Genomic DNA, 56,687 nt, shown 5'->3' with positions numbered 1-56,687 from the left:
CAGCGAGCGTGCCTTTGGGAACGAACCGCCGCCCGATAACGTGCTCTTTTGTTTGCAGCAGGAGCGGCCCAAATCGGCGTCCGCAATAGGCGCATGTCTCATTGCGCAGCAAGATAGCGCGGTCGCGAGGCAACTGGCGCACTGCCTGCGAGACGGTCGGGTCGTCAATGGTCATATCTGTCTTCGCTGGTGTCGGCCACGCCGACGTTTTCCTACGCGTCGCCCGTGTCGATTTTCCGCGCCTTTCGCTCTTGTCGAACAAAAGGAGCGGCCGTCGCCGCGACCAGCAACGTGAAGCGATCTGCGTCCGACATCACCTCGCCATGAAATACCTCTTCGCACAAGTCCAGCAGATCTGAGACAAGCCCGTATTCACAACCTGCATCAGTCAACGTCCCCACCATCGCCGCAACTTCGTCAGTCACTCGGAGCTCTGACTTTGCCACCGGGGCTGACTGGAATGACTGATTCACACCACGTTGGATGTCGTTAAGAAATGCTGCGCTCGATTCGTCGAGCCCCGTGTTCGGCACGGCTAATTCCACTAAGACGCGGAGTGTGTTTTCAAACCAGGCCCTGCCTTGCCACGGGCCGTCATGTGTGGCAGCCATGTAGTCAATCGCCCTGGAAACGATCTCCCAATCACCGCGTTGCTCAATCGCCCACTCAGCATGCCCTTCTGCAACCGAACTCAGTTCAGCCGCCAGACTATCAACCACGTCATTGGATGTTGAACCTTGACGCCAGAGCACCACGCGTAGAAAGCGAAGGCATGAGTAATAGAGCCCTCGTCCCCAGGGGCGTTGTATTGGTTGAGATGTGTCAGTCTCTGATGAATCGCTCATTTTTCCGTCATTCCCATGGCTCGTGTCTCAACGTCCTCTATAGGGCAACGCTCGGCGCGCTGTCGGCGCGTGTTTTCGCCGCTTCAAACTCTCCACTTTTACTCGACCTCGATCCGCTGATTCGGCCTGATCCTCAATTCCGGGCGTTTTAGCATAGCATCAGCCGTGCTGAAGGCAATAGAAGTCGATTTCTGCCTCACCACGGCCGCCATGCAGGGCTCACTCGCTCGATTGCTCATGCTGGACGTCCAGCAGAACGCGTTTGCTTCGTTCTGCGCTTGCCCCTTCGCGGACGCCGGGGCGCAGATTTGGGCACTCGCGCCAGGCCTTCTAGCTCTTCTTTAGATACGGTCCAGGTCTTCTGTCGCGGCGACTATGGCGGCGAGCCCATCATTCGCGGCTGCCGTTGCTCGACAATCGCTCCCAGACTCAGTGCAATCGGTTGCCGCTTACAATGGACGGAGCGGGGATGACAAGGCTCCCGGATTGAAGGCCGGTATTCCATGGCACCTGTCACGCAGACTAATCCGAACGAACATGACGAAGACCATCCAATATCCAAGTCATTGGACAGACATGTCCAACTATCTAGTTCACTTTGCCAACGGCAAGGCCGCAGCAAAGGGTATGAGTGCCGCAAAGTTGAAAAGAGCAACCGATCCGGGCTATTGGGCCATGTTAAGTATCTTGTCCGGTGCGAACCTTAAACCAGGGCCGTTCGGGATTGGTAGAAAGCTTGCGCCCGACATCGAGCAGCAGAAGGTTGTGTGCTTCAGTGAGATCCCACCTGGAGAATGGCTGCGCCTAAGTGAGCGGCGCAAGTCGCAGTTCGGCATTGGCTTCTCCAAACAATTCATTTCCGAGCGCGGCGGCGGCCCCGTCTGGTATGCGAGAAAGGGCAGCAACCAGAATAAGGCACTGAATAAGTTGATGAAGCTGGGTGCTGACGATCCAGAGAATCCCATCTGGCTTATTACCGCTATGATCGACGCGCCAGGGGTGTATGGCTGGAGCTCATATGAATACGAGTGGGAACGGGAGTGGCGACACATCGGCGCACTGACGTTCGAGCCGAAAGACGTGGCTTTCCTATTTATCCCTGAAGAGCTGCATCCCCAAGCGCGAGCATTCTTTTCCGACGTCTATCACAACAATACCGGCCCCGCTTATTTCTGCCCATTCATTGACGCCAAGTGGTCACGGTCGCGCGTCGAGGAAGAACTGCACAAAGACCCTGTGCAGGTGGCTCCAGATCCCCCCGCCTACGAAGAGCAGTACGAGGAGTGGGATGACGGAAACGGGAGGCGTGGAAGCATGCGCGTTACCAGATTGCGTCGACTTTCAAAAGAATGACCGATGCGTGCGCCGAGAAAATTTGCGCTATCCGATCGACGGAAGCCTCCGATTTCTCTCCTGAATCGGCAGCCACGAATGTTCAATCCCGAGGGCCGCAAAATCTAAGAGACATGAGAATGCAATGAAACGCCTACTGAGGATTACATTTTTGTCGGAAAGTTCGCCACGAGGCACTGACCTTCCGGCGGACCATTCCTGCGAATTTCAAGCATTGTGCCGAATGGGGCATGTCAGCAGAAGTTGCGGCTACCGGTTGACAAGCTTCCCAGCAGACCGGAGAAGTCAACTAGACGTTGCGCCACCAGATGGCGAACCTCGCCCTCGCGCTGCCACACGCCATACACGCCCAGCAGCGATGCACCGAGCACTTCCCGCCTATGCACCCTGAGCACCTCCGGCCGGATGATCACGTTCACGTTGCCGGTTTCGTCCTCCATCGTGATGAAGATCACGCCCTTCGCCGTCGCTGGCTGCTGCCGCACCGTCACGATCCCGCATCCCCTTGCGAGTTGTCCATTGCGATATGTGTGAAGCACGCGCGCGGGCATCAGCCTCTGTCTTGCGAGGCGCGGGCGCAGCAATTCCAGTGGATGGCGTCCGAGCGTCAGCCCGGTTGAGCGGTAGTCCGCCACGATGCCCTCCGCCTCAGACGGCGTGCCCAGCGCGGGCGTGGCTTCGTGGATTTCAGCGGTCGCCAGCATGTCCCGGTCGGGCACCGCAGCCACCGCCTGCCACAGTGCCTCGCGCCGGTTTCCTGCCAGCGACGACAGCGCATTGGCATCCGCGAGCACCTCGAGGTCATGCCGGTCCAGTTCCGCTCGTCGCGCAAGGTCTGGAACGGATTCAAACGCACGCACGGCACGCGCGAGTTCGATACGCTGCGCCGCGCCATCGCGCATTCCCTTCAGCAAGGACAGGCCGAGCCGAACCGCAGGTCGCGGCGCTACTTCGCTCCTCTCAAGCGCCGAGTCCCAGGCGCTGATCGTCACATCAACCGGCAGCACCATCACGCCGTTTCGCCGCGCGTCCTGCACGAGCTGCGACGGCGAATAGAATCCCATCGGCTGGCTGTTGAGCAACGCGGCCAGAAACGCTTCCGGCTCATGACACTTCAGCCAGCTGCTCGCATACACCAGCAGTGCGAAACTCGCCGCATGGCTTTCCGGAAAACCATATTCCCCGAAGCCCTTGATCTGCTCGAAGATGCCCTCGGCAAACTCCTTCTCATATCCACGCGCCGTCATCCCGTTGACGATGCGGTCGTAATAGTGCTGCAGGCCACCCTTGCGCTTCCACGATGCCATCGCGCGGCGAAGCTGGTCTGCCTCGCCAGCCGAGAAACCGGCCGCGAGCATCGCAACCTGCATCACCTGCTCCTGGAAGATCGGGATGCCCAGCGTGCGTGACAGCGCTCGCTCCAGATCCCTGCTCGGATAGCTCACGGGTTCAAAGCCCTGTCGCCGTTTCAGGTAGGGGTGCACGGCACCGCCCTGAATCGGACCCGGCCGCACGATCGCGACCTCGATCACCAGATCGTAAAATTCACGCGGCTTCAGACGCGGCAGCATCGACATCTGCGCCCGCGACTCGATCTGGAACACACCCATTGTTTCCGCGCACGAGATCATCTCGTATGTCTCGCCGTCTTCGGCCGGAATGTCCTGCATCTCAAAGCGCTCGCCCCGGCGTTCCGACACGAGGTCCAGCGCACGTCGTATCGCCGACAGCATGCCAAGCGCGAGCACGTCAACCTTCAGAAGGCCCAGCGATTCCAGGTCGTCCTTGTCCCATTCGATCACGCTACGCCCGGCCATCGCCGCGTTCTCCACTGGAACAAGCCGCGTGAGCTTGCCGCGGCTGATAACGAACCCACCCGAGTGCTGCGAGAGATGCCGCGGAAAGCCGAGCAACTGGAGCGTCAGCGACGCCCAAGCCTGAATCAGCGGCGTGTCCGGGTCCAGCCCCGCCTCGGCGAAACGTGCCAGCAGTTCCGTGCTGCTGTCGAACCAGTGATGGGTCTTGGCGACACGATCGACGATCTGCGGATCGACGCCGAGCGCCTTCCCGGTTTCGCGCAGCGCACCGCGCGGCCGATACGTCGATACCGCCGCCGCGATCGCTGCGCGGTTCCGCCCGTACTTCTCATAGATGTACTGCACCACCTCCTCGCGCCGCTGGTGCTCGAAGTCCACGTCGATGTCCGGTGGCTCGCCGCGCTCTTTCGAGATGAAACGCTCGAACAGCATGTTCCCGCGTGCGGGATCGACTTCTGTGATGCCAAGGCAGTAGCAGACCGCCGAGTTCGCGGCCGAGCCCCGTCCCTGACACAGGATGTGCTGACTGCGTGCAAAGCGGACGATGTCGTACACCGTCAAAAAGTATGGCTCGTACTTCAGCTCGGCAATCAGGTTCAGCTCGTGTTCGATCTGCTGCTGCACCTCGAACGGCACGCCATTGGGAAACCGCCGCTGCGCACCGATCCACGTTTCCTGCTGCAGATACATGCTCGCCGTCAAACCCGACGGCACAATCTCGTCCGGATATTCGTATTTCAGCTCATCGAGCGAGAAGTTACAGCGCGAGAGAATTGTGAGCGTTTCGGCTAGCGCCTGTGAAGGATAGAGATTGGCGAGCCGAAGTCTCGCCCGCAGATGTTGCTCCGCGTTGGGCGCGAGATCCCACCCGCATTCATGGACTGGCCTGCCGACGCGGATCGCCGTCAGTACGTCCTGCAACGGCTTGCGCGATCGCACATGCATCGCGACCTGTCCGGTTGCGACGACGGGTATGCCGTGCCGGTCCGCAACATGCTCGATGACACCGCAGTGGATATCGTCCATCGCACGCTGGTGAAGCGTCAGCGACACCCAGCCTCTTCCGGGAAACGTGGCGTCAAGCCATTCAAGCTGCGCATCGAGCTTCGCCTCGTCGGCCGGATAGTCCGGCACGAGGATCGCCATGCAGTCGGGCACGCTGCGAAGATGCGCGACTTCAGGTTCGGGACGGGACAGATCCTTTGGGGTGAGACGATAACTGCCTTTCGGTGCACGTGTACGCGCCAGTGTGATCAGCTCCGAAAGATTCCCGTAGCCTTCCCTATTCTGCGCGAGCAGGATGACCCCGAACGCCAGCGAGCCATCTGCATTCGAGAGCCGGAAGTACGAACCGATCACCAGCGGCAGGCCGGCCTCCTTCGCGGCAACGTGGGCGCGCACCACACCAGCAAGCGAGCATTCGTCGGTGATGGCGAGTCCTGCGTAGCCGAGTTGCGCGGCGCGCGTCGCCAGTTCCTCGGCGTGCGACGCGCCGGTGAGGAACGTGAAGTTGGAAAAGCAGAACAGCTCGGCGTACGCCGGCAGCATGAGCGAGGGACCGTCCATGGCACATCATCCGAACAGGCCATGCAGATACCAGCGTGGCTCGTCGCCCTCGCGGCTGCCAACCCGCTCGCGGTATACCCAATAGCATGCCTGGTCCTCTGCGCGCGCAACGAAATAGTCGCGCGTGACCAGGCGCCCGTCATACCAGCCCGCCTCGATCCGTTCGCCGGGCGACATCATATGCAACGGGGTGCCGTACACCGGGCGGTGCCTGCGCATAACCAGTTGAACTGGCGCGTCGAGCAGCCAGGTGGGCCGCGGAAGACTCACGGGTAGCGGACCGGACTTCGACGCATCGCCAAGCGGCACCCAGCGGTTCGCAATCTCCGGACGGTGATCCGCCGTCGGCGCCGGCCGCAGTACATTCGCTTCGCCCAGGCGCGCCGTGAGCAATCCGACGAGCCTCGCGTGATCGCCAGGCGATCCGCCCGGCTCAGGAAAGAGCGTATCCGACATCGGTGCAACGTCCGACATCTTCGTCGTTTCGATGCCGACCGCAATGACGGGGGCTGCGAGTTCAGTTCTCGCGAGCCGTTCCTTCATGAGCCGCACCAGATAGTCGTCGTGCCACACGGGTTCGGCCACTGCAATCGGGATCTCTGTCGGCGCAATCGCCTGCCGACCACGCTCATGCTCAAGTCGCAGCGTGAGCCCGCTCACCGCCAGTTGCCGGGCAGCCAGCCAGCCGCACAGCTGCGCCACCAGGCAGCGCGCAGCGAAAAGCACCGCTTCGGCGTGCTCAATCCGGCCGGGTAGTTCGACCCGCGCGGCGAATGTCTCCGGCAATACCATCCACTCATAGAGTTCCGGTGCAAGTCCGAATGCGCGGTCCAGCGAATCGAGGACGTCCTGCCCGCACCGGCGCTGCAGTCCGGCGCGGGGCAGCCGGCGCACATCGGCGATGGTCGAGCAGCCGAGGCCGGTGAACCAGTCAGAGAAGGGACGCAGCTCCGGAACGGCGGTCAGCGGAAGCGAAGACAGCGCACGTCCGAGCGACAGTAGCTTGACGAACCGGCGGCTGCAGTAGTGCGCCAGCAGCCATGCGCCCTGCCCGGTCGGGGCGGCGCTGATCCGCGCCGTGACACCGATCGCGTCGATGACCGGCGCGAACTCGTGGCACAGTTTCGTCACACCACCAAACAGACGCAGGCTCGCGGTGACGTCCACGAGCACGGTCCCTTCATCACACACGACGACGTCCGGCGAGAAGCGCATGAGCGCAACCGCGACTGCCCGGAGGATATCGTCCTCGCGTGCCACGTCCCGCTCGTGCACCTCGATATCCGGCGACATTGTCAGCACCCCACCGCGCCGCATTCCCGGACGCACGCCGGCTGCCAGCGCACCCCGGCCGACGAGAACCACGCGGTCCCGCTCCAGCACGACACAGCCATGCGCCGGCTCAGGCAGCCACCTCGGTCGGAATGCTTCGAGCTGGAGCCGGGGCAGATGGACGGCGAGAAAGACGCGCATGGGAACTGGTCAGGATCGGTGTGGGGTGAAGTGCAACGGAGAGGGGCTCAGCGCGTAGGGGCCCTCGTCGTTTGATGATCTCCACCTCAGCGCCATCGGACGATGGCCTGAGGGCGAGTCGCAAAACTGCCGGCGACGCGTTCTGCGCAACGGTCATCGGCTGGACTACAAAAAAGAGCGTCTCGGCGCTCTGCGCCGCCAGGTGCAGACGTCGCAGCGACGACGCCTTCACGTGCTGTTGCCAGAGCACCAGCGCGCTGCAGGTACCGGCGCGCAGGATCTGCTCGGCCGACCACAGGGCATCGGCCGTGCGCGGCGCCCGAAGCAGCATCAGCCGGTCAGGCGGCAACCCGATATGGACGAGGCCGAACGCGTTCGGCGTGAGCGGCGGCTCGAGCAGCACAACCGGGCGCCTGCCGGGTGCGGCGAGCGCCGGCGCAAGCAACCGCAGTTCGCCGATGCCGGCCTGCTGAACCAGCAGATCGGTCAATGCCCCGAGCGGCCACCCGTCGCCCGGCAGTTCAGCCGACAGCGCCGCATAGCCCGTATCTACCGTCCGCCCCCGCGCATGCGCGAGCTGGGAGGCACGCCAAAGCGACGGATGGATGGTTTCGGGACGGATGGCGGCAGCAGACATCGGTTTGCGCAGAACACTGTATGAATGTACAGTATCTTACATGGCCATTCGCCGGTGCAAGCTGGCACCTTTTATTTCTTCGGGAGCACGCCGTGGACATGCCCGTGCGCAGGACACATCCGATGCCTGAAGTCGCCGCGTGGATTGCGAACCTGCGCGAGGCGTTCGGGGATGAGGCGATCGACGACGCGATCCGGCAGGGCAAGGCCGGAGAACCGACCTTCTCTGCCCGCGAAAACGGCCGCGTCGTGGGGACACCGGCGCCGCCCGCCTCGAATGCCTGGTGTGTCGACGCGACGATCTTTGATCGCCACTTCTGTCCTGGATGCGACGGTTCATGCGTCGGCACCGGACAGCGCTGCCCCACGCGGTAAACTGCTCGACGTCTGAACGGAGGTTTTCGTGTACCGGCTTGCCTTGCCTGCCCTGCTGCTGGTCGCTGTTCCGGCTCTCGCCGAAACGGTTGAATCCGATTCGAGTCGCTACGTCGAGAGTTGGAATTCGCCGGAGGCTCGGTACGCGGCGGTTCATGTGGGCAGCGGGCACAACAGACTCCTGGGGCGCGGACAGCCCGACACGCGCCCGGCATGCGACTGCGGGCTGGCGAGGGCCGCGTCCGTGCCGTCCGGGGCCAGTGCAACCGCTACCGGTCGGGAGCCAGCGGATCGTGCGCCACGCATTCCGCCGATGATCGGTCCGGGCGGCCAGCCGTTCACCGTGTAGGTACGCAGCCGGTCGACATACGGAGGAGGTGAAAATGGACATCCTGTGTGGGACGGCGGGCTGGACAGACAAGTCCCTCATCGCCTGCAAGCGTTTCTACCCGCGCGGGAGCAATACCGCCGAAGCCCGGCTGCGTTACTACGCGTCGCAGTTTCCGCTCGTTGAGGTCGACTCAAGCTTCTACGGGATGCCGTCGGCCTCGAATTCGCAACTATGGTCCGAGCGCACGCCCGACGGCTTCACGTTCAATTTCAAGGCATTCAGGTTGTTGACCGGGCATCAGACACCGCGCGAGGCGCTGTCAACCGATATCGCTGCAGCGATTCCTGATCGCGGCAAGAAAAATCTGTACTACCGCGACGTGCCCGCAGACGTACTCGATGAACTCTGGAAGCGATATCGTGATGCGCTTGATCCGCTTCGAAAGACCGGACGGTTGGGCGTCGTGCTGTTCCAGTTCGCACCTTGGCTGACGAGTGCGCCGGAAGGCTTCGCCCATGTCGAGGAGTGCGCCAGTCGCATGACGGGCTATTTGATGGCAGTTGAATTTCGAAACAGCTCATGGCTGGACGAGCGGCACCGTGCGTCAACGTTCGACATGTTGAAGACGCACGATCTGATCCACGTCATCATGGATGCGCCATCGGACGTGAAGAATCGCGCCCAGACAGTTTGGGAAGTCACCAATCCGGCTCTCGCGCTGGTGCGACTTCATGGCAGAAACGCGACGACATGGGGCGCCACAGGCGCGGTATCGGCGTCAGTTCGCTTCGACTACGACTACGGCAACGACGAGCTCACCGAACTCGCCGGCCCTATCCGCAACATCGCATCGCGTGTCCCCAGAACGCACGTGATTTTCAATAACTGCTTTGAGGATCAGGGACAACGCAACGCGAGCACTCTCATGAATCTGCTGGGTAACGCAGCGGTGGCCACGACGTGAACAAAAGCGGGCCGAGACGAATCGCACACCTCGACATGGACGCGTTCTACGCGTCGGTGGAGTTGCTGCGCTATCCAGAACTGCGTGGACAGGCCGTCGTAATCGGCGGCGGCCGAAACGCGGCACCCGAAACGTTGCCCGACGGTACACGCAGGTTTGCGCGCCTGCGCGACTACGTGGGACGCGGCGTGGTGACAACGTCCACCTATGAAGCGCGGGCATTGGGCGTATTCTCCGCGATGGGGATGATGAAGGCCGCGCAGCTCGCACCGGACGCCATACTCCTGCCCACCGACTTCGACTCGTACCGCCACTACTCACGGCTCTTCAAGAACGCGGTTCGAACTTTCACCGACCAGATCGAAGACCGCGGCATTGATGAGATTTACATCGATCTGACAGACGTGAACGCGGAGTCGCGTGAGATCGGCACCCGCATCAAGGCCGCAGTGAAGGAGGCTACCGGCCTCGCCTGCTCGATCGCGATCGCACCAAACAAACTGCTCGCGAAAATCGGCTCTGAGCTGGACAAGCCCGATGGACTCACGATCCTCACGATGGCTGACCTCGAGACACGCATCTGGCCACTGGCAGCCAAAAAAGTGAACGGCATCGGCCCCCGAGCGAGCGAGCGTCTCGCCAGCATCGGAGTTGGCACAGTCGGTGAACTCGCTGCGGCCGATCCCGGCCTGTTGCAGGAGCACTTCGGGCGAACCTACGCGACCTGGCTCGCGCGCGTTGCGCAGGGTCATGATGAGCGTGACATCGTGATTTCTTCGGAGCCGAAGTCGATGAGCCGCGAAACGACATTCGAGCGCGACATGCATGTGCGCAAGGATCGCGCGGTATTGACGCCTGCGCTGACCGCGCTTTGCGAACGGGTGGCGGGAGACCTGGAGCGCAAAGGCTACGGCGGGCGGACGGTAGGCATCAAGATCAAATATGAGGATTTCAAGGTCGTCACCCGCGACCTTTCGCTGCCCGAGCCGGTGTCAAACCCCACGGCCATTAGACGTGCAGTGAACGAATGCCTGAAACGTGTTCTTCTTGATCGTCGAATCCGGTTGATCGGCGTGCGCGTCGGCACGTTAACACGCGCCGGCGCAATCGAATCGACGGCTATTGCACAGCAAGGGGAATTACCATTCGATAGCTAACGTCGTGCCGGAGGTGTCATCCGGTCACGGTCTGCCACGATGCGACATTCATTCAGGATACTCGTGTTGCCTCACGGGATCATGTTACTCGCGGGTAGTTGTCGTTCTCCGATTGTTTTGCGATGAAGGCTGGTGCCGCGTAGCGGTGCCAGCCTTCATCGCGTCCGTGTCGCCGAGTATCTGGATGACCAGTTCTCTGGCACGGTTCGATCGCCATGCCTTCACCCTGCGTTGCAGCGTACGCAACTGGGCGCTGGAATACATCGCCGGCGCCAGTGCGACGAGCCGTTCATGCAGTTTCCTTGCCGTAATGCCGGGCTCGCTTTCAAGCCATCTCTGTATTGTCGGCCACGTGTGCTCGAATGGATCTTCCCGGCTGCGCCAGGTGTGGGGGACGCGCGCTTTTCGGTGATGCGTTGGTCTTACCTCACCGTCCTGCCACGCTGTTCCGAGACTCACCAGGAATTCGGCGAGAGGAGCGCGACCAGGTGCTTTTGCGTCCGCCAGCGCCGTGCCGGATTCGCTACATTGCGCGACCTGCTGCTGAGCTTCGCGCATTCGGCGCAAGAGGTCCAGCGGGTCGAGCGCGCGAAACTGCGCGCGCAGTCTGCGTTTGGTCGTCTCCGGAACCGACGCCGACCGCAAGACGCGCTCAAGCGGCGTCAAGGGCGATTCATACCGCTTCGTGATCCTTGCGCCGTGACGTGTCTTCGATTTCAGCTTGAATGAAGGCTGGAAGAAGTTGATGTACAGACGCGAGACCGCGTACAGAGAGGCAAGAGTTTCCGTAGCTTCGAGTCCACGTAACCGGCCGTATCCGACGAGACGGCGCACGACTGATCCGTTTTTTTGTTCGACCCACGCCTGGTCGTTTTTCTTGTATGCGCGCGAGCGCGTCAGCTCGATACTCGTTGCTTTGCAGAAGTCGAATACAGCTTCGTTCATGAAAGCCGTATCGTTATCGCAATCCAGACCGCGAAGTGGAAATGGCAACGCTCGACGAACTTGTTCGACGTGCTCGAGAACGAACGCACCGCTTCGATAGGGCATGGCCAGGCATTCTGTCCATCCAGTCGCAATATCGGTCAGGACGAAGCTGTGCACGAAGTCGCCGTCGATCTTGGTGCCACCGCAATGCTCGACGAAATCCACCTCGAGATAGCCGGGTAGCGGATCTTTCCAGTCGGCGAACGTGCGGATCGGCACGGCGCGGCGAATTGCGTTGCCGACTCCGCCAGCGCGCCGGCGTTGACCGGCAAAAGCCTGTTCGCGCACGTCACGTAATAGCCGGTCGATGGTGGCGGCACTGATCTGGTTCAACCGCTGGCGAACTTCCTTCGACAGCGTCATGTGGCCATGACGTGTCATCGAGTCGATCAGCGTTGGGATGAGCGCCTTCAACCGTTTGCCGCAGATCCGATCGCCCGCCTCCCACAGGGTGATCAACGCGGCACGCACCTCATCATCGTAGCGTCGCTGTGGGCCGGGCTTCGTTCTTGAAGGCCCGGGCTCGCGGCACAGCACGCGAATAGCATGCTTGCGATGATACCCGGTCACCTGAACAAATTCGTCCAGTATCTCGCGCTTCTCAACGCGCCCAGAACGGCGGTACCGCTCGCCGACCGCTTCGATCAATTCCCGTCGTGTTGCCATGCTGAGCCGCCTCGCCATAAGTCGCTCCCGCCAGCATTCTGACGGGTAGCAAATTACATGAGGCAACGGCCTCGGCTCGGTAACAAATAACCTGAGTCAATGCGATACTGTCCGGACATTCAAACGTCGGCTGAGCGCCGGCACTCGATCGCTCCTTAGCGACGGGAAAGATTGCACGAACGGCCTCACCAACCGTTCGCGGCTGAACGACGACCCAAGCCCGATCCGTTACCGGACGCGGACTCGTGACGTCCATCCTATTGCAGCTGTCAGATTGACAGCGTGGCTTTCATGTATGTGGAAGTGACGAAAGACTTGCCAGGCTTAGGGCATCCACGATAATTCTGGAAGCCTGCTCGTCCCTTTGCCTACGGATAGGTCACAAGATGCCAATTGAAGATTTTTTCGATCAGACACTCAGTCGCCTTGAGCAATTCTACGCAGAGATGCAACCCGCTTCGGGGGTTGTGCTTTATCGTGATGTTGGAGCTCATCGCCAATTTCGGCACGAGACCTTCACCGATGCTCTCGCCTGCTATCTAAAAGGGGTTAAGACAATTTCGACGCTTCGCGCTTGCGTGGTGTTGCTGCGGCATGGCCACACTCAGGAGGTCGGCGCGCTCTGCCGAATGGTCGATGATTTTTGCAACGAGATCTTATTTTTACTGTTACCGCAAGGAGAGGCGGGCCCTAGAGCGTGTTAGCAACTATTGCTAAGGTTTGCGAAATGAACAAGCATGAGCATAGCGAAGACAATGAAGTGGAGTCCAGCCAGCGTTTCAGGCAAACGCTCGTAGTCTCTGGTCAAGCGCCGGAAGCGATTAAGCCAGCCAAAGCTGCGCTCAACCACCCAGCGTCGGGGCAACAGCACAAATCCCTTTTTCGCCTCTGGCAACTTGACCACCTGAAGCTCGATGCCTTCGTCGCGCGCGGCCTCCGCTGGCTCCGCACCCGTGTAGCCTTGGTCAGCAAACGCGATTCTCACTGTCTGTCCCGTGGCGTGCTGCACCTGCCGCGCGAGCTCGCTAACTTGCGCGCGCTCCTGTTCATTGGCTGGCGTGACGTGAACCGCGAGCAACTGGCCCAGCGTGTCCACTGCCATATGCACCTTGCTGCCTCGCTTGCGTTTATAGCCGTCATAGCCCGCACGCGGGCCACTCTCGCAAGTCGACTGCAATGTGCGGCCGTCAAGAATGACCGCGCTCGGCTGCCCACTTCGTCCTTGTGCCACGCGTATTACCGAGCGCAGATCGCTCACCATCGCTTCAAAGCAGCCTGCACGAATCCAGCGTTGCGTCTGCTGATAGACCAGCTCCCACGGCGGGAAGTTGGTCGGCAGCATACGCCACGAGGCACCGGCTCGCGCCATCCAGCGCAGTGCGTTGAACATCTCGCGCAATTCGTATCGGCGTTGGGGGGCGTCGTTGCTCATCAGCGTCAGGTACGGTGCTGCGAAACTCCATTCTTCATCAGACACGTCGCTCGGGTAAGGTTTGCGCTTTTCCATCCGCCCAGGTTACCAGGTCTGAGCTGAAGTTCCTAACACGGTCTAGCGAGGATCAAATCCGGTTTCTTGAAAACTTTTACCAGGAAGAATTTGAACGACCCGACGATCCACTTGGTTCGCCCCAAAAGCGGGCGACAGTTCCGGTCAAGAAGATTCACGCAACTTTTGGTAAGTTGGCCGCAGGTGACGTGAATCCATCAGATTCCCAGGAACTCCTCCGCACGGTTCAACAAGCCTTCTCGGGTTATGTACATGGCGCATACCCGCACATCATGGAATTATTCGGCGGAAATCCACCGTACTTTCATATGTCCGGAATGCTCGGTACACCGCGAGTCGAAGAGTGGCGAGCCCAATTAGTCGGCTATATCCACCGCCTGATAATGACCACGATTTTCGTGGCACGAAAGCTCGATGTCGCCGACCTGGAGACTCCATTGCGCGGGCTTCTGGAGGAGTTCGAAGCGCAAACCGGAACCAAGCCGCTCCTTCCCGCAGACAAGATGCTAGCCCAATACAAGAAGAAACACTCCAGCTAGTCATTCCTCACCAGTGACGTATGAAAATGGGATTCTGTAACCGCGCCGGACTCAGGTACGCGGCTGACGGCGACCCATGCAGCGAGGGCTCCACGCGCGATGACCTGTTTTCTCAAACATCAGTGCAGCCGATGTTCAAGCGAAAAGGTCAAGCTGACGACGATCGGTCCCGCCTGCTTCGGCTTCAACCTTTAGCGGTGTTCGCCGCGCAGCATCGCTTGGCGCGATGCGAAAAAAATCAGGATCAACCCCGGCGTTTTGGGCAGCCTGCAGCCAGTCAGGCGCATCGCCCTCCCCGTTCCACTCGTTTCCACGGGCGTCCCGATAGATCGGCTGGTGTTTAACGTCATGTTCGATCGATTCGGCCAACGCCTCGATCGTGATGCCAAGCTCTTCCATGCGCCGGCGGATCCAGATAATCAGGCGGTCCCGGGCTTCCCCGTCGGCTATTCTTGACTTCATAAGCTCCTTTTCTGCATGAATATGCTATTCGATTCAGGCACACACCGGGCATCCATGGCGGCCGGCGGTGACCCGCAGGGCAGATATTCACTGCCCCGAGGTTGGCGACCGCGCGTCGACGTACACCCAGGCTGAATGACCGGAACGAAGTGAAACGCGGTCGCGACGATATGCGCTGACTTCGTAAGTGTCTGCCTGTCTCAGCTCATCTGCTGTGATCGTGAACATCGTTCCGCGTACCGAGTCGGTGGGATTGCCGGTGTACCGTACTATTGGATGGTGCGTCTTTCCGCTGGTCCTGACCACCTCAGGATCCTCGATCTGCACCATGCCTTGAGCATAGCCGGGCATTTCGTCAGCCCGACCCTCAAGCACTCTGCCAAACGTGGACAACTGCACGGCTTCGAGCTGCAGGGTGCCGTATGAAAAGAGATTTTCGAACCACATGGGCTTCGCGTCGGACATGATAGGGCTACTCTGAAAATGTCGGCCATTGATTTTAAAGCAGTGCAGCCACGACTGGCGCTGGTGGATGCAAGCTGACCGCTCAACTGACGGTTCACCCCATGCAACGAAAGGATATTGCCCGGCGCGGTTCTCCGACGACGAAATGGTTCCCGTGAATCCGAAAACTGCCGCGAAGAGATACCCCCTTTCCTGTGCCGCCGACACAACCCGTGGCGTCACGAACCCAATGTGCGGCCTGTCGTTGCTACAATGGCCAGAGCGAATCTCAGTCACACGAACTACAGTGGCCTCGTCACCGCCGAATAACAAAACCGAGTATTTTTCCTGCAAATAACTGTACTGCAAAAAAACGGAGTCATTGATGGCCACCTATCTTGAACTGAAGGCGAAGGCTGAAGAGTTCGCAGCAAAGGCAGAAGAAGCGCGTCTTTCGGAATTGCAGACTGTTCTTGACGAAGTTCGAGCGCGCATCACGGAATACGGGTTGACGCCCGAGCAGGTGTTCGGCCGTCAACGCGCCACCCGCTCAGGCTCTGCCGCCGCACGCCCGAATGGCCACGCGACACTTCCGCCGATGTACCAGGACCCCAAAACGGGCAACACCTGGAGTGGTCGCGGGCGCGAGCCTTCGTGGATCAAGGGCAAGAGACGCGAAAGATTCCTGATTAAATCCTGAAGGTCATCTGCATCGGCGCGGCGGTTCCGCCTGCCGATCAGTCAACGCACACATAGCCCGCGATACACAATCTGACCATGGTACGTCGTCTCGTGCGCGTTCGCGGCTGGTCGAATCTGTCGATCACGCGTGGCGAAGCATTGCGTTATTCCACGACCTCGCAGATACCCCAACGAGTGTTGATCATTGTACCGGTGCGAACGATGTCCGGTCCGATGACGCGAGCCTGGAACTGGACGGCTGGTTCGCCTGCCGTGCCAGAGAACGGTCCGATTGCCGTCACCTCAAGCTCGAACGTCTGATAGCGAATACGCGAGCCCACGAACGCGCTGGATTTTCTCCGGGCGCCGTTGGCAGGGCGATCCTCTGCGAGAGCCGGATCACGACCGCTGAGAACGAGCCCCCCTTCCGGGCGGACAGATCCGTCGACAATCTCGTCTTCCAGACCGAAGCCAGCTTCATCCTGACATTGGCGCAATGATCCGGAATGGCTACGCGAGACCTGGCCATCGTGAACGGTCTCGCCGTGCCGTTCGACCGCGGAATCGCGCGCTGCGGATAAAGACTCTGGCAAAGGCATCGACGATCCCGGCATCGTTGTGGTTCTGAAGGTGCCATTCTAACAACCGTCTGCCCACAACAACCCTTAATCCAGCCTCCGGCGCTCCGCGGTCGCAACCGTCTGTCCGCAAGAACATGGCGGCCTCAACCCGGATCCTGCTGGGCGTTGGACTACGTGGCGTACCCACTTGGTAACAGAGTGTAACGTCCAGGTCTCCCTGAAAGCGCTTGACGAACTTCGCGACCTCACCAGCAAGCACAGCACATCATGCGTGTGCCCTCCTATCGATGTTGCTGCATACGACAGACTGAGGATAATCAGAAGCGTCCAGCATGCTTGGGAGTCGCACGAAATGGAACAGATCATGCGAATGAAGGATGTCGTGAAAAAGATTGGTCTATGCCGCGCGACGATCTACACGATGATCAGCCGCGGAGAATTTCCACGCCCCATCCGCATCGGCGAGCGGGCAACCGGCTGGCTCGAATCCGAGCTGGAAGCGTGGCTGGTCAGCCGAGCTTCTGCAAAGAAGCCGGCTGGAACCGCCCAGGACCAGACGCACACCATCCGACACCGGATATCCTGACACCCAAACGGGTATTCGCAGTGCAAGGATTCGCGCGACCACTAGCGCCCGAAGCATTTCGGAAGTAAGCAGCCTGATGTCAGGAGGCTGAGTCGTACCCAGGAAGATGATATGGCACCGGGTGTTGAGGCTTGCGATACGGTGCAAGCAACATCAGGGTTGATCCGTGCACGGTATTTCAGGACATCCTCCCATCGGACATTGGCGACTATTGGGTCATTCAGGAGCACCGCTACATGTATTTCTTGAAGTACTTGGCCATGTTCCACACCGCGATCAGAATCATCACTGACACCGGCCAGAACAGCAGATACACCGGCAGGCGTAACGGCACGACCAGCCATATGATCGCCGTCAGCGGTATCACGCCAAACATCAGCAGATGTTTCGCGTGGTGATAGCGGGTCGCCGACTCGTGGCCGCCCTGTTCCCGTCTGACATGACGGGCGACCAGTCCGTCTGCGAGTGCGACGGCGATTGCAAGCAGGAACTGTGGAATCGTCATCACGAGCATCGCGGCGCGGATCCCGAGCAGCTTGATCCCGTACATCGCCACAATGAGCGCTTCGCGCGTCGAACCGGAGAATGCTGGCCGCAGCATTGAGCCCAATCCCTGCGCAGGCAACGTGCCCGCCTGCCACGCCCGCGCGGATGCATCCACGCCAGTCCAGCCGAACCAGCTCCAGTACGCGAGGTCGGCCGCGCGCCGGGTCAGTTCAGGATCCGTCGTCTGCCCGAGGTAATAGCGCACCAAGGCCTCTATCCCACCCACCGGATCGTCGCGCCAGAAAAAATGTGCGGCGCCCAGATCTGCCAAGACCGACAGAAACGAGGCGAGCAGCAGCCACAGCGCCGTATGGATCGCCAGATCGACGATCCAGAAGAATGACTTCACACCATCCGCATTGCTGTCCCTGCGGGTCGCGCTCATGCAACCTCCCCTCAGAATCCTGCGCCTCGACCCTCGACTGCCCACGGCTCGGGGTTCGAGGGCAGACCGTCGCTGCTTGACCACGCGGGCATGAAACTGCCCACCGCTCCACCGATGACGTCCGGTGCCACACCACCTGACTCGTCGAATGGTGAAACCGCCTTCACGTACGACGCGTACTTCGCGCGCATGTCGGCCACCACGTCGTCCAGTCCTGGCAGCCGGATCGGATCGTTCTCGTCCAGCAACGGCAGCCGTACCTTCACAAGCTGGCCACCCTCAATCAGTGCGAACGCCTGCCCCTTCGGCAACTGCGTCAGGTCGGACGCCTGAAGCGTCGGTACCGGCCGGACCGAAATCTGGTCATGCGTCTGTGCGGTGAAATGCACTCCCTCCCCGCGTCGCACCGCATCCGTCGCCGACGACGCCAGCGTCAGTGTCTTCACGTCGACCATGGGCAACTGGTCGGTCAGGATCCTCGCGGTGGTGACATACTTCACGCGCAACATCACGAGCGTGTTGAAGTTGCCGAAAATCTGTTCGGCCTTCGCCCGGGAGCCGATCTTCGCTTCCAGATCGGCGCTTGTCTGCGTGTAGGCCGTCACCTGATACCCTGCGCCACCCGCCTTGTTCACCATCGGCACGAACTCGTCACCCACCAGTTCGTTGAACTCGTCGGCATGGATCGACACCCGGCGTTTGCCGCCACTGGCACTTTGCCCGTAACCATGCCCGTATTTGTAGATCCGGCCCGCGGTCGAGGTCAGATCAGCGAACATCGCGTTACCAACCACGCCCGCGACCTCGAAGTCAGACAGCGCATCGAGCCCGACGTACACGATCCCTCCCCGGTCCATCACGCGGTTCCAGTCGAACACCGGGCGCGGGTCATCCGGATCGCCGTAATCAGGAGACAGCAACTCCGACGTGCGTCCTGTGGTGAGCTTTTCCAGGAGCGGGTACAGCGAAGAGATCAGCTTGTCGAAGTACGAGCGCTCATTGCTGATCACCGACAGCAGGCCGTTCGCGATCGGATCGGTCCAGCCCTGCTGACGGATCAGGTTCGCGACCTGCAGCACTTCCTGGTTGCGCTGCAACCGCATCGCCTGTTTGGCTTCTTCCTTCTCCAGCGGCTCCAGCCCATCCTCCCAGCCAGGGTGATCGCGATCAAGCCAGAAGCGGAAATACCGCAACGCCAGTCCGTCGATGTTCACCGCGTTCTGGTAGATCATCTCGTAGGTCGGACGGATGCCGAGCGCACTCATCGCGCGGGCCATCACGTTCACGAAGCGCCAGACGAAATCCCGGAATGCGGCCGACTGGCCTTCCTTCGGCAGGTTGCCGGCGATGCGTGTCGCCACTTCGGTGATCCTCGAATACGTGCCGATCGGGCTGTACCGCGCGGACTTGTCGGGATAGCCGAGATGGAAGAACGTGAACTCGCTCTCCCGGCCGCAACGCTTCGCCTCCGCATACATGCGCAGCAGCAGGTCGACGTCGCCCTTCGGGTCGAACACGATGACGATGTCACCGCGACGGATATCCTGGGCAACCAGCACCTCGCACAGCCGGGTCTTGCCCACGCGGGTCGTCCCGAGCACGGCCATATGGCCGACGCGCTCAGCGAGGTCGAACCAGATGTCGCGCTCCTCCGGCTCGACGCCGTGCAGTGCTGGATCGCCGCCGACCGGTGGCAGCGGCGCGACCGGGTTCCACCATGCCTGCCGGCGCGTGATACGTGCAAGGCGCCCGTCGGGACGTAGCCGCTCGTAGTCCCGCGCGTGGTCATACAGATCGTTGCGGGCAAGCAACCGCCTGTTTTCGGGCAGCCGGGCCTGATACAGGCGCTGCGTGTGAATGCCGCTCCACCGGAAACCCCGGCCGAGAAACACCTCCCTTTCCGAGCAGGGAATGGCCGCAGCCGGAATCACATACTGGGGCAGACGCCGCAGGTTGCGCTGGAAACGGATCAGTTGCCATGCCTGCCGCCCTCGCACGAAGGCGACTGCGAGCAGCGCAAGCGTCGTTACCCCGCCTGTTGCCGGCGTGACGAGGAATAGCGCGGGATCTGACCAGAGCACGCCCGTCGCCGCGAGCGCGGCAACGGACGACAGCAGTTCGACCGGCCTGCGGAAGCGGTTTTCGACGGGATAGGCCATCTCCATTTCGCTCCCGGTCTACGCTCAGGACTGCGCCGGGCCGTCCCGGTCCTGAGCCGGCTTCTGCTTCGACTGGATCATCGCGTTCGGCGGCGGGACGGGATTGAAGAATCGCTCTGGCTCCGGTACGAGCATCACCGACAGCTGCCGGCCGCCCGCTCCCTTGATGTTGTAGTGGATAAGATATGACCGGCCGGCTCCGCCCGAATCGGCCGCCACGGGATAGCCAGACTTCTGGAAATCGCGCTGAACCTGTTTCCACGGTTCCGGCGTTCTCCCGTCATCCGTGGGTGTCTGTTCGATCGCTTCGGGATGTGCCTGCGCGAAATCACGGAAGACGGCAGGCGTGACAAGTAGCATGCCCTCCGGCACGAAGTGCACGCGCGCCATCGATTCGTTGTACGGCAGCGCGCCGGTGGCGACGCCTTCCTGCACCCAGGCCAGGAAGCGCTCCGCGTTCGGGCGGGGCTGCCGGCCGCCTTCACGCGAAGCAACGGACTTCGCGGGCACCTTCGCTTTCTGTTTCGGGCGCACGGGCGACGTGACCTCGTCCGGAACCGGCCCATCTGCTTTCGGCACCTCGCGTTCATGAGATGCTTCGGCCTGCAATGCGGACGCGCTCTCTGCGTCAGGCAGGAAATCTGCAGCAGCATCGTGCGAAGCCGGTCCGGACACGTCCGTGCCACGAGCCAGCGCAGGTCCATCGCCTGCCGCCCCATGGCGATCGGGAATCACCAGCAACATCGGCACAACCGCGCCCAATTCCTCCGTGTGCGCCTCCGCCGATGGCGGTGAAGCGTCCGCCACTACCGCTGGCCCTGGACCCTCCGTTTCCCGCGGAGCAGACTGGACATCCGCAGCGGCACCTGCACCGGATGAATCCCCCTCATCCGAACCTGCTTCCTTATCCTTGCCCGCCTCGAGCACACGCACCGCGCCGACCGCCAGCGCGCGGGGATACCGCCCCGGGTCTGCATACAGCCGCTCGAGCGGAAAGCGCAGGACGGTAAAGTTCTGCTTCCAGGTGCCGACCGTGATCTCGACGGTCCAGATCGCCCCACCCTCCGGCGTCGGAACGAGCGCCCCGTACTCCTGCCACGTATCGAAGAGCCGGTTGTTGTCGGACGGGATGCCGGCCGCGCCTGGCTGCTGCTGTTCGTGCCGGGCCAGATACGACCGCACAGCTTCGGCGAGCGTCTTTGCGACACACCACAGCGATTCGCCATCGCAGTAGCCGGTAGCACCCGCCCGGTTGAGCGGTAGTTCGCCCTCCGCCAGCAGCCGGCGCAGCCCTTCCATCAGCCGCTCGATCAGCGGAACCGTACGGGCGGTCGCAAACCGTGTGCGCGGCCCGGCAAGCAGGTTCTGCGCAACCGAGCGCCGGTCCGCCTCGCCGACAATCTTCGCGAGTGCGCCGTCCGTCGTTGCGCCGTCGCCCGACAGGTACGCTGCCAGTTCGTCAAGCACAGGCGGATACTGCGCCAGCCAGCCGAGCGTAGCCGATGGAACAAGACGCTGGAGCAGCACGATGGGCAGGCGCGCGTGCGCGCCGTAGTCCCGCTGGGCCGCGTTGGGAAAGTCGACCTGGTACCACTGACCGCCCTGCTCGTTCATGCTGCCTGCCAGCGGTACCCACCGGCGCGTGTCCGTACCGCTGACGAGCTGCACCTTCAGGTCAGCCAGGGGCTTGCCGATGTCATGCAGCAGTGCGGCGATCAGCACCGCATAACTGCAACGCGCGCCGTGCCGCATCTGGTCCTCGGGACTGGCGCCGAGCGGCAAACGATATCCCTCGCGAAAACGCAATGCATATCGGGCCACCTCGAACAGATGGATCAGCAATCCTCCCGGCTGTGCATGATGATGCGACTCCGATGCGGGCAGAAGCTGAACGAATTCGGTGAGTCGCTCGATGAGCGGCTCGACGTCGCGACGTTCATTTTCTGTTGACAGGCCCACGCTGCTGCCGATCCGGTGGGCTGCGCCCTGCATGCCGCTCCGGTCCAGCAGCTCGACGTATCCGAGGACCGGCAGGTGCTGCGCAGACGGCGCTGGTCGCAACACGACCGGCGCAGAAGACGACGCGGGCGGCGACGCCGCCTGATGCGGCCTCGCTGATGCTGGCACGGACAGCCGCAGCCAGGCCAAGGCGGTACTGAATGCCATGTGAGTTTGTAGTGGGTACGGTGAAACTGGAGTTCAAAGAGGACTGCTACCCGATACGTCATGGCCCCACAGTACGCAGCCGGACCAGCGTCGGCCCGAAATGCCTGCATGGAAGCGGGGCACCGGATGCAGTCATGCCGCACACGAGCGCACCCACGCCCAGGGTCGGACCGGCGATCTGTTCCGGGCCTTGTGCAGCGTGCGCTGCAGCGTTTTTGTCCCTTGCGGCAACACCCTTTTTTGCCCTTCACCCTTTGCGCCTTTGAGCGGGTGAAGCGTCTCATCCCGAGCTTCATCCGCGGCCTTTGGATAAGGCCCTTCCCTTTGAATTGTCCTTTGTTCCCCTTACCTTCGCGGCCTTCGTCAACCGCCTTTGTATCTCGCTGGACGGTCCGCCTCACGCCGGGGCCATCGACATGCAACCCGAGAAAAACCTGCTTAAGGAGTCGCACGCCCGCGCAGGCATCCGGCCCACCGGCACGCCGTCGCTGCCTACAGTGAAGCCGTCGGTCCGCTCCCCTGGGCCGACGCGCGCTGTTGGCCTGCCGGGGTGCACCCCGCCCCCGGCAGGCTCTTTTTCCAGCAACTGTCTCGATAGTTAACTGATGAGGTCAAGGTGAAGCGTGTGCGGATCGTTCTGGCTGGTGTCGTCCTCTGTGCGTCGGCCTGCGCCGTCCGGGCGGACTGCATTGACGACGCCGCACGGTTTCATCACCTGAACGCGCGGCTTGTGCGCGCAATCGCAACCGTCGAATCCGGGCAGCACCCGGACGCTGTCCACGTCAACGCGGACGGCACCAGCGATATCGGGCTCATGCAGATCAATAGCCGCTGGCTCAGCACGCTGTCGCGCTTTGGCATTTCTCGCGCCGGACTGTACGACAGTTGCACCAACGCGTACGTCGGCGCATGGATCCTGTCGCAGAACATCCATCGTCTCGGGCTGACGTGGGACGCTATTGGGGCCTACAACGCCGCGACTCAGACGCGGCGCGTTGCGTATGCGCGCCGTGTCTACCGGCAGATCTTCGCGGCACCGGTATCCGCTCAGCCGGATGCGGCGTACCGCGCATCTCCCGCGCCCAGCTTCGTGGCGAAGCTGTTCCAGCCAGTCGCTTGGGGGAATGGACGATGAGCCGGCTCACCTACGAATACGCGATCGAGGTACTCAATGACTACCTCGGCCCGCTACAGGGCATGCTCGCTGACGCAGACGTGCAGGAGATCATGGTCAACCGCGCCGACACGATCTTTGTCGAGCGCCATGGCGTCATCTCCTACGTCGCGGGCTGCGACCTCGACCCGGACGCGCTCGACCGGGCCATCACGATTCTGGCCAATGTCAATGCAAAGGAGCAGACACCATTGCTTGACGCGCGGCTACCCGGTCTACGCATCGCGGCCGCCCGTCATCCGGTTGCCGTTCACGGTGACATGCTGTCGATCCGCAAGCATGCACGCCGCCGCATCGGACTCGCCGAGTACGAACGCACGGGTGCCTTCAACGTCCTTCCGGCGGGACAAACTCCCGTTGCGCGCCGTCGCAACGCCGCGCTGCTCGGGCGGCTCGCAGATGGCGGCATGGCACTGCTTGAATTCTTCCAGTGGGTCATGCGCGAACGGATCAACGTCGCGTTTTCCGGTGGCACCTCCTCGGGCAAGACCACACTGCTGAACGCGATGATCGACGCGATGCCACAGGCCGACCGGATCGTCACCATCGAGGACACGGCCGAACTGCAGGTTCATGCGCCCAACCAGGTGGCGTTCGAGACCAACCTGGGCATCACGATCCGCGACCTGGTTCGCTTTTCCCTGCGCATCCGCCCTGACCGGATCATCGTCGGCGAAGTCCGCGGTGCCGAAGCCTTCGACCTGATGGAAGCGCTCAATACGGGCCACCCCGGCTCCATCGTGTCCTTTCACGCCGACTCCGCGGACACCGCGCCCACACGCCTCGAATCGCTCATCCGCATGAGCGACGAGGGGCGCCTCATGACCATCACGGATCTGCGCCAGAAGATCGCCTCAACGTTCCGCTTCTTCGTGCACGCCGAGCGTCAGGGCGCGGTACGTGGGCCCGTCGAGATCCGCGAGGTACTCGGCGTCCAGAACGACCGGTACCAGACGCGTTGCCTGTTCTCGCGCTTCGGCGCCGTCGAGGATTCCGTCCATGCCTGACACGACACGTACCTCCCGGGTTGCAGGCGCGACCCGCCGCGCGGCCTCGCGTGCCTGCCGCTACTGCAGCGAAGTTCGCTTGGCGTGGCGAAGTCTGCTGATCCAGCACGAACGCCCCTTGCGCGCCGTCCTGGTTGCCCTGTGGCTCGGGTCAATCCCGGCAATCGCGCACGCAGGCATCTGGAATGGTGGCCTGTGCACCGTCTATCAGGACGTGCTCGACAACGAGCTACTCGAAGTCGTCTCGCTGTCCGCGCTCGTGGGCTCCATCGTCCTGTGGCTGCTCGATGACGGTCGCAGCAACATCAAGACTCACGTCCTGCGTGGCGTGCTCGGCACGCTCTCGATCCTGAACATGCCGCTTCTGTGGGCACAGGTCTTCAACCACGGCGCTGCCTGCTCCGGTTCCGTCTGAGCGCAATACATGATGGAAAAGCTGCCACCCGATTCCCGCGCACCAACCGGCGAGCCCGACGATCCGCTCGCTGCCCGCATCCACAAGACGATGCTCGAACAGTTCCTGCTCCTCGGCATCGACCGCAAGTGGTGCATCGCGCAGTGTGCGATCGTCATTACCTTCGCCGCCGGCATGCGCACGTGGTGGGTACTGCTCGCGGTGCTGGTCACGCATCCCGTACTGTGGCTCGCGGTGCGGCGCGATCCGGACCAGATCCGCTGCTACACCAGATACAGCCGCCAGGGAGACTACTACGAGCCGCGCCAGTTGCTGCGCCAGAAGGTCAACGCCCGTCCGAAGGGCTTTGCGCGGGGAATGCCATGCTGACGCCCCCCTTCGCACGCTCCCCGTTCGACGCCGAACCACTCGCGCGCATCGAACAGCGCACCGACGGTGACCGCCGGGCGTCGGCGGAACTCGTGCCGTGGCTCTTCCGTTTCAGCGACACGCTTGTCGTCAACAAGGATTCGGCGATCATGGCCACCTATGGCTTCTCGGGACCGGACGCCGATGCGCTTTCGACGGGCCACGTCCTCGAACTGATGGACAACCTGGTCACGTCGCTACGCGACATGGCGCGCCGCCCCATCACGATGTGGTGGACGGTTCACCGCCGGCGCAGTGCCCAGTACCTCAGCGTGCCCATGCCGGATACCGTCTCGCAGCGGGTCGACGACGCGCGCCGGGCCACGTTCGAGCAGACAGCAAACTACACGAACCGGCACTTCGTGACGTTCACTCTGGCCCCCGAGGTCGGGATCGACCGCTTCGCCGGCAAGGTCACGCATGGCATGACGCACGATGACCTTTCCCTCATCCAGTCGCTGGTGCAGGCCGTGCGCGGTACGTTTTCCGACCAGTACCTGTTCGCCTATACCGCATCGGAACTCAGAGGCGTCGTCGAGACCTTCGAGAATCTCCTTTTCGGCTTCACGGCGAGCAATCCGCGCCTGGACTGCCATCGGCTGTCCGGTCCCGAACTCGGCGCCTTCATGCACGCGTGCTGCTCACCGCCCGGTGACGACCTGCCAGCCGTCGCGGTGCCCGACATCCCGGCGCTCGACCTCGCGATGTGTGACGCCGAAGTACGGCCCGGTCACGACTACCTGCACTTCTACGCCGGTGGGCGACAACGCTTCGGCATCGCGGCAGGCATTCCAGCCCGCCGCGACTTCTGGCCCGACAGCGTGCTGCCGACCAGTCTCGACGGTCTGCTGAAGGTCCCCGGTGAACTGACGGTCTCCCACTGCTTCCGGCTCGCAACACCAACTGCGGCGATGCGCTTCATCAACGGCGTCCGCCGCTATCACGAGGGACGCCGTCTCGACACACGCTCGCTGCTCGCGGCCACCCTGCGCGGTGGCGACATGTCCGGCGCGCGCCAGAACCAGGCGCGATCTGCCGCGGCCGACGATGCCAATCGCAGGGCCGGCCGCGTCGAGATGGCCGAAGAAGTCTACGGGTATTACAACCTCTCCGTGTTGTCGTATTCGCCGGTATTCGAGACCAGCCCCTTCGATGACGGAGGTGCGGCCGAAGCGGCGTGGATGCAGGCCGTCACCACCCACAAGGCTGTCGAGGAAGCGCTACGGGCAGCCCACTTCACGCCGGTACGCGAAACGCTCCACGCGCTCTCGGCGTTTGCCACCACGATTCCGGGCATGTGGCGCGAATGTGCGCGATGGGCGTTCATCGACACCGGGGCACTGGCGCGCCTGCTACCGCTGCGTGGTGTTCTCGATGGCCACCGGATCAACCGGCACCTGAGCAAGGAAACCGGAGCGCTGTGCCCGGCACTCGCCGCGTTTCCGACCGAGTTTGGCACCCCCTACTGGTTCACCGGCTTCCTTGGCGATGTCGGCCACATGCTCGTATGTGGCCGGACCGGGTTCGGCAAGACGATCTTCATGCTGCTGTGCGCCACGCTCTTTCGCAAGTATCCAGACGCCTGGCTGTATGGCTTCGACAAGGATCTGTCGATGCGCATTCCGACCATGCTTCAGGGCGGCCGCTACATGCAGTTCGATTCCCAAGCGGCCGCCGTGCATGCCGACGAGCGCGCTCAGATGAATCCGCTCGTGCTGCTCGCCGACCCGCGACATCTGGAGTTTCTCTCCGAATGGATCATCCTGCTCGTCCAGCAGCGCGGAACCTATCGCGTCACTGCGGCAGACCGGCGGGAGCTCGAAACGTCGCTGGCCGCGACGCGCAGCCGTGCCGATCACCGCCTGTGGCGGCTACGTACGGTCCACGCGTCACTGCCCGCCGGACCACTCGCAGACGAACTGGCGCTCTGGGTTGGCAGCGCCGTCCACGCCCATTATTTTGATAACGTCGACGACAGCTTCGACGACTCGCACTGGGTCTCGATGGCAACAGACCGGATACTGGGGAGTCCCGTCGTCGCGCGACCATTCCTGTCATACGTCACCTACCGCATCCAGGACTCACTGGAGCAGCGGCGTGCCAGGGGGCTCATCGGCCCGACGCTCGTGATGCTCCCCGAAATCTGGAACCTCCTGGACGACGAGGCCTTCGCCGCGCAGATCGGCAACTGGATTGTCACGATGCGCAAGAAGCTCGGCTGCGTGTGGATGGATGCCCAGTCGCCCGAGCAGGTGTCGTCCTCCGCCATCTGGCCGCAGATCCGCGACAACGTGCTCGTGCGCGTGTTCGTGCCCGTCGAGAACTTCACACCTTCGGCGAGAGCCGCATACCAGCGGGACTTCGGACTCTCGGACGGACAGATCCGCACGATCCAGAAGCTCGTGGCAAAGCGCGACTACTTCATCGCCGAACAGGGTGGCGCGTCGCGCCGCATTTCCGTCCCCCTCGATCCTGTCTCGATTGCGATCCTGCGCTCCGAAATGAGCGCCCAGATCATGTTCGACCGGCATCTGCATTCCGGCTTTCCCGACTGGAAAGAACGCTATATCGATGAGGCAACGGCACAGGCCCGCGGCGACTCCGCAACGCAGTCATGGCTGGAGGTCGCTCATGCGTAATGGTCCGCTTTATCGCACGGGAATTGCCCTCGTTGCCGCTGCGCTTCTGTACGCCAATGCTGCGCGAGCCGGCGGTGGACTGGACGGCGGTGCCACCGAGATTACGCAGCTCGCGAACCACGCCGAACTGATCTCATCGGTCGCGCAGCAGGCACAGATGGTCGAGCAGAACGTCCAGGCACAGATCACGCGCCTGCAGCAGTATGTGACGATGGTGCAGAACCTCAAGCAGGTCCCGACCTCGCTGATCAGCCAGACGATCGCCCCCTACCGCACCCAGATTTCCAGTTTCCAGTCGCTCTCGACCGCGGTCACGCAGCTCCAGTCGGCGGCCAACGCCACGAACCAGTTGTTCGGACGCAGCCTGTCGGAAATGAATACGACTGGCATGTCGCCGTCGCAATGGCTGTCTGCGTACACGACCCTCGCCTCGACGCGCGGCGGTCTCTACCAGCAGCAACTGACGCAGGACATGCAGAACCTGAACGCGCTGGCCACGCGTGCCCAGAACCTGCAGCAGATCCAGTCCCAGATCCCCAACGTGACCGGCACGGTGCAGGGTCTGCAGATGCTCAACCAGCAGTCGAATGTTCTGGCCGGCGAAATGGTCGACCTGCACGCGCTGATGCAGCGCCAGGTCGCGCAACAGATGCAGGACCGGGCCAGCCAGGCGCAGGCGCAGGGGAATGCCGCACAGCTTGCCACTGCGCGCTCGGCCGCGATGGGACAGGTCAACGAGCAGGAGCAGCAGACGACGCAGGGTGCCCCTGACTTCAGCCTGTTGCAGGACCAGTGAGCGAGGAGATCGACCGTGTTGCTGCGCTGGCTGATCCACACCCTTTGCATGACACCGGCCGAACTGCGTCTCGTCCTGGAAGGCGTGCGTGCTTATCGCCAGTACAGCCAGCAGTCTCCGCAAGAACGCGATCCGCAGTGGCGCTTCGACCGGCGGATCACCCGCAACGTGCGCTTGTCATTGCTGACCGGTCTGCTCATCGTCCACATCGACAGCCCGCACGTCTTTGCGGCCGGTCTGATTGCGCTGCCTCTCGCAGTCCTCATCGCCCTGTTGCGGCTCGTCGGGACATTGCGTTGAGCATGCCCGGAACCTGAATCATGAACGACGTCATCTCGGTCCTCAACACGCTGTTCTCCACCATGCAGACGACCGGAACCGGCCTGCAGACGCTGTTCCTGTCCGATGGTATCGACCTGCTCGCCGCACTCGGACTGATCATGGCCACCTGGCACGTGTTCCTGTGGCTGCTCGAGGGGGATTTCCCCGGGTTCTTCGCGAACCTCTTCCGCCACCTGATCAGGTGCGCGGTCATCCTCGTGATGCTCACCACCTGGAGCAGCACCGTCCACAGTTATTTCGTCGACAACATGCAGACGATGGCCACCCGTGTATCGGGCGGACAGGGCAATCCCGGTGACCTGCTCCGCACGCTCGTCAATGCTGCGTCGACCATCATGCAGGGTGTGCGCACCCAAGCCGCGCAGGTGTGCCAGGACGTCCCTGACGTAACGCCAGAAGGCGTCGTGATCGCTAATACCAATCATCAGGAATGCGGATCGACCAGCGACACGGGAGCGAACTCTGCAGGACTGAGTTCGATCTGGACGCTCGTCAAAAATTTGCCCCTGATCCTGCTCGCATTCCTTGCAAAAGCCCTGGCAATCATCGCGATCACGCTGATGACGCTGATCTTCGTAGTAGTCGTGCAGTTCGGCTCCTTCCTGCTCGATATCGCGTTCTGCCTGGGGCCAGTGCTGATTCCCTGGTACGTGCTGCCAGCGGGTGAATTCCTGTTTGATGGCTGGTTGAAGTTCACGGTTTCAGCAGGCCTGTTCAAGGTGGTCGCCTGGCTGATGATGGCCATCGTCAACAGCGGCGTACTACCCGGTATTCAGAGTCTCGTGCAGCAGGCAGCAACGCAGAACGGTACGAACAGCGACGCGTACTACGCGACGAACTACCTTGCGATGCTGGCGCTCGCGCTCGTCTGCGGTGTCGGCGCTTACATGATGTGGCAAGTGCCCGATATTGCGAAGGGCTTGGTATCCGGCGGTGGCGCAGGTGGCCTTGGCGGATTTGGCAAGGGGGTGATCGGAAGAAAGATCACCCCGAAGGCACTTCAGTAACGGAGCCTAACGACGATGTTGCCGCTGCTCGAACTCTCGGATCGAATTGAGCCTGCTCCAGTAAGCATCGGCCTGCCTGCGCCTATCCTCCGCATCTCGGAGCGCGTCATCCATCTGCTTCGGCGTGGTACTAATCCACGACCAGATCAGGAAAACCACGGCACCCGCAAGCATCATCGCAACGCCAAAATGCTGCGCGCCGACCTGGTACAGGACGAACGCCGCAAAGATGAGAATCGGCAGCACGAAATACAGCAGGATGATCTTGAGCTTTGCCATGACGGCACCCTTGCAGCTGGTGAACTGGATCCCAGTGTAGCACCGCGGGCTTTGGCCTGCGCAGGGGCGTGAGCGATGCGAAAGAAGCTCTCCCCCGCATTTTCACAGCCCGCCGCGGCGTCCGAAGCTGACCTGCCCGCTCCGCCCAATACGGGCGAAGCGGTCGCCGCGTGGTTTGCCGCATTCCAGAAGCCGCTCTGGGAAAAGCGGCTCGCGATCAAGCTGGCCGCCGCGTTTGCGCTGATCGCGGCAGGAGAATGCGCCGCACTGATCGTCCAGAGCACGCATAGCGGTCCCCGTCCCTATTTTGTTGAGCATGATGAACGCACCGGTGCCGTGTGGGTATCCGACCGCTATGCCGAGGCCTATTCCGTCACCGCGGCGAACAAGCGCTATTTCCTCGTCAAATGGGCGTCACGCGTGTTCACGATCGAGGCGGACAGCCAGGATACCCTCACACGCCAGATCCCGGCCGCGTTCGGCTGGACCTCGGGTGCCGCCACCCAGGAACTCGAAACGTACATCACAACGACGGATCCCGTGGCGCAGCGCGTCGTGCAGACGCCCGGACTCACACGCGAATTCGTCGAGAACTCCACGTCGTTCTCGCCCGACGGCCAGCTCGCGTATCTGATCTTCACGCTGATCGAAAGCGTCAACGGCAAACCATCCCACCCGAAGCAGATGCTGCTCACGGCCAGCTTCCTGCTCGCGCCGGAAACGCTGAAGCCTGGCGAGGAGAAGGACAACCCGATCGGACTTCGTATCACCCATTTCAGCCTCACGCCCTACCTGGGCGTCAATCCGGGAGCGACGCAATGAACGTCATCCTCACCCTCACCTGCTCAACGGCTGTCGTCCTCGCCAGCATGGCCCATGCCTTCGCGCAGACCTCGACCGTCCCGTCGGACTCGCCAGCACCGCTACCTGCAAGTGCCCCAGTTCCCGCCTCCGCTCCGTCCGGGAAACCAGGAGACCGTCACACCATCGTCGCTCCCAGGGAAGAACGGCATGCGGTCGCGCACCGGCCGCTCAACGGACCGTATCCTTCCGCCGACAGCCCCTCGCTCGTGGTCTACGACTACGATCCGGATTACCTCTATCCGGTTTTTGTGCGCACGAACGAGGAAACGCATCTGGTTTTCGGCGAGGACGAAGAAGTCACCGGTGTCTATCTGTCCGACACCGGCAAACGCTGGCTCCAGCATACGGCGCTCACGAAACGCGACGTGTTCATCGAGGCGCGCCTGCCCGGACTCGACAACGCCGCGACAATCATCACATCCCGCCGCCGCTATGAGCTCGACCTGCGCTCATCCGATGACAGCAAGGTATATCACCGTGTCTCGTGGCACTACCTCGACGCGGACGCGCAGTCGCCTGCGGTGCAGACGTCTCCGTTCGGAGTCGAGTATCCAGGCAACGTCCCGTCGTCCACCGGCACAGCCCCCGATGCCGGCTCGTACGACACGCCAGCCACGTCCAACGCCCGGCGCACCGCCGCACCACGCATCGGTCTCGACCACACGAACTTTGACTACCGCGTCGAGGGAACCGCGCCATTCGCTCCGCTAATCGTTTTCGATGATGGCCACTTCACGTTCCTGCAGTTCCCCCATCGAGCCGAGTTGCCCGCGATCCTGCTGATGGACGAAAAGGGCCAGGCCGAAATCGCAAGCTTCATCCCGCTTGGCAACGACTTCTATGAGGTCCAGCAGACTGTTCAGTATGGCCTGCTGCTCAAGCGGGGAAAGCAGGAGGTCAAAGTCTTCAACGGGCGGGGCAACGGCTGCGGAATCTTCGGCTGCGATTCGGCCCGTATGAAGAACGTCTACGGGGGCCCGTAATCATGGCCGCCCCCGACAACCCTGGTGGTTCGCTTACGCCGGATCCACAGCGACTCACCCGCATCCGGCGAAACCTGGCAAAGACGCTGCTGATCGCGCTCTGCTCAGCATTGCTTGCCATCGTCCTCGTTCACGCGCTGTCGCATCCGCACGAAACCGCAGCCGAGCGGCTCCAGCGCGAACAACTTGAAGCTGATGCCCGGCAACCCCAGGCGTCCCCGGATGCAATACGCAAGCGCCTCCAGGATCAACGCAACCTGGCGATGGCACGGGCGGGCACTGCCGCATCGGCTGCGAGCGCACCGCTCGGCGGAACACCGCTTGATGGTATTCCGGCAGGCGTTCCTGGCGATGACACTGGCCCGCTACCGCCGGACTTGCATGGCACTCCCCAGCGGCCTGACGCCAGCGACGCGGACCGCCTTGCTCTACAGCGGCAGATCGAGGCAATGCAGAGCCAGTCGCTGGTCGCGTATGAAGACACGAGCGGCGAGACGGCACAGGGCACCGGCGGTCTTTCACTGGACCAGCTGGCCAGCAGCCTCACCAGGGCTCCAGACGGACAGACAACGTCTGGTCCGTCGAACGCCGGTCACGATCAGCAAGGTTCCACGGCCGGACTGTCACCCGTGAGTGCCGCCAGCGCTACGGACCGGCGCAACGGGGACTGGCTGAAACAGCAGGCCCAGCAGGACGATGACGAAAAACCACTGAGACCGGTACCGCTCGGTTCGCCCTATATGGTCGTCGGCGGAACCCCGATTCCGACCGTCATCCTGCAGGGCGCGAAGAGTGACATGCCTGGCACTTTTCGCACGATGGTCGACCGCGACATCTACGACAGTATTGACGGCACGTGCCTGCTGATCCCGAAGGGAACCCGTATCCTCGGGCGGACCAACAACGACGTCGCGATTGGCCAGGACCTGATGCTCATGGCCGCAACCAGAATGATCTTCCGCCACGCCACGATGCGCCTCGACGGACTACCCGGCAACGACCCGGACGGCGAAGCCGGCGTCAGTGCCGACGTCAATAATCATTTCTTCAAGATATTCGGCTCGACATTCCTGATCGCAGGTGTGGCAGCCTGGGTCGGCCACAACCAGAACCAGCAGAGCGGAACGACGATCAACATCAACGGTGGCGTGTCGACGGACCTGTCCGATGCCGCGGCGCAGTCCCTGTCCCAGACGACCCAGACCATCCTTCAACGCAACATGAACATCCAGCCGACGCTAAGGGTGGAACCGGGCCAGCGCATCACGTTCATCACACAGCGGGACATGATGCTGCCGCCCAACATTACTGACGGGAGCTGCAATCGATGAAACACGCCACCACCCTGCTTTCTGCAACCGTTCTGGTCGCCGGCTGCCTGCTTCAGTCAGCCTGTGCTGCACCACCGCCTGTGGAAGGACCGGTCTATGACTTCGACTGGCGTCTGAGCGGTGCGGCCGAAGTTCGACCCTACCAGGTGTTTGACGATGGCCAGAGAGTTTTCCTGCAGTTTGACGATCCGAAGCGCGTACCCGCCATCTTCGCAGACACACCGGGTGGCCTCGTTCTTTTGCGCTGGCGTCCCGATCCACCGTATGTTGTCGTCGACCGAATGGACCCTGCACTGGTCTTCCGCGCGGGAGGCTGGGAAGCCCGTGCAGTACGGACGGTGCCCGGCGGCCCACCCCGGATGGCGCAGTTCGGGACAGCCCGGCCATCAGGGGACGCCCCGGTCACCGCGCCCAGGCAAGTTAGCGGCGCACCTGCACGCAGCATCAATCCGCCGCCCGACGACAGATAACGCGGGCAAGATGCCTCGGCCAGTCAGGCAATGCTCCCAGGAAGCGCATCTATGCCGGGATTAAACGGGTATTCGGATTCAGCGGTTGACGCCCGCAATACATGTTGCATTGCGAGAACCTGACATCTTAAACATGTGTGGGACATCAGGCACATGTCGACCCAAACGAACCTTTCGCGGCTCCGAACAGCCCGCCCAAAACCGGTCTTTCAGAACGGGGCTGAGCGCCCCGCGACTTACGCTGCAAAGTGGCCCGATCCAACTGTGTGAGGATCGCAAATCGGGCCGGCGTCATCCAGGAGCGAAGTCGCGAATTGCACTTGAGTACCCCGAACATATCCGTCGTTCGGTCGCCAGCGGTTTTGAACTCCGATCAATTTAAGTTCGCTCGGATCCCGGAACACACCCTCTTGCGGTTCGGTAAAGAGCCAAATGCCGCCGCCGCTCACGCCATGCGGATCCGGCGCTTCGACCGTTCCTTCTTGGGAGGATGAGATGTTCGACGTCTTGTTGTACTCGAGTGCGATGTCGTGCGACTGGTCGAGGTCTGAAGGAAACGGGTCGCAAGAGATGGTCACGTAGCACATCGGCACCGCGTTGAAAGTTTTATTGGCCAGCGACGCCTGTGACAATTCACGGGGTGTGCCATAGACGGCAAAACGCCGCGATTCGTCTACCGAAACTCCTTTAAGGACGCGCGTCTCTGGCAGGAAATCTTTGGAGGTCGAGATCTCGTCGGCTCCTTCCGCACTCAATACCAGCAGCGCAATGTCGAGAGAATCTAGATCCCCTCCACCGATTGCCAGAATTCGCCGAACAAACGCGTTATTCGTGTTGCTGCCGCTGCGAAATATTACGCCGATAGCACGCGGGTTCCGCTTCCGTCCCTGGCTGTCCTGTACCACATGAGCTGCGGTCAAAAGGTAGCGAGCGCCTCGCAGCTCGATGCATGTCGCGCTTCCCAACATGACGGGCCTGTCGACATTCAGATCCCAGATCAGCAGCGTCACTGAGTGCCGCTCCAAACTTTGCCGAACCGCAGCGATGGTCTGTCGAAACCGTGGCAACTCTTGATCATCGGCAACATCTGTCATCTGCATCATCCCAGTGAATATGAAATACCATTTGGCGCTACCGCGCTCGTGTCATCGCTATTGGCGCCCGTAACTCTCTTTTTCAGTCTACAGAAATTATGTGCGCTCGCGAAAGCCAGCGAGCACAGCTAGGCTCCTTAGCCAACCTGGCCACTTCGCTCAGACAGGAGCGGAATTCCGCTCCTGTCAACTCAGTCCCCTTTACAGCGGCAACCGACGCATCGAGGACGAGCCCATCGCCCCCCAAAAAATACTGGTATGTCTACCTGAAAGCAGCCGCTGGCGACTGGCGACTTCTACGTAACTGCAAGCCGCACGCGACGGGAAAACCGGTCGTGGCGGCGAACGAGACGTTGATCGTCACACTCGTCTTCGGGCTATATCCCGGCGTTACTGTCCAAAAAAACCTTCGTACACGTTACGTGGACAGACAGGAATTCTGGGCAGGTTCCTATCCATTTTTTCAATTCGTCCACGTAACGTGTACAATCAAAAAAATTGGACGCCCCCTTCATCCCCGCCATGCAACCAGCCGATCAAAACCTGCCTGCCCTAGTCGAAGCCGCCTCAGCCGCGTTTGGCGATGCAACCGGCATTCGTGTCCATCCGCGCAAGGCATCTCCTGGGTCCGGGGCGGACACTACACTGGAATTTCACGTCGGTACGCAGCGCTTCAAACGCCCGGCGCTCGTCAGGCAGACCATCGACCGCTACGGCACCCTCGCTGCGCTCCGCGCGCATGCCACGCCGCGCCATGACGAAAGGTTGCTGCTTGTTACGTCTTATCTGTCGCCCAATATGATCAATGCGTGCCGCGACATGCAGGTCGATGCGCTTGATCTGGCCGGCAATGCCAGTCTCCTGCTGGGCGACAATATCATTCTCGTGTCCGGACGCCCGCGCCCCGACAACGCGCAGGCGCGCCCGGCAACGTGGACCCGCTCCACGCTTCGAGTGGCGTTCGCCCTGCTCACGGTTCCTTCACTGCTGGGAAAAACCTATCGGGATATCGCCCAGGTGGCCGGCGTCAGCCACGGAACGGTCCAGAACGCGATTCACGCCATGCTGGGCCGCCGCGATCTCATTGAACAGCCTGGCGGGCATGGCATGCAGTTCGCCGACGCAGGCAGGCTGATCGACGAATGGGCGACGTTGTACCCGACGCTCCTGCGTGGATCACTCCAGCTCGGACACTACCGCACAGACGTCCCCGACTGGTGGCGAGGTGTTCCCGAACTGCCCGACCGATGCCGGTTTGGCGGCGAGCCCGCGGCGGCCATCCTGACGGACTACCTGAAGCCAGCCACATTCACCGTATACTGCACGGACGAGGTGCCGAGGGAGTGGATTGCCAAAGCTCGCCTGCGCCGTGATCGCGATGGCAACATCGAATTCCTGAAGTCCCCGATCCGGTTCACGGGCGCGGACGGCTACCCGCAGACCGTTGCACCTCCCCTGCTCGTCTACGCGGATCTCGTCGCGAGCGGCGACTCGCGCAACCTCGAAACGGCCCGGCTACTGCGTGAACACTATCTCCCCGCTTGATCCGCGTCCCCATCGCCCCTTTCCACCGGAAATGGTTGCCCTCCTGCGTGAGGTGACAACGGCGGCCGCTGCCAGGGGCATTCCGTGGTTTGTCGGTGGCGCGAGCGCGCGCGACATCTTGCTCACGCACGGTCACGATATTGAACCGACACGGGCCACGGCAGACATCGACATTGGCATTTCCATCGAAAGCTGGGACGGGCATGAAGCGCTAAGAGCGGAACTGCTTGCGTCCGGCCACTTCGAGCAGAGGGGCAGCGCAATTCACCGCCTGCATTACCGGGTGCCGGCCACCGGCATGAGAACATGGCTCGACGTCGTGCCGTTCGGGCGCATCGCCGACGACGGCGGTGAGATCGCGTGGCCACCCGATCAGGTGATCCGCATGAACGTCGCGGGCTTCGAAGAAGCGTTGCGTGCGGCGGTGCCGGTACGCATGGATGCGGACCTCGTCGTGCCCGTCGCCTCACTTCCGTCCCAGGCCATGCTCAAGATCATTGCCTGGCAGGACCGGCGCGCGATCGATCGCAAGGACGCAACCGATCTGCTTTTCCTGCTGGCATGGTATGGGGAGGCGGGAAACCTCGAGAGGTTGTATGCCGACGATGACCTCGACCTAATCGAGCGGCACAATCACGATCCCGATGTAGCTGGTGCGGCCCTCCTTGGCCGGGATATGGCCGCTATAGTCACGCCGGAAGTCCGTGACCAGATTCTCGCGGTTCTCGTCCCGGACGATCCCTCACCGCTGATCCTGACGCACATGATGGCAAGCCGCACGCGGATTCCCGGGGGCGACACGGCCGAGCGGGTCAGCGAACTCCTTGACGCGTTCCGCCATGAATTTCTTGCCGCCGTTCAACGCGGCACCGGGACGTGACAGCGCGGGTGTCCGTCCGATTCTGTGCCTGGTTTCTATCAGTGCGACGCGGCGTTTGCCGCGCGGAGCGCTCATTGATCCGACTGCTCAGAACGGCAAATTCGAGACGCTAGACTACGCAAGACCAACGTCTGTTACTCCGCATAGAGCGGACTTGGATTGTTACCATGTATGCGCGTGGAACGGCCCTTGATCGTGACCGTGCGAAGTTGGTGGTGGGACCTCACAGGGTCGTTGGAAGCTATTTCAGTCCGCCGCATTGATGACATTCTTTAATGTTAAATAGTTGTCAAACCGATGCAATTCAATTGTTGATTACATTTTTCGATTGCATTTCGATATATACCATGAAAAATTTTTCGGGCCGTTTATACCGCATCATCAATTTCCATCATGCGGTTCAAATATTCGAAAAAAACGAAATATTCTTCAGTAGCCCATCAAGCTGGGAGGATCCTTATGAAACCCGCTTGGTGTATAGAGGTATGCATCGAATATTTGCACAGTGTTGGTGCAGCAACGGCATTTCTGATGCGATGTGGAGAATATACTCACCAAATCATCTCGGCGTGAGAATCGGAACAAGTACAAAGAAGCTTGCAGCGGCACTAAAGGCAGATGCACATAGTAGAGGCATTGAATTGCGCATGGAGGATGTAACCTATCACTCGCAACGCGACCTCAATCTGAAAAGTCGAAAAATTAAGGATGCGCTAGCGAAACATTTCGACACGGCGAAGGCAACCGATTTTCTTTTCATGAAGCGAGAGGCTTATGAGCATGAGGCTGAGTTTCGTGTTGTGGCGATAGCCAAAGATCAAGAACTAAGCCTAGCCGAACAAGGACTAAGAATAAAAGTTTCACCAAAATCATTCATCGATAGCATCTTGATAGATCCACGGGCGCCGGATGAGCTGGCTAACGCATTAATTTACTATTTCAAGGAAAAGGTTGGTTTCAAAAAGAAATGCCGAAAATCGGTTTTGTATAAAACACCTCAGCCATTGATGATTGAACCATAATATTTTGCATAAGGCGTCCGTACGAAAAATGCCAAGCAATAGCTACGTTCGTCCGACCTTGCCATCAGGTTATCGCGAAATGAACTTAAATCTCGATTGGCTCGTGTAGTGATTTCCGATCGGCGCAGCCGTCCACAACATTCTCTTCACGATCTTACGCGTCGAGGTAAAATTACGATAATGTGCCAATGGCACCTTACTTTCAGGCGGTTAACAAGATTTTGTCAGGATAAATTGATCACAATCTAAACGAGCGTGAATTTTTATGGAAAACAGAAAGCGTATCCAAAAATCGATTTACTTAGACTGGAACATATTTCAGGATTTAATCCAGGAGCGGAAGAGTGTCCGTTTAATGGAAAACCTCGATGCGGCAAAAAATAAGGGGTTTATTACGCCCTACTCGTACGCCCACATGAGCGACTTAGCTAGATGCGGAAATCCAGATTATGTCCAGAGTGACTTGCGGCACGTGGAAAGAATTGCCGACAGTAAATATATAGACATGGCGATCGATTGCTCGAACGTTCGCGTGGAAAAAATGCCACCCCGAATCATACTTGATGAAGTCAGGTTGCATAATGGCAGCAGCCCCAATCTACCAGACACACCTAAGACCCTCCCCAGATACAAAGTTGCCATAGAACAGATACCTGAAGGCAATCTTATACTCCCCTATCTAAATCGGTTCAACGGCTACATATGCCAAGAGCTAGTGGACAGCCTCATAAGCGATTTAAAAGAAAAGGGGCTTGATGATTATAAATTTCAACGCGATTTCAGAAGTGCGTTTATAGAAATCATTAAGATAGGCAATCCAGCCTCAGCCGGGTTATTGGACACGCCAATCTTCAAATATCTGCTAGCAAGCAAAGCGGAAATTGAGGAAAATTTCATTGAAATCCTTGATTACTTCCTGGGCATCACAAAAAAATCGATAGACACAATCGACGAGCGGGAAAAATTTACTACCAGCTATGGGATTCTTGACTTCTTCCCAGTATTTAAGGAGAAAATTGATAAACGAAACAACATGAATAACATGCTAACGGACGCTTTGCATGTATTTATTGCATCGAAGTGCTCCATACTGGTCTGCGGCGACGATTGTCTAGTAGATAAAGCGAAATTTTTATATAGAGCCTTCAAATCACCGACTAAGGTCTATCATGTTAAAACTTTCATTGAGAGGGTCGAGTTCTAACCAAGACCTCTTGACCACATTAGCCGCGCTACCTGCCTGTCATTGAAGTTACCCCGACGACTGAGTAGCTGCCCGCACCGCATACGGTCGCCGAGCCCGAGGCGCATCGACCGATAACTGGCCCGCGAAGGCATACGCGATTGACCGCCGCGTTTCATCAAGAGACATTACGCCCTCTGTGGATCGAGCGACTGAGATGGGTCGACATGCACCTGATGTCCCGCACATGCCCACGATGCCAGGTTCTCGCAACACAACATGCATTGCGGTCGTCAACCGCTGAATCCGAATACCTGACAGTGCCCGTCTGGCTGTCCCGATCCGGGCGCGCAGCGATCAACCCGCAGCGCCCTGCCCAGCCCGCGCCTGGAGCCCGGTAAGCTGTGCAAGCGCCTCGGCCGCACGCTCAACGGGCACAAAAATGTGATCATGGAATACTGCGGCAACGACATTGCAGCTGATGCTGGCTTTCGTCAACGCTTCGGCCACCGCAGCGGTCAATCCGACCGCCTGCAGATCCGAATGCACGGTCAGCGTGATCCAGGCTGCCCGGAAGAACACGGGCAGTCCTTCGCGCAACGCCGTCGGTTCATCAATGATGACGGTCAGGCCCTCGCGCTCCCGGAACGTGGCCACGGGATCCAGATGTGCAATCCCGATTTCTGGCTGGATGGTAGAGAAGACCCAGGTCCCGTCGTTCAGCTCGGGCTGCATGGACGCAAGCAACTGCTCAAGGTTCGAAACCGGCTGGCTCACTCGGCTCCCCCGTCTGGCGAAAAGGTGACATCGGACGCACACGCCCAACGGGCGTGGCAACATTTGCTAGGGAAATTGTTACTTATAGTACGTGACATCATAGGACGTGGCCTTAAACAGGTCAAATCCGTACGCTGCGATATCTTCCCGATCGAGATATCAATGCAGTACGACCCCCTTGTCCTGTTTGGAAAGCGTCTTATCAAGCTTCGCAAGGCGCGTGGCTGGTCACAGGAGCGGCTTGCGCTCGAAAGTGGCCTTGCGCGGTCGTACGTTGGCGGCATCGAGCGCGGCCAGCGCAATATCGCCCTCTATAACATCTGCGTACTGGCCGCCACACTCGGGGTTTCACCGGCTTCCATGCTGGATTTTGATGAACCTGCGTGACGTTTCCGTCGCCTGTTCACAACCGGGCGGAGTTCATCGCGCCTTCGATGACCGTCCGACCACCTGCCCGCCCTGCACCACCACCTGCACCACCACCTGCCTCCCAGCCTACATTACCCGCCTGCTTTCCGGCCGGTCTGACCTCCGGTCGCGTCACCACGCTGACAACAGGACCCATCGCAACGTGATGCAACATGCGAACAACCGGCATCAACGTGATATCCATCTGCTCTACTGATCAAATTGCCAACGGATTCTCTTGATTTTCTGGCGTTGCCGACTATGATCCCGAATTGAAGTTGTCCGCTGGAACTGATCCAGCATCCTTTGACGTACGGTCGCCCTTGCGACACCTTTGCGGTCACGCTTCGTCCCGTTGTCTGGACACCGCAGGTCCGTTGGACCGGAAGCTTCCTTTCTTGCCCGTCTGGGGAATCACCATTCCCCGACACGGGTCATGGCGACTCCCCCTTTTTCGTTCTGGAGAATCGCCATGAATCAGGCTGTCGAATCCCGCAAATATTTCGATCTTCATCTGCGTGGCCTCGGGTATCTGTCCCGGGTACGCGACGTCACCACCAAAGGCAATGGTCGCAGCAAGGCCAAGCCGTTTCTCGCCTGCTCCATCTCGGCATTTCATGGCGATCCCGATGTCGAAAACGGCATCGTCTATCTGCCTCTCGACCTGATCGTCTCCGGCGACAAGGCGAAGGAAGCCGTGCGCGCCGTCATGAACGACGCGAACGATCCCAACGCGAAAGTGCTCGTGGGATTCCGCTCGGGAGACCACTACATCCGCACGTTCGAGCGCACCGGCAACCGCGCGGGCGAAACGGGGGCTGTCCTCAAGGGCCGCCTGCTGAAGGTCTTCTGGATCAAGGTCGACGGCGAATTCGTCTACCGCGACGAAACTGACGACGCCGCCTCCGACCGTGAAGCGACGACCCATGGCACCGGGTCAGACGAACACGGCGATGCCCCGGTGGATCGTCACGACTCGCCCGACGAAACTGGCGATCAACATGCCGATCGTTCGGGAGCGGGAAATGACGCGGCCGAGGTAGAGGATCGCTCTCCGGTTGCCGGTCAAGATTCGAACCGCTCCAACCGGTATCCGGCATTGCGGCGTAACGGCGGCAGCAATGCCCGTCGGCCCGACTCCGCACAACGCTGAGCACCGGCAGCGTTTTTCCTGTCCCCCGCCTCGTGCGGGGGAACGGTCTACCTCTCTGGCTGCCCTGGCCAGGCTTTCCTGAGCACGTGATGCCACGCTCAGGAAAGCCCTGCCACATGCCACATCATCGTTCAGGGTCCACGGCGACCCAGCAACGTCGTGCCGTTTGCGCAGTCGCCATTCGCTGCCAGACATGAGCCTGGCCGCCCTCGGGCCGCCAGGCGCTATCCGTGATTCGCCCGCCGTGGCGCATCACGGATAACAGCCTTACTGCCGGTCTGCCAGTAGCAGCCCCGTCTGTCGCCACGTCAGGTGACACCTTTCGCAACCGCTTTCCGGCGCTTCATCTGCGCGGTTGCGGCTCAGCCCTCATCGGCCGGGCCCGGAATATTTCCTTCCCCGTTGGGGCGTTCGCACGCCCCACGGCCCGGATGCCCCTTTTTCTTTCCAGGAGCATCCGATGTCCCTTTTTGAATCAGCGCCCGGCACTGCCATCAGCGACACACCCAGCGGCTGCTCCGCATCTCAAGGAGCATTGAGCATGGGTATGGACGTCATCGGCAGATCCCCGATCTCGGAACAGGGCAAATACTTCCGCAACAACGTCTGGTGGTGGCATCCACTCTGGCACTACTGCGAGCAGATTGCCCCCGACATCATTGCCGCCAGCAACCTCGGCCACTCCAACGACGGGTGGGGTCTCGGCCACCGCGCCTCGATCGCACTCGCTAGCCGCCTGGCCCTGGCACTTGAATCTGGACATACCGCAGACTTCGAACAACGCCATCGCGATCGTCTGGCCGCGCTACCGCTCGAGCCCTGCAACATCTGCGGCGCAACCGGAAAACGCGCCGAACCACCGTCGACCGGCCCTGGCCCGCTGCCATGCAACGGATGCAACGGCACAGGCAGTCGGCCCAGTTTCGAAACCCACTATTCGTTCAGTGTCGAAAACGTACGTGAATTCGAAGCCTTCCTGCGTGACTGCGGCGGGTTCCGGATCTGCTAGCGCCACAGGCCTGTCAGCCAGCATCGACTTCTCACCTCTGCGGGAATCCTTCCCGTGGAAGGCTCCCGCTTTTCGATGGAGCTTTCCATGAACTTCGCAGAAAACATCAGGGCAATATCGGCTGCCCTGCGCACCGCCGGCGCCGTCTCCGCCACGGCCGAATACGCCGGGTACGGTGACTCAGGTGATCATTTCAGCATCGACATCCGGTGGCCCGACAAACCCGTCCTGTCGCCGGAAACGGGTATCGCTTCGGCCGGACCCGCGATCGACCTCACTCCGGCTGACGCATCCATCGGTACGCTGGCGTCGCAGCTGGCCGATTTCGACTCGGCCTTCGAGAACCTCGTCTGGGACGCCGTGTCGCTCACCGGTCATGATGGCTGGGAGAACAACGAAGGCGGCGGCGGAACGTTCACGCTCAGTGCCAATGGCACCGCCCTGCTCGAACATTACGACAACGTCGAGAATTCAGAAACGTCGGAGCACGAATTTCCAACCGACGGTGAACTCGGGACACGACTATCCATCCTGTGCAAGGCACTCGCATCAGTCGGTGCACAGTCCGCAACCGTCGAATACGCAGGCTACGGCGACTCGGGTTCCGTCGAAAGTGTCGAGATCCAGTGGCCCGATACTCCCGGTGTCCCGCCCCGGAGCGTTCAGTACCCGACCGCTTTATCGGTCTGGAACGAAGAGCACCAAAGATACGACACCGTCTACCCAGACAGCGATCGCGATTTCGACTCGGCAGTCGAGGACCTGCTTGACCGTGCGATCACACTGTCCGGTCATGATGGCTGGGAAAACAACGACGGCGGCAACGGCACCTTCACCCTCTTCGCCGATGGTACTGCCCATCTCCTGCATCGGGACCACTTCATCGAGCAGGTGACGGATTCGCACGAATTTGACGAAGCCGGCAGCAGGCGTTCCGCGGAGTCAGACTCATGAGCGCACAACCCGCAAGCCGTGTGAATGTATCGCTCGCCGCGTGGCCAGGCCTCACGTTTCAGGAAGCACTGCAGGAAGCCTTACACAGCCTTCCACGCGAACCACTGTTGGGTCCGCTGCGCCTCGACCATATCCAGCTCTGCCCGCAAAACCGGGGCGTGCTTACCCGGGACATCGCATCGGAACTGCGACGCCGCACGCCACACGCGCGCTTCCGGCTTCACGCCAACGTCCGCGTGCTCCCCGAGCGGTATCTGTACGACTGGTGTGACTGGAATTCTGCTAATCGCTACTGGCGTGCACTCGCCTCCACAAGCCGCACCCTCGGTGCGCCTGGGTATACGGCTCACGCGGGACGGCGTGACCGCTGCTCACTGGCGGCACTCTTCGACAACGCCCGGCGGGCCTCTGACGTATTCGACTGTCCGGCCGGCATCGAGGGGCACTACCCAACACGCGACAACGTCTTCCTCATTTCGGACTGGGACGAATACCAGGCGCTCTTCGAATCCGGTGTGCCATATGCATTGGATCTGTCGCACCTGAACATTCTCGTTTTCCGTAGCCGACGCTGTGAGCGCACGCTGGTCCAGGAGATGCTCGCGTGTGAGCGCTGTCTCGAAGTCCATCTCTCAGCCAACGACGGATTGCACGATCAGCATCGTGTGCTCGACCAGGAACCGTGGTGGTGGCCGTTGCTGGAACACGTGCACGACAACGCTGTAATTTTCAGCGAAAGCAATCAGCGTCGGGCGCCGCCCGATGACGCATAAGAGTTCGCACACGCCACGCGTCCTGCCCCCGGGTACGGGCTATGTGGTGCAAAACAGGTTTTTCACCCCAGCGGGAGTGCATGCCCCCCATCTGGGAACAGCATTCTCCGCGCCATCACCTGGAGGATGTCATGGAAAACACAACCGGCCCGGACCGCCGCGACGAGATTCAGCGTCAGCTCGCGGAACACGGCTTCCGTATGGAATACGACCCGGGCTCGATCCCCGGCGAAGGACACTGCCTCGTCAGCATCGAGACCGGGGAAATCGCTGATGACCCACCCGAGACCGTCGCCCACCTGGCCGAAGAATGGTCCCGGCTGACTGACGAGGAAGAAGACACCTGATCTGATCGGTCAGGTCTGACGAATCGCCATCGAGCCCATCGGTATCGCGCACACACCCGCGCGACTCCCATCGACGTTACTCAACCCACGCGGGGAATGCGCTTCCCCGTCGGGGTCAGCCGTCCTCCGCGCACTTTTTCTCTGGAGGATGCAATGAACCACCCTACTGCAACTCGCCGCATCACCGTGGCCAAGGTACCGGACCAGGAACGCATGGAAATCCTGCCACGCTACTTTGGACATCACATGATACGCGCGGAAATCGCCGTCTACACCGCAATGGAGGCGCTGTGCGAGGCCTACCACGGCGGCTTCTGGGACTATTTCGAACTGTCGAACGGCGCCTTTTACATGGCCCCACGTCTTGAAGGTCCGCTGCAGATCGCCTGCGAGAGCAACGGCTACGCCGGCGAGATGAGCGCAGACGCAGCCGGTATCGTCGCGAGTCTGTTCGCGCTGAACGCGATGACATGGACGACGGAAGATCCCCGGTTCGGGCAGCTCTACTACGGACTGCGGGACTTCGCCGACGGCCACCCGGAAGCGGCGGCTATTTTCGCGGCGATCGACTGACGTCCGTCATTCTCACCACCCTCGCGGGACGTTGCCCGCCAGGGCACGTCTCCGCCCTTCTTCCTGGAGATGTAAATGTTAGCCTGCTCCTCCCCGGCCATCCCGCCTCGTACAGCAATCGTTTCCGAGGATGTGCTGCCCTCCCTGCTCGTGAACCAGCCCGCGGATCGGGAAGCTTCATTCGACACCGGCACCATGCTTCATGCGGTCGAGCATCCCCTGACCGGCAACACGCCGGCCAGGCCGATCTTCACCTGCAGCGACGGACGCCAGTTACCGCTCTACACGGAATTCGCAGCCCATCTTCCCGATGGACTCTATCTGGGCCTGTTCAACGGTCGCAACGATCCGTACGTCCCCGCCGCCGACGCGGGCTTCGATGGCCCCCTGATCGGCCGCCTGCGCTACAGCCACACCGTCGAGGCCCGCGAGATCCGGCTGGAGTTCGTCGACCCATTCGAAGGCCGCATATTCTTCCCCGACATGGAGGTTACCGCAGGAGCTTCGGGTCACGTCCCGACCGGCAAGGTGAGCCTGCCGATCCTGCTCGGGCTGAGTTCCGGTGCAATCGTCTTCGACAGTCGTTATTTCGCCGACTGGACCACCTTCATCATCAGCTCGGCCCGTCCGGTCGTTGGCCGCGACCTGACCTCACAAAGGCGCGTCTGAGCGACGGACCGACGCATCACTGTCAGCTCTCATGTCAATTCCGCACCGTGACAACGGTGCTTCCCCACGGGGCATTCGCCCCGAAACGGGAAGGATGCCCTTGATCAATCAGCGAGGTACATCATGGGATGGTTATTTGGTCACGAACAGTCACGCTCACAACTGATCCAGCGCCTGACACGGGATGAAGAACATAACGGCGTGATGCGCCGCTGCCTGCGCCACTGCACCAGCGGCAATGTGCTCTGGACCGTCTGGGAAATCCAGCGATCAGACGACACGCCGTTCCGCTATATCGGCTGCGATCTGATGGCGTACTACAAGGCTTGTCGCGGATGGGGCTACAAGGATCTCTGCGAGTCCATGGAGCCTTTCTACTACTCCTGTCCGCTCGCCTACCTGGACATGGTGCCACCGGCCGCGCCCGCATGGCGGGAACAGGTTCGTGCATATCACGCCGCACGCTCTCGCACCGTGATCCTCGGCGACACCCTGACGTTCAGGGGGCTGTCAATCACGGAAGCGGTCGTAGTAGGCCGGCATCGCCGCACCTGGATCATCGAGTGCAACGGAATGCGTTACGCCCTGCCTCCCCGACTCCTGCGCCACGTGGTCGAACAACGTCATGCGAGCACTTCCGGCACAGCTACATCGAACTGACTCACGCTGTCCGCCTGGCTGTCCAGCCAGGCGTTATCCCCGGGCACCACCGCGGCCCTTGATGCCCGGGAATAGCGGATTACTGCCGGTCTGCCAGATGCAGCCCCGTACGTCGCCACGCAGTGCGACGCCCGCAGTTTCTTTCCGGCGCCTTTGTCTGCGCAACTGCGTGTCCTACCCGGACATCCGGAACCGCTCTGTATCAAGACCTTTATCTACCCGGCGGGACGCCATGCCCGCCGGGCAGCGTTCCACCTCTCTCCGTGGAGGCATCATGATTTCCGTTTCCGGCACGCTCGACGTGCGCACCATCAAGGGCAGCAACGGCCCGTTCCAGGTGGGCGAGTTAACCACATCTGTTGGCGAATTCAAGGTCAAGGACAAGCTGCTCGAACAGTTCGAGCCAGGCGCGTACACCGGCACTTTCCTCATCGACAAGATCTATCCGCACAGTTATGTCTGGTACGGCAAGGTCACGGTCGAAATCCGTGCCCGTCTCGCCGACGTGCAGCTCGACAATGACGAACCGCTCGACGACGCGAACGCCGCGCCGCCCTCAATCGAACCTGATCCGGCCGACGAGGAACGCCGGGCCGCTGCGACGGCAGCAGCATTGCGTGCCGACGAGGTGCCCGAAACGCCCCCGCCCGAAACCTCCGAGGAGCTGTACCTGCCCGACCTCTTCGGCTTCGAACTGGCCGATGCCATCATCGCTGGCGAACCCGTCAAGCTCGACTCCACGGTCGACCGCGGCACGTTGCGCCGCCAGCGCGACCAGCTCGACGCCTTCGGCTACACCTTCCAGGCCTCCACGCAGACCTGGTTCAAGTCCTGATTCATGCCAAAGCCGGACACGCGCGTTCAATCGCGCATGTCCGGCTCTTCCCTGCGGAGATTTCCATGGCCCTGATCTTTCCCCGCCTCGCGCGGAACTTCATAAAGAACGGATATTTCCCGACCGACGACGAAACGCTCGGGCGGATTTCCCACGCGCTCGCTCTCGCGGATCCCGAGCGATCCACTCGCCTGCTTGATCCATGCTGCGGCGAAGGAGCCGCACTTCACGGCATCAAGGCGAAGCTGGATGAGGCAGGTGCGTCGCCAGATACCCTGCGAGCGTACGGCGTCGAGTATGACCACGAACGCGCATGGCATGCGAAATCGCTGCTCGACACCGTGGCGCACACCGATGTGCACGACATGTTCATCACCGCCCGCAGCATGGGCCTGCTCTTCCTGAACCCGCCCTACGGAGATGTAGTCTCCGACAAAGCGCAGACAGGCAATCGACAACTTAACCGTCTCGAGAAAGTCTTCTATCAGGAGACCGTCCCCTGGCTTGCATTCGGTGGCGTGCTCGTCCTGATCGTGCCGTACTACGTGATCGACCGGGAATTCGCGACCATGATCGCCCGCAACTTCTCGCAGGTCCAGGTCTTCCTCGCGCCCGAGCAGGCGTTCAAACAACTCGTGTTGTTCGGCATCAAGCGTCGCGCGGACGGCGTCGACAACAAAGTTGCTGCGCAACTCGCCCGGATCAGTGACGGCGAACTGCCACCAGTCCTGCCTGAATCGGGCCTCGCCGCACCATACGCCATCCCGGCGGTCCCCGGCGACTGCTCATTTGTCGCCACACGCATCGACGCGCTGCAACTCGAGCAGGAACTGGGGCGACTGGAGCACGCCACGCTCTGGCCTCACTTCGCGTCGATGTTTAGTTCAGCGCCGGTAACGCCAAGGCGCCCCCTTCGCGATCTTTCGAACTGGCATCTGGCACTCGCCCTGGCGGCAGGCCAGATCACCGGCGTGGTTACGGGCCAGGACGGTACCCGACTGCTTGTCCGCGGCGACACGATCAAGCGCAAGGAGCAGGAAGTACAGATCGAGGAAACGGACAAGGGTGACATCCGCACAACCATCCTGATGCGCGACCGGTTCGTACCCACCATCGCCGCCATTGACTTCACCCCAGGGGCTAACCTGGGCCGCATCGTGACGATCCGCTAGCAACGCATCGTCCGTGTTCACCCCGCGGGGCTTCGCCCCGCCAGGGGCAAGTTCCGCCTTCGACAGGAGAACCGTATGATTACCCTGCCTGACGACACCGGGACACCCACCGTCACATTCATGGTCGGCTATACGCTGGACCAGGCCCATCGAGTCGTGGTCGGCATCCGCGCATCGAGTGCCGACGCAGCCGCTGCAATCGCGCGTGCTGCTTTCCATGCCGGCACGCTGTGGGACGACACGCCCGACATGCCGCTGCTCTACTACGACCACGAGGAGCTTGACGGGCAGGTACCCCAGTTTGATGCCACGGCCGTCGCCGCATGGCCCACTCCCCATGCGTCTGTACTCGCGGTCAAACGCCGGCGAGCGTTTGACCAGCTGCTTGCCTTCACCCGACTCGTCGACGTGCGTTCGCTGTCTGCCGATACGATCCGCTCCTGGCATCCGCACACCCTCGTCGGACTCTCCCTGACGGCCGGCGAACTGCGCGAATTGCGCGCGCTGCTCGTCACCCTCGCCGACCACTGACCTCATCCGGCCAACGCCTCACCCCATGCATTGCGCAAGGGGTGCTTTCCGGGGCCATCGCGCCAATCACACAGCGGTGGCCCCGGAAAGCACCTGACATGGTCGACCCTGAAATTTCCGCCGGTTTGCCGGTCGCAAACCCGTCCTCGCACGTCACGCGAGAACCCTGAAGCAGCCTTTCCGGCGCCCTTGTCTGCGCGGCTGCCGTCCACCCGGACGCACGGAATCCTGTCCACCCTGACCGGGGCAACACCCGGCGGGTGCCCCCGGTTCTTACCGAGGAGCCCGCCATGCTTTATCCCATCCTGGAACTACAGGACATCTTCGTCGATGCCTGCGTGCGTGCGCCCACGGGCGAGCTTGCGTTCCTCTCAGCCTACGGTCGCGATGGATCGCTGCAGCAGCTCTATGCCGCGCTCCATCTCGGCGTTCAGGAAGGTGGAGTCCGCCAGATCACGCTACTCGATCCGGCGACCCACCAGACGCTTGCCGCTGTCCCCGTCGGCGACCCGAAGCGATTCGACAAGTTCAGCGGCCGCCTGCCGAAGGACAACCTGTTCGGCGCGCTTGTGCACACCTGGATTTTTGATGAAGTCCTGCTCAAACCCTCCCGCGCCACGGGCACAGCCTGGTTGCTGCTGGACCGCCATAGCCAGTCCGGCCAGTCCGGCGAGGCAGCATCGGTCGCCGAACTGACGTGGTCGCTGGTCACACAACTGAGTCCCGTGCCCTTGCTGCCGCACTGGCGCGACCGCGTGCTCAGCGCGCTCGGCGACGAACTGGTGACTGACCTTTCCCAGACTACCAGCGCTCCCGTCGGGCGGCTCCTCGCATTGGTGACTTCGCTGCCTGAAGCTTTCCAGCAAACGCTTTCCACGCTGGTACGCAGCGGCGATCTCACCCTTGGACCGGGCGGCAGCACGAACTGACTTTTCACTCCCTTTTTCACCCTGCGGGATCTGCCTGTCCTGCGGGGATGGCAGCCCGCTCACCTAGGAGCCTGTCATGGCCAATAGCTATTACGACGCCACCGGCGTCCTCGTTCTGGACCGGGTCACCCCGGTCATCTCCGCACTGTTCGATGGCTTCCTCCTCGACGCGACCTGGCCGGGCAACGGTCAAGCGTTTATCGCGCGGATATCCGATGAAAATGACCCGCAATGGCATGACATACGCGACGGGCTGATGAGTCTCGCGGCACAGCTCGACCTGCCCTGCCCGGAAGCGGAAGACGTCACGATCAATACTATCCTTCGGCTGCTTGCCGGCTACTTTCATGTTGCCGATGATGATGGGCTCAACGCGCTGATCGACGCCCATTCATTCGAAGCTGCTGCCGATCTCGAAACGTTATTCGTGATCGCGATCTACCTCGACGACGGTCACGGCCTGCGTGCTATCCAGTTCGAAGGCTGCTGGCACTGCAGCAAGCCACGCCTGTTCGAATTCGGCGGCGACGGCACCTTCATCAGCCGCGAGGTCATCCACTACGGCAACAGTCGCCAGCCAATCGAATTCGGGACCCGCCTGCGCGAGACACTCATTGCCGACGACCTCGACAGCGCGAGCGCCATGTTTGCCACAATGGTCAGACAAACGCTCTCCGGGATCACCGACAAGGGCGCTCGCGACGCGCTTGCCGTCCGGCTTGCAACGTTGTTGCACGAAACCCGTGGCAAAGCCTGACTCGCCTCCCACGGTACGAGGTTAGGGCCTTTCCTGCTTTCTCAACCCACGCGGGGATACACCATCCCTGCTCGGGGCCCAGGTGTGTTTCCGCGTCTGTCCTTCAGATAAGGAGTACACAATGGATATGCTTGACTCAACTCTGGAACCCCTCGCCGACGTCCAGACCGACACCGTAACAGTCGACGATGCGTCCGTGATCGCACTGCCGGATTTCATCGCAAATTTTGGTGCCGGTCTGCTTGAGGCCGTTCGAGAACAGAATCCCTCTGTCTATGACGGCCAGCCTGATCCGCGCTGGGACGCCCTGCTCGATACTCTCTCGCGCCGCCCTTTCCCTGCACAACGCGAGGTCATTCACGCGATCACCACGCTGCTTACCCGGCACGCGCCAGGTGGCATCATCAACGCAGAAATGGGGACGGGAAAAACGCTGATGGGCATCGGCGTGGCCGTCCTGCTCCATCATTGCGGATTCCCGCGCACGCTCGTCATCGCACCACCACATCTCGTCTACAAGTGGCGACGGGAGATAAAGACCGCCGTGCCGGGTGCACGCGTGTGGATTCTCAACGGTCCCGACACGCTGCGCAAACTGCTGCAGTTACGCTCGATGCGCGAACGGCCAGCCGTACCTGAGTTTTTTATCCTCGGGCGCGTACGCATGCGCATGGGCTTCGACTGGAAACCTGCCTTTGCCCGGCGCGTCGCCACCCTCGACATGGAAACCGATGCGGTCACGCGCGTCTTCGCCTGCTGTCCTTCCTGCGGCGAATTCGTCTGTGACGAAGACGCCAATCCGCTCACACCCACCCAGGCCCGCCCGGTCCTGAACGAAAAACGCCGGGCGTGCAATTGCGGTGAGCGGCTGTGGACCCTTGCCCCTAAAGGTCAGGGCACGCGCTCCATGCGCGAGCTCGTGAAATCCGCACTGCTGCAGATGCCGACTGTCGGGGAACGAACTGCGGAGCGTCTGCTCTCCCGCTTCGGCGAATCGATGCTCGCCGACATGCTCCAGGACAACCTGTACGAGTTCATCAACCTGATGGACGACAAGGGTGAACTCGTGTTCTCGGACCGGCAAGCCACACGGATGGAACGTGCCCTCGCTCATACCGAAATCTCTTTTGGACAAGGCGGCTATCAAGCCTCCGAGTTCGTCAAAAGATATCTTCCCCAAGGCTACTTCGGCCTGCTCATCGCAGACGAAGGCCACGAATACAAGAACGAGAACTCCGCCCAGGGACAGGCGATGGGTGTGCTGGCCCGCAAGGCTTCGCGCACGCTGCTGCTCACCGGCACCTTGATGGGCGGATACGCCGATGACCTGTTTCATCTTCTGTACCGCCTGAACCCGTCCATGCTGATCGAAGACGGCTTCAACTACACCGCGAATGGCTCGATGAGCGGGGCGACGATGGCCTTCATGCGCGAGCATGGTGTGCTCATCGACATTCACAAGCAGACGGACGAAGGCTCGCATCGTACAGCCAAAGGTGAAAAGCGAACGGTCTCGACCGTGAAGGGTCCAGGGTTCGGTCCGAAGGGCATCATGCGCTATGTCGTGCCCTACACGGCGTTCCTCAAGCTCTCGCAGATTGGGCAAAGTGTGCTGCCGCCCTACGACGAATCCCTGTTGCCGATCGCGATGAGCGAAGACATGGCTGCGGCGTACCGGGCGCTCGAATCCAGCCTGATGTCGGAACTGCGTGCCGCACTCCGGCGCGGTGACAAAAGTCTCCTCGGCGTTGTGCTCAACGTGCTGCTGGCGTGGCCCGAATGCTGTTTTCGTCCGGAGATCGTGCGGCATCCTCGCACGAAGCATATCCTCGCATCGGTACCGGCATTGCTCCGCGAAGATGAACCCGGTCCGAAGGAAGCGGCTCTGCTGGCGCTGGTCCGCGGAGAACTGCTCAATCGCCGCCGCACACTCGTCTACACGACGTACACCGGCACGCGCGATACGTCCGTGCGCCTGCGTAATCTCTTCGACGCCGCCGGCGTGAAGGCTTCAGTCCTGCGCGCCAGTGTCGCAGCCGAGAAGCGTGAAGACTGGGTTGCCGACCAGCTCGAGCGCGGTGCGGAGGTCATCATCACGAACCCGGAACTGGTCAAGACCGGACTCGATCTGCTTGAGTTCCCAACGATTACCTTCCTCCAGTCCGGTTACAACACCTACACGCTCCAGCAGGCCGCACGCCGAAGCTGGCGCATCGGTCAGACGCTCGACGTCACTGTGCGGTTTCTCGCCTATGAGGCCTCGGCGCAGATGCGGTGCCTGAAGCTGATGGGCCAGAAGATCGCCGTTTCGCAATCGACCTCAGGCGATATGCCCGAATCCGGCCTCGACATCCTGAATCAGGGTGGAGAAAGCATCGAAGTCGCACTCGCGCGACAACTCATCAGCCAGGAATAACTGGCACATGGCATGTCTGTTCACCCTGTCCGGGGCAGTCCGACTGCGTTGGGCTGCTCCTCAAGGAGAATTCATCATGAATAGCCCTTCTACCCCTGTATGGCTCAACCCGGCGCAATACGCCATCATCAAGCAGTTCGCCAATGGCGACTTTGCCTATCTCTCCGAATGCCAGAGCGAGGAAGCGTGGCGCAAGGAACTTGATCTCTGCGGCGACGGACTACTCCACTTCCTGCTCGTAGAACTTTCCGGACGGGAAGATTGTGATTCAGGTAATGAGGCCGTCCGGCGGATCAGGACCTCCATCCGAGACCTTGAGGATGCACTCGCCGTCGTCGAATCTCTCGCTCAGTGGGAGCAGCCCCAACAACAATACGTCAGCACGCACCAGGACAAGCCATCCTGAGTGATCCTGACGCTGGCATTGCTATTTCTGCTCACTGCTTATCCACGTCGTATTCGCCGCCATAGACAGCGAAGCTGACGCCCTGCCCCATTGTCGGCACTGCCGCTTCGCACCTTCCGTAAACTTTTGGAGGTATCAATCATGATTCAGTTTCTCGCCTCAGATTTACGCCCGGTCATCATCGAAGCCCGCGCGCACGCCTGCCGCATCATTCTCGTCAAGGACCAGGGTGTCTACATGATGTCGGAGAAAAGTGACGCCCCGGGAAACGGCCGCCCGCGAACCATCGCGTACGCCGTCGGATGCAATCCCGAGACGACACCTTTCGACGAATGGTGGGACCGAGCACGCGACGAATTCGGCGGCGACGACTTTGCCGAGTATTTCGGGCACGACGACGCCATATTCGATCGCGTCGTAGCCGACGGCTGCAATCTGGAGATCACGGCAGACGCCAGTCATCTGTACGTCGATGCAGTCAAGCCCGACGCGTAACGTAATCCTGCCACCCGAGCCGTTGCCTCATCCACCATCCGCACAGCCCCTGTCTCGCAAGAGCAGGGGCTTTTCATTTGCAGATCGGGCATCAGGCATGTTCCACCACCGACCGGGAACGACTAACATATCAAGCGGCAGGTCAACTTACTTCAGCCCCTGCCTCAACTTGATCAAGTCCCATCGGGCGATCAGCAGCGCGCGTCACGTACAGGGGTGTCCGTCGTGTAACCGACAGCCGCCCACTATTGCGTTGCTGACCATCATGCATAAATCTCGGTCCCGACTGTTGTTCCAAACCATTGGAGCGATTCGCAACGGCTCACACCACCTGCTGGCGTTCAGTGCGGGCATCATCATCGCGCTCCTGGCCTGGTACCCAGGACACTTTCCCATCACTCTTCTCGCCCTTCCCGCCCTATGGTCCAGGCTGCCCAACAGGGTCGCCGCATTCACGCTCTGGACAACCTACTATCTTGTAGGAGCCCGCGACATACCAGCGGTCTGTGAGCGGTTCTTCGTCGGCTATCAGGAACTCAACCCTGGCACGGCTGTGGCCGTGGGTACCGCTTTCTGGTCACTGCAGGCCGCGGTCCTCGCGCTTCCCTGGACCGTGCTCAAGGCGGAGCGGACGGCATCCGGCTTCAGCTACGCATGTCGGGCGTCGCTGGCTACGCTGATCGTGACGGCTCCGCCGCTCGGCATCATTGGATGGCTGTCGCCGATTCACGTGGCAGGCACGCTGTATCCTGGCTGGCGAGTCACTGGCATGGGTCTTGGGCTCGCAGCACTGTGTACCGCCTCCATACCGCCTCGCCGATCCGCAGCCTGGGTCACATGTATCGCCACCCTGGCCGGTCTTGCTCTTTAGTCGCACCTGAACAATTCGTCTTGCGCGGCGCTGCCATCATGCCGTGATGACGACAGTGAGCGAGCGATTACGCAAAGCAATCAGAACAAGGGCGTAAAAAAGCCGCAGTTTTCTGAGGATCATGCGCAGGTTGTGGCCCGCGCCGCACAGCACCGCGTGCATCGCATCGCCGAGTGCGCCTTTAAGCCAGTTCCGGTCGAGTTTGCCGTCGGCCTTCATGTGACCGATGGCCGGCTCGATCGCGCTGCGCCGTCGAATCATCGCGCGCAGGCTCCGCGTGATTCCGCGTCGCAATCCTGGGTGATAGATCTTCACGCCATCGATGGCGACACCCTTGTAGCCTCGATCAACAACGGCCACTTCCGCCTTCACGTCGCTCAGGATTGCCGCCTGCTCCAGTGCCTCGGCCAGCGTATGGCCGTCATACGGATTGCCCGGCATCGAGCGCGCTCCGATTACGAGCCCTTCCTTGTGGGTCGTCGTGATCGACACCTTGACGCCGAATTCGTACGGCGTGCGCGCTTTGCCCTTGGCCAGGCACTCGACTTCCGGCGCATGCAACGCGTACAGCTTGTTCTTGTCCTTCTGCTTTTGCGACAGGATCCGCCTGGTGCGACTGACCAACTCTGTTAGCGCGCCGCGTGCGGCGTGGCCAACTGAATCGAGTTGACGCTCCACATCACGCATCACCCGCCCAACGCGCGAGCGCAACGTGCGCAGCGCCTTCTTCATGCGCTTGTACTGCTTCGCATGGGCGTAGCGGCCAATCTGACGCGCCAGGTGCGGCGCCTCGCGATTGTAGTTCTGCCGCAGCTTCAGTCCGTGCCGTGCCGCAGCCTTCACCAGATGTTCGCGACACCGCTCGAGCAGGCGAGAATCGGTTGGATGGGCGATCGCCTTTTGCATGACCGTCGTGTCGACAATTACACGCTTCGCGCTTGAGGCCTTGATCACGCCCGCGCGCTTTGCCGCTTCGATCGTCTCGGCCAGCAACTCCTCAACTCCGGCCTCACCCAGGCGCTTGCGCCAGCGCGTCAGGCTCGACGGATCGATCGGCGGCTCGGTCTGTAAAAATGTTTCGCCGGTGAAGCCCTGCCAATACGGGTTCTCCACCCATTGCCAGACCACGTCCTCATCCGACAGATCGAACGCATGCTGGAGATACAGCAAGCCAGCAATCAGCCTCGGTGACGTGGCCGGCCGACCCTTGCGTGAGACGAAGCTCGCGCTCATCGACGCATTCAATCCATCCCAGTTGATCAGATCGGCCAGACGCACCAGCGGATG

Annotated in this window: 59 protein-coding genes (1 of these 59 running past the window's edge); 42 read left to right on the top strand and 17 right to left on the bottom strand. The window is 61.2% G+C overall.

Features of this window, described 5'->3' with window-relative positions; genetic code table 11:
- Both EX20_RS21415 and EX20_RS32100 read right to left on the bottom strand, forming a co-directional pair.
- Positions 1-175, bottom strand: the 5' portion of a protein-coding gene (locus EX20_RS21415) for an HNH endonuclease (protein WP_034194667.1). The gene continues 764 nt to the left of window position 1, outside the view; 175 of the gene's 939 nt are visible here — the first part of the coding sequence; its start codon is at positions 173-175; its stop codon lies beyond the left edge, outside the window.
- A gap of 37 nt (positions 176-212) precedes the next feature.
- Positions 213-845, bottom strand: coding sequence for a hypothetical protein (locus EX20_RS32100; RefSeq protein WP_131929114.1), 633 nt, complete (start codon positions 843-845; stop codon positions 213-215).
- Between the two features lie 537 nt (positions 846-1,382).
- On the opposite strand from EX20_RS32100, the gene EX20_RS21405 reads away from it, so the two are divergent.
- Positions 1,383-2,198, top strand: coding sequence for a hypothetical protein (locus EX20_RS21405; protein WP_131929115.1), 816 nt, complete (start codon positions 1,383-1,385; stop codon positions 2,196-2,198).
- Between the two features lie 233 nt (positions 2,199-2,431).
- Here the strand turns inward: EX20_RS21405 and EX20_RS21400 are convergent, their stop codons facing one another.
- The 3 genes from EX20_RS21400 to imuA are packed head-to-tail and all read right to left on the bottom strand — an operon-like array spanning position 2,432 to position 7,691.
- On the bottom strand, positions 2,432-5,581 hold the full coding sequence (locus tag EX20_RS21400; RefSeq protein ID WP_034194665.1) for an error-prone DNA polymerase: 3,150 nt from the start codon (positions 5,579-5,581) through the stop codon (positions 2,432-2,434).
- A 6-nt stretch (positions 5,582-5,587) separates the two neighbouring features.
- Positions 5,588-7,054, bottom strand: coding sequence for a Y-family DNA polymerase (locus tag EX20_RS21395; RefSeq protein WP_081350665.1), 1,467 nt, complete (start codon positions 7,052-7,054; stop codon positions 5,588-5,590).
- Complete coding sequence (gene imuA, locus EX20_RS21390) at positions 6,984-7,691, bottom strand: translesion DNA synthesis-associated protein ImuA (protein WP_034194664.1); 708 nt, start codon at positions 7,689-7,691, stop codon at positions 6,984-6,986. The genes EX20_RS21395 and imuA overlap by 71 nt, the downstream gene beginning before the upstream one ends.
- A gap of 122 nt (positions 7,692-7,813) precedes the next feature.
- Between imuA and EX20_RS31090 the strand changes: the two genes are divergently transcribed.
- The 3 genes from EX20_RS31090 (at position 7,814) to dinB (ending at position 10,517) form a co-directional block, all read left to right on the top strand.
- A complete protein-coding gene (locus tag EX20_RS31090) occupies positions 7,814-8,065 on the top strand; it encodes a hypothetical protein (protein ID WP_175464272.1) in 252 nt (83 codons plus the stop codon).
- A 383-nt stretch (positions 8,066-8,448) separates the two neighbouring features.
- The gene (locus EX20_RS21385) at positions 8,449-9,360 is read left to right on the top strand and encodes a DUF72 domain-containing protein (protein WP_034194663.1); all 912 of its coding nucleotides are present in this window, start codon (positions 8,449-8,451) and stop codon (positions 9,358-9,360) included.
- Positions 9,357-10,517, top strand: a complete 1,161-nt coding sequence (gene dinB, locus EX20_RS21380; RefSeq protein WP_034194662.1) for a DNA polymerase IV — start codon at positions 9,357-9,359, stop codon at positions 10,515-10,517. Before EX20_RS21385 ends, dinB begins: the two co-directional genes overlap by 4 nt.
- Before the next feature lie 84 nt (positions 10,518-10,601).
- Here dinB and EX20_RS21375 read toward each other — a convergent pair whose 3' ends face one another.
- Positions 10,602-12,188 (bottom strand): DDE-type integrase/transposase/recombinase, encoded by a 1,587-nt coding sequence (locus tag EX20_RS21375; protein ID WP_034194661.1) that lies wholly within the window; start codon positions 12,186-12,188, stop codon positions 10,602-10,604.
- A gap of 368 nt (positions 12,189-12,556) precedes the next feature.
- Here EX20_RS21375 and EX20_RS32095 point away from each other — a divergent pair, with 368 nt between their 5' ends.
- The gene (locus EX20_RS32095; protein ID WP_139164716.1) at positions 12,557-12,874 is read left to right on the top strand and encodes a hypothetical protein; all 318 of its coding nucleotides are present in this window, start codon (positions 12,557-12,559) and stop codon (positions 12,872-12,874) included.
- Here EX20_RS32095 and EX20_RS21370 read toward each other — a convergent pair.
- On the bottom strand, positions 12,871-13,677 hold the full coding sequence (locus EX20_RS21370; RefSeq protein ID WP_034194660.1) for an IS5 family transposase: 807 nt from the start codon (positions 13,675-13,677) through the stop codon (positions 12,871-12,873). The two genes, EX20_RS32095 and EX20_RS21370, sit on opposite strands and share 4 nt — an antisense overlap.
- A 188-nt stretch (positions 13,678-13,865) precedes the next feature.
- On the opposite strand from EX20_RS21370, the gene EX20_RS21365 reads away from it, so the two are divergent.
- The gene (locus EX20_RS21365) at positions 13,866-14,216 is read left to right on the top strand and encodes a hypothetical protein (protein ID WP_131929116.1); all 351 of its coding nucleotides are present in this window, start codon (positions 13,866-13,868) and stop codon (positions 14,214-14,216) included.
- A 135-nt stretch (positions 14,217-14,351) separates the two neighbouring features.
- On the opposite strand, the gene EX20_RS21360 is transcribed toward EX20_RS21365, so the two are convergent.
- Complete coding sequence (locus EX20_RS21360) at positions 14,352-14,615, bottom strand: hypothetical protein (RefSeq protein WP_231572274.1); 264 nt, start codon at positions 14,613-14,615, stop codon at positions 14,352-14,354.
- A gap of 150 nt (positions 14,616-14,765) precedes the next feature.
- Complete coding sequence (locus EX20_RS33265; protein WP_309600071.1) at positions 14,766-15,515, bottom strand: gamma-glutamylcyclotransferase family protein; 750 nt, start codon at positions 15,513-15,515, stop codon at positions 14,766-14,768.
- Here EX20_RS33265 and EX20_RS31085 point away from each other — a divergent pair.
- Positions 15,508-15,822, top strand: a complete 315-nt coding sequence (locus EX20_RS31085; RefSeq protein ID WP_072465571.1) for an H-NS histone family protein — start codon at positions 15,508-15,510, stop codon at positions 15,820-15,822. The genes EX20_RS33265 and EX20_RS31085 overlap by 8 nt on opposite strands.
- 145 nt (positions 15,823-15,967) lie before the next feature.
- Here EX20_RS31085 and EX20_RS32090 read toward each other — a convergent pair whose 3' ends face one another.
- On the bottom strand, positions 15,968-16,402 hold the full coding sequence (locus tag EX20_RS32090; RefSeq protein ID WP_131929117.1) for a hypothetical protein: 435 nt from the start codon (positions 16,400-16,402) through the stop codon (positions 15,968-15,970).
- A 334-nt stretch (positions 16,403-16,736) separates the two neighbouring features.
- On the opposite strand from EX20_RS32090, the gene EX20_RS21350 reads away from it, so the two are divergent.
- On the top strand, positions 16,737-16,970 hold the full coding sequence (locus tag EX20_RS21350; protein ID WP_051974463.1) for a helix-turn-helix transcriptional regulator: 234 nt from the start codon (positions 16,737-16,739) through the stop codon (positions 16,968-16,970).
- 232 nt (positions 16,971-17,202) lie between these two features.
- Here the strand turns inward: EX20_RS21350 and EX20_RS21345 are convergent, their stop codons facing one another.
- The 3 genes from EX20_RS21345 to mobH are packed head-to-tail and all read right to left on the bottom strand — an operon-like array spanning position 17,203 to position 22,226.
- Positions 17,203-17,901 (bottom strand): IncC plasmid conjugative DNA transfer DtrJ family protein, encoded by a 699-nt coding sequence (locus EX20_RS21345; RefSeq protein ID WP_034194656.1) that lies wholly within the window; start codon positions 17,899-17,901, stop codon positions 17,203-17,205.
- A gap of 11 nt (positions 17,902-17,912) precedes the next feature.
- The gene (gene traD / locus EX20_RS21340) at positions 17,913-20,060 is read right to left on the bottom strand and encodes a type IV conjugative transfer system coupling protein TraD (RefSeq protein WP_034194655.1); all 2,148 of its coding nucleotides are present in this window, start codon (positions 20,058-20,060) and stop codon (positions 17,913-17,915) included.
- A 24-nt stretch (positions 20,061-20,084) separates the two neighbouring features.
- Positions 20,085-22,226, bottom strand: coding sequence for a MobH family relaxase (mobH, locus tag EX20_RS21335; RefSeq protein WP_034194654.1), 2,142 nt, complete (start codon positions 22,224-22,226; stop codon positions 20,085-20,087).
- 625 nt (positions 22,227-22,851) lie between these two features.
- Here mobH and EX20_RS21330 point away from each other — a divergent pair.
- The 8 genes from EX20_RS21330 to EX20_RS21295 are packed head-to-tail and all read left to right on the top strand — an operon-like array spanning position 22,852 to position 30,014.
- Positions 22,852-23,361 (top strand): lytic transglycosylase domain-containing protein, encoded by a 510-nt coding sequence (locus EX20_RS21330; RefSeq protein WP_231572273.1) that lies wholly within the window; start codon positions 22,852-22,854, stop codon positions 23,359-23,361.
- Positions 23,358-24,407, top strand: coding sequence for a CpaF family protein (locus tag EX20_RS21325; protein WP_034194652.1), 1,050 nt, complete (start codon positions 23,358-23,360; stop codon positions 24,405-24,407). Before EX20_RS21330 ends, EX20_RS21325 begins: the two co-directional genes overlap by 4 nt.
- Positions 24,400-24,822, top strand: a complete 423-nt coding sequence (locus EX20_RS21320) for a hypothetical protein (protein ID WP_034194651.1) — start codon at positions 24,400-24,402, stop codon at positions 24,820-24,822. Before EX20_RS21325 ends, EX20_RS21320 begins: the two co-directional genes overlap by 8 nt.
- 9 nt (positions 24,823-24,831) lie before the next feature.
- The gene (locus tag EX20_RS21315) at positions 24,832-25,191 is read left to right on the top strand and encodes a VirB3 family type IV secretion system protein (RefSeq protein WP_231572272.1); all 360 of its coding nucleotides are present in this window, start codon (positions 24,832-24,834) and stop codon (positions 25,189-25,191) included.
- Entirely contained in the window at positions 25,185-27,869 is a 2,685-nt protein-coding gene (locus EX20_RS21310; RefSeq protein ID WP_034194650.1) for a VirB4 family type IV secretion system protein, read from the top strand. Before EX20_RS21315 ends, EX20_RS21310 begins: the two co-directional genes overlap by 7 nt.
- Entirely contained in the window at positions 27,862-28,665 is an 804-nt protein-coding gene (locus tag EX20_RS21305) for a TrbJ/VirB5 family protein (protein ID WP_231572271.1), read from the top strand. Before EX20_RS21310 ends, EX20_RS21305 begins: the two co-directional genes overlap by 8 nt.
- A gap of 15 nt (positions 28,666-28,680) precedes the next feature.
- Positions 28,681-28,965, top strand: a complete 285-nt coding sequence (locus EX20_RS21300) for a hypothetical protein (RefSeq protein ID WP_034194649.1) — start codon at positions 28,681-28,683, stop codon at positions 28,963-28,965.
- A 20-nt stretch (positions 28,966-28,985) separates the two neighbouring features.
- Positions 28,986-30,014, top strand: a complete 1,029-nt coding sequence (locus tag EX20_RS21295; RefSeq protein WP_034194648.1) for a type IV secretion system protein — start codon at positions 28,986-28,988, stop codon at positions 30,012-30,014.
- A 6-nt stretch (positions 30,015-30,020) separates the two neighbouring features.
- Here EX20_RS21295 and EX20_RS21290 read toward each other — a convergent pair whose 3' ends face one another.
- Positions 30,021-30,293, bottom strand: a complete 273-nt coding sequence (locus EX20_RS21290; RefSeq protein WP_034194647.1) for a hypothetical protein — start codon at positions 30,291-30,293, stop codon at positions 30,021-30,023.
- Between the two features lie 75 nt (positions 30,294-30,368).
- On the opposite strand from EX20_RS21290, the gene EX20_RS21285 reads away from it, so the two are divergent.
- The 4 genes from EX20_RS21285 to EX20_RS31080 are packed head-to-tail and all read left to right on the top strand — an operon-like array spanning position 30,369 to position 33,941.
- Positions 30,369-31,115: a VirB8/TrbF family protein gene (locus tag EX20_RS21285; protein WP_034194646.1), complete on the top strand. Its 747-nt coding sequence runs from the start codon at positions 30,369-30,371 to the stop codon at positions 31,113-31,115.
- Positions 31,112-32,140: a TrbG/VirB9 family P-type conjugative transfer protein gene (locus EX20_RS21280; RefSeq protein ID WP_034194645.1), complete on the top strand. Its 1,029-nt coding sequence runs from the start codon at positions 31,112-31,114 to the stop codon at positions 32,138-32,140. Before EX20_RS21285 ends, EX20_RS21280 begins: the two co-directional genes overlap by 4 nt.
- Before the next feature lie 2 nt (positions 32,141-32,142).
- Complete coding sequence (locus EX20_RS21275; RefSeq protein WP_034194644.1) at positions 32,143-33,471, top strand: TraB/TrbI/VirB10 family type IV secretion system protein; 1,329 nt, start codon at positions 32,143-32,145, stop codon at positions 33,469-33,471.
- Positions 33,468-33,941, top strand: a complete 474-nt coding sequence (locus EX20_RS31080; RefSeq protein ID WP_072465564.1) for a TrbG/VirB9 family P-type conjugative transfer protein — start codon at positions 33,468-33,470, stop codon at positions 33,939-33,941. The genes EX20_RS21275 and EX20_RS31080 overlap by 4 nt, the downstream gene beginning before the upstream one ends.
- Positions 33,942-34,177: 236 nt before the next feature.
- Here EX20_RS31080 and EX20_RS32085 read toward each other — a convergent pair whose 3' ends face one another.
- Positions 34,178-34,951 (bottom strand): hypothetical protein, encoded by a 774-nt coding sequence (locus EX20_RS32085; RefSeq protein WP_131929118.1) that lies wholly within the window; start codon positions 34,949-34,951, stop codon positions 34,178-34,180.
- 606 nt (positions 34,952-35,557) lie between these two features.
- Between EX20_RS32085 and EX20_RS21270 the strand changes: the two genes are divergently transcribed.
- From EX20_RS21270 to EX20_RS32080, 4 genes are all read left to right on the top strand, one after another.
- Positions 35,558-36,580, top strand: coding sequence for a type IV toxin-antitoxin system AbiEi family antitoxin (locus tag EX20_RS21270; RefSeq protein ID WP_034194673.1), 1,023 nt, complete (start codon positions 35,558-35,560; stop codon positions 36,578-36,580).
- Between the two features lie 31 nt (positions 36,581-36,611).
- A complete protein-coding gene (locus EX20_RS21265; protein WP_051974462.1) occupies positions 36,612-37,460 on the top strand; it encodes a nucleotidyl transferase AbiEii/AbiGii toxin family protein in 849 nt (282 codons plus the stop codon).
- Positions 37,461-37,807: 347 nt separating this feature from the next.
- Complete coding sequence (locus EX20_RS31075; RefSeq protein ID WP_072465566.1) at positions 37,808-38,482, top strand: DUF2971 domain-containing protein; 675 nt, start codon at positions 37,808-37,810, stop codon at positions 38,480-38,482.
- 265 nt (positions 38,483-38,747) lie between these two features.
- Entirely contained in the window at positions 38,748-39,686 is a 939-nt protein-coding gene (locus EX20_RS32080) for a hypothetical protein (RefSeq protein WP_131929119.1), read from the top strand.
- 336 nt (positions 39,687-40,022) lie between these two features.
- Here EX20_RS32080 and EX20_RS21260 read toward each other — a convergent pair whose 3' ends face one another.
- Positions 40,023-40,442: an ACT domain-containing protein gene (locus tag EX20_RS21260; protein WP_034194642.1), complete on the bottom strand. Its 420-nt coding sequence runs from the start codon at positions 40,440-40,442 to the stop codon at positions 40,023-40,025.
- 162 nt (positions 40,443-40,604) lie between these two features.
- On the opposite strand from EX20_RS21260, the gene EX20_RS21255 reads away from it, so the two are divergent.
- From EX20_RS21255 to EX20_RS21175, 18 genes are all read left to right on the top strand, one after another.
- Complete coding sequence (locus tag EX20_RS21255; RefSeq protein WP_034194641.1) at positions 40,605-40,829, top strand: helix-turn-helix domain-containing protein; 225 nt, start codon at positions 40,605-40,607, stop codon at positions 40,827-40,829.
- A gap of 493 nt (positions 40,830-41,322) precedes the next feature.
- Complete coding sequence (locus EX20_RS21250; protein WP_034194640.1) at positions 41,323-42,003, top strand: DUF3577 domain-containing protein; 681 nt, start codon at positions 41,323-41,325, stop codon at positions 42,001-42,003.
- 460 nt (positions 42,004-42,463) lie between these two features.
- Positions 42,464-43,012, top strand: a complete 549-nt coding sequence (locus EX20_RS32075) for a hypothetical protein (protein WP_131929120.1) — start codon at positions 42,464-42,466, stop codon at positions 43,010-43,012.
- Between the two features lie 87 nt (positions 43,013-43,099).
- Positions 43,100-43,966: a DUF6878 family protein gene (locus EX20_RS21245; RefSeq protein ID WP_131929121.1), complete on the top strand. Its 867-nt coding sequence runs from the start codon at positions 43,100-43,102 to the stop codon at positions 43,964-43,966.
- Positions 43,963-44,739 carry a hypothetical protein gene (locus EX20_RS21240; RefSeq protein ID WP_131929122.1) on the top strand — a complete coding sequence of 259 codons (777 nt, stop codon included), beginning with the start codon at positions 43,963-43,965 and terminating at the stop codon, positions 44,737-44,739. The genes EX20_RS21245 and EX20_RS21240 overlap by 4 nt, the downstream gene beginning before the upstream one ends.
- 131 nt (positions 44,740-44,870) lie before the next feature.
- Positions 44,871-45,086 (top strand): hypothetical protein, encoded by a 216-nt coding sequence (locus tag EX20_RS21235; protein ID WP_034194637.1) that lies wholly within the window; start codon positions 44,871-44,873, stop codon positions 45,084-45,086.
- A 153-nt stretch (positions 45,087-45,239) separates the two neighbouring features.
- The gene (locus tag EX20_RS21230; RefSeq protein WP_034194636.1) at positions 45,240-45,659 is read left to right on the top strand and encodes an antirestriction protein; all 420 of its coding nucleotides are present in this window, start codon (positions 45,240-45,242) and stop codon (positions 45,657-45,659) included.
- Positions 45,660-45,734: 75 nt separating this feature from the next.
- Entirely contained in the window at positions 45,735-46,328 is a 594-nt protein-coding gene (locus EX20_RS21225; protein WP_051974461.1) for a hypothetical protein, read from the top strand.
- A gap of 123 nt (positions 46,329-46,451) precedes the next feature.
- Positions 46,452-46,988, top strand: a complete 537-nt coding sequence (locus EX20_RS21220; RefSeq protein ID WP_034194635.1) for a hypothetical protein — start codon at positions 46,452-46,454, stop codon at positions 46,986-46,988.
- 274 nt (positions 46,989-47,262) lie between these two features.
- The gene (locus tag EX20_RS21215; protein WP_034194634.1) at positions 47,263-47,823 is read left to right on the top strand and encodes a DUF3275 family protein; all 561 of its coding nucleotides are present in this window, start codon (positions 47,263-47,265) and stop codon (positions 47,821-47,823) included.
- Between the two features lie 65 nt (positions 47,824-47,888).
- Entirely contained in the window at positions 47,889-48,995 is a 1,107-nt protein-coding gene (locus EX20_RS21210; RefSeq protein ID WP_034194633.1) for a DUF6094 domain-containing protein, read from the top strand.
- A gap of 75 nt (positions 48,996-49,070) precedes the next feature.
- Positions 49,071-49,526 (top strand): hypothetical protein, encoded by a 456-nt coding sequence (locus EX20_RS21205; RefSeq protein ID WP_051974460.1) that lies wholly within the window; start codon positions 49,071-49,073, stop codon positions 49,524-49,526.
- 290 nt (positions 49,527-49,816) lie between these two features.
- The gene (locus EX20_RS21200) at positions 49,817-50,455 is read left to right on the top strand and encodes a hypothetical protein (RefSeq protein ID WP_034194632.1); all 639 of its coding nucleotides are present in this window, start codon (positions 49,817-49,819) and stop codon (positions 50,453-50,455) included.
- 76 nt (positions 50,456-50,531) lie between these two features.
- Positions 50,532-51,212 carry a hypothetical protein gene (locus tag EX20_RS21195; RefSeq protein ID WP_034194631.1) on the top strand — a complete coding sequence of 227 codons (681 nt, stop codon included), beginning with the start codon at positions 50,532-50,534 and terminating at the stop codon, positions 51,210-51,212.
- 121 nt (positions 51,213-51,333) lie between these two features.
- Positions 51,334-53,628 (top strand): SNF2-related protein, encoded by a 2,295-nt coding sequence (locus EX20_RS21190; protein WP_034194630.1) that lies wholly within the window; start codon positions 51,334-51,336, stop codon positions 53,626-53,628.
- A gap of 76 nt (positions 53,629-53,704) precedes the next feature.
- The gene (locus tag EX20_RS21185; RefSeq protein ID WP_034194629.1) at positions 53,705-54,034 is read left to right on the top strand and encodes a hypothetical protein; all 330 of its coding nucleotides are present in this window, start codon (positions 53,705-53,707) and stop codon (positions 54,032-54,034) included.
- 141 nt (positions 54,035-54,175) lie between these two features.
- Entirely contained in the window at positions 54,176-54,529 is a 354-nt protein-coding gene (locus tag EX20_RS21180) for a DUF3085 domain-containing protein (protein WP_081350660.1), read from the top strand.
- A 253-nt stretch (positions 54,530-54,782) separates the two neighbouring features.
- Positions 54,783-55,400: a carbon-nitrogen hydrolase family protein gene (locus tag EX20_RS21175; RefSeq protein WP_051974459.1), complete on the top strand. Its 618-nt coding sequence runs from the start codon at positions 54,783-54,785 to the stop codon at positions 55,398-55,400.
- 36 nt (positions 55,401-55,436) lie between these two features.
- Here EX20_RS21175 and EX20_RS21170 read toward each other — a convergent pair.
- Positions 55,437-56,687, bottom strand: a 1,251-nt coding sequence (locus tag EX20_RS21170) for an IS5 family transposase (protein ID WP_034194628.1), incomplete at its 5' end; no start/stop codon positions are given.

The sequence above is a fragment of the Burkholderia sp. WP42 genome (assembly GCF_000745665.1).
Lineage (GTDB): Bacteria > Pseudomonadota > Gammaproteobacteria > Burkholderiales > Burkholderiaceae > Burkholderia > Burkholderia vietnamiensis.
Note: the sequence above shows the minus strand (reverse complement) of the source record. Positions and strands in the feature narration are given on the sequence as shown.

Excerpts from the sequence above, each read along its gene's own strand:
- EX20_RS21305 (WP_231572271.1), top strand. The coding sequence starts at position 27,862 with ATGCGTAATGGTCCGCTTTATCGCACGGGAATTGCCCTCGTTGCCGCT.
- EX20_RS21285 (WP_034194646.1), top strand. The coding sequence starts at position 30,369 with ATGCGAAAGAAGCTCTCCCCCGCATTTTCACAGCCCGCCGCGGCGTCC.
- EX20_RS32100 (WP_131929114.1), bottom strand. The coding sequence starts at position 845 with ATGAGCGATTCATCAGAGACTGACACATCTCAACCAATACAACGCCCC.
- EX20_RS32075 (WP_131929120.1), top strand. The coding sequence starts at position 42,464 with ATGTCCCTTTTTGAATCAGCGCCCGGCACTGCCATCAGCGACACACCC.
- EX20_RS21315 (WP_231572272.1), top strand. The coding sequence starts at position 24,832 with ATGATGGAAAAGCTGCCACCCGATTCCCGCGCACCAACCGGCGAGCCC.
- EX20_RS21310 (WP_034194650.1), top strand. The coding sequence starts at position 25,185 with ATGCTGACGCCCCCCTTCGCACGCTCCCCGTTCGACGCCGAACCACTC.
- EX20_RS21265 (WP_051974462.1), top strand. The coding sequence starts at position 36,612 with ATGGTTGCCCTCCTGCGTGAGGTGACAACGGCGGCCGCTGCCAGGGGC.
- EX20_RS21185 (WP_034194629.1), top strand. The coding sequence starts at position 53,705 with ATGAATAGCCCTTCTACCCCTGTATGGCTCAACCCGGCGCAATACGCC.
- EX20_RS31090 (WP_175464272.1), top strand. The coding sequence starts at position 7,814 with ATGCCTGAAGTCGCCGCGTGGATTGCGAACCTGCGCGAGGCGTTCGGG.
- EX20_RS21325 (WP_034194652.1), top strand. The coding sequence starts at position 23,358 with ATGAGCCGGCTCACCTACGAATACGCGATCGAGGTACTCAATGACTAC.
- EX20_RS21345 (WP_034194656.1), bottom strand. The coding sequence starts at position 17,901 with ATGAGCGCGACCCGCAGGGACAGCAATGCGGATGGTGTGAAGTCATTC.
- EX20_RS21295 (WP_034194648.1), top strand. The coding sequence starts at position 28,986 with ATGAACGACGTCATCTCGGTCCTCAACACGCTGTTCTCCACCATGCAG.
- EX20_RS21210 (WP_034194633.1), top strand. The coding sequence starts at position 47,889 with ATGGCCCTGATCTTTCCCCGCCTCGCGCGGAACTTCATAAAGAACGGA.
- EX20_RS21215 (WP_034194634.1), top strand. The coding sequence starts at position 47,263 with ATGATTTCCGTTTCCGGCACGCTCGACGTGCGCACCATCAAGGGCAGC.
- EX20_RS21220 (WP_034194635.1), top strand. The coding sequence starts at position 46,452 with ATGGGATGGTTATTTGGTCACGAACAGTCACGCTCACAACTGATCCAG.
- EX20_RS21230 (WP_034194636.1), top strand. The coding sequence starts at position 45,240 with ATGAACCACCCTACTGCAACTCGCCGCATCACCGTGGCCAAGGTACCG.
- EX20_RS21405 (WP_131929115.1), top strand. The coding sequence starts at position 1,383 with ATGACGAAGACCATCCAATATCCAAGTCATTGGACAGACATGTCCAAC.
- EX20_RS21245 (WP_131929121.1), top strand. The coding sequence starts at position 43,100 with ATGAACTTCGCAGAAAACATCAGGGCAATATCGGCTGCCCTGCGCACC.
- EX20_RS21395 (WP_081350665.1), bottom strand. The coding sequence starts at position 7,054 with ATGCGCGTCTTTCTCGCCGTCCATCTGCCCCGGCTCCAGCTCGAAGCA.
- EX20_RS21375 (WP_034194661.1), bottom strand. The coding sequence starts at position 12,188 with ATGGCGAGGCGGCTCAGCATGGCAACACGACGGGAATTGATCGAAGCG.
- EX20_RS21200 (WP_034194632.1), top strand. The coding sequence starts at position 49,817 with ATGCTTTATCCCATCCTGGAACTACAGGACATCTTCGTCGATGCCTGC.
- EX20_RS31085 (WP_072465571.1), top strand. The coding sequence starts at position 15,508 with ATGGCCACCTATCTTGAACTGAAGGCGAAGGCTGAAGAGTTCGCAGCA.
- EX20_RS21360 (WP_231572274.1), bottom strand. The coding sequence starts at position 14,615 with ATGGAAGAGCTTGGCATCACGATCGAGGCGTTGGCCGAATCGATCGAA.
- EX20_RS21240 (WP_131929122.1), top strand. The coding sequence starts at position 43,963 with ATGAGCGCACAACCCGCAAGCCGTGTGAATGTATCGCTCGCCGCGTGG.
- EX20_RS32095 (WP_139164716.1), top strand. The coding sequence starts at position 12,557 with ATGCCAATTGAAGATTTTTTCGATCAGACACTCAGTCGCCTTGAGCAA.
- EX20_RS21235 (WP_034194637.1), top strand. The coding sequence starts at position 44,871 with ATGGAAAACACAACCGGCCCGGACCGCCGCGACGAGATTCAGCGTCAG.
- EX20_RS21255 (WP_034194641.1), top strand. The coding sequence starts at position 40,605 with ATGCAGTACGACCCCCTTGTCCTGTTTGGAAAGCGTCTTATCAAGCTT.
- EX20_RS31075 (WP_072465566.1), top strand. The coding sequence starts at position 37,808 with ATGAAAAATTTTTCGGGCCGTTTATACCGCATCATCAATTTCCATCAT.
- EX20_RS21400 (WP_034194665.1), bottom strand. The coding sequence starts at position 5,581 with ATGGACGGTCCCTCGCTCATGCTGCCGGCGTACGCCGAGCTGTTCTGC.
- EX20_RS21280 (WP_034194645.1), top strand. The coding sequence starts at position 31,112 with ATGAACGTCATCCTCACCCTCACCTGCTCAACGGCTGTCGTCCTCGCC.
- EX20_RS21320 (WP_034194651.1), top strand. The coding sequence starts at position 24,400 with ATGCCTGACACGACACGTACCTCCCGGGTTGCAGGCGCGACCCGCCGC.
- EX20_RS21205 (WP_051974460.1), top strand. The coding sequence starts at position 49,071 with ATGATTACCCTGCCTGACGACACCGGGACACCCACCGTCACATTCATG.
- traD (WP_034194655.1), bottom strand. The coding sequence starts at position 20,060 with ATGGCCTATCCCGTCGAAAACCGCTTCCGCAGGCCGGTCGAACTGCTG.
- EX20_RS31080 (WP_072465564.1), top strand. The coding sequence starts at position 33,468 with ATGAAACACGCCACCACCCTGCTTTCTGCAACCGTTCTGGTCGCCGGC.
- EX20_RS32080 (WP_131929119.1), top strand. The coding sequence starts at position 38,748 with ATGGAAAACAGAAAGCGTATCCAAAAATCGATTTACTTAGACTGGAAC.
- EX20_RS21250 (WP_034194640.1), top strand. The coding sequence starts at position 41,323 with ATGAATCAGGCTGTCGAATCCCGCAAATATTTCGATCTTCATCTGCGT.
- EX20_RS21270 (WP_034194673.1), top strand. The coding sequence starts at position 35,558 with ATGCAACCAGCCGATCAAAACCTGCCTGCCCTAGTCGAAGCCGCCTCA.
- EX20_RS21190 (WP_034194630.1), top strand. The coding sequence starts at position 51,334 with ATGGATATGCTTGACTCAACTCTGGAACCCCTCGCCGACGTCCAGACC.
- EX20_RS21290 (WP_034194647.1), bottom strand. The coding sequence starts at position 30,293 with ATGGCAAAGCTCAAGATCATCCTGCTGTATTTCGTGCTGCCGATTCTC.
- EX20_RS21385 (WP_034194663.1), top strand. The coding sequence starts at position 8,449 with ATGGACATCCTGTGTGGGACGGCGGGCTGGACAGACAAGTCCCTCATC.
- EX20_RS21370 (WP_034194660.1), bottom strand. The coding sequence starts at position 13,677 with ATGGAAAAGCGCAAACCTTACCCGAGCGACGTGTCTGATGAAGAATGG.
- EX20_RS21275 (WP_034194644.1), top strand. The coding sequence starts at position 32,143 with ATGGCCGCCCCCGACAACCCTGGTGGTTCGCTTACGCCGGATCCACAG.
- EX20_RS21225 (WP_051974461.1), top strand. The coding sequence starts at position 45,735 with ATGTTAGCCTGCTCCTCCCCGGCCATCCCGCCTCGTACAGCAATCGTT.
- EX20_RS21180 (WP_081350660.1), top strand. The coding sequence starts at position 54,176 with ATGATTCAGTTTCTCGCCTCAGATTTACGCCCGGTCATCATCGAAGCC.
- EX20_RS21350 (WP_051974463.1), top strand. The coding sequence starts at position 16,737 with ATGGAACAGATCATGCGAATGAAGGATGTCGTGAAAAAGATTGGTCTA.
- EX20_RS21195 (WP_034194631.1), top strand. The coding sequence starts at position 50,532 with ATGGCCAATAGCTATTACGACGCCACCGGCGTCCTCGTTCTGGACCGG.
- imuA (WP_034194664.1), bottom strand. The coding sequence starts at position 7,691 with ATGTCTGCTGCCGCCATCCGTCCCGAAACCATCCATCCGTCGCTTTGG.
- mobH (WP_034194654.1), bottom strand. The coding sequence starts at position 22,226 with ATGGCATTCAGTACCGCCTTGGCCTGGCTGCGGCTGTCCGTGCCAGCA.
- EX20_RS32090 (WP_131929117.1), bottom strand. The coding sequence starts at position 16,402 with ATGCCTTTGCCAGAGTCTTTATCCGCAGCGCGCGATTCCGCGGTCGAA.